Raw genomic sequence first — 57,671 nt, 5'->3', positions numbered from 1 at the left:
GGTCCTTCCGAGGGCGAGAGTGAGCTCAGGGTGGGGGCGTTGACGAAGCTGAACTGGAACGCAGTCGACGCTCCCCCGGGGGTGGTCACCACCACGTCCCGGCTGCCTGCGCCGGCGGGCGGGGTGGTGAAGGTGATCGTCGAGCCGTCGACCACGGTGAAGGCTGCCGGTGCGCCGCCCACCGTGACGCTTGTTGCCCCGGAAAGGCCGGTTCCGACGAGAGTTACCAAAGTCCCACCGGTGACCGGGCCGGAGTTCGGGGTCAACTGACCGACGGTGGGCACTGGGGCGTAGCGATAGTTGGACGGTGTCGAGGTGCCGCCGGGCGTGACCACCGTGACGCCGACAGTTCCGGTGCCTGCCGGGGCGAAAACCCTGACCTCGCTGTCGCTGCTGACCGTCAGCCCGGTGGCGAGGGTCGCGCCGAAACGGACCTCGGTAGCCCCGGTGAAGCCCGAGCCCGTGATCGTGATCAGCGTTCCCCCGGCCTCCGGCCCGGCGGTGGGCGAGACGGCTGTGATGTTGGGCGTGGCGGCGTAACGGAAGTTACCGGTGTCCGAGCCGCCTACGCTGGTCACCCGCACTACGGCATTGCCCGCCGAGCCGGCCGGAGTGACTGCGGTGATGGTCGTGTCGTTGTTCACGGTGAAGGAGGCCGGTGTGCCGTCGAACGTCACGGTCGAGGCGCCGGTCAGATCCGAGCCTGAGATGGTCACCGTCGTACCGCCCGCCAAGGGTCCGGCGGCTGGCGAAACTGTGCTGACTGTAGGTGCGTTTGTGTACGTGAAACTGACCGGGCTCGAGGAGCCGTACTGCGTAGCGACTACCACGTCAACGGCTCCCGCGGTGCCTCTGGCGGGCGAGACAGCCTCCAGGCGAGTCGGGCTCACGTACGTCACCGAGGTCGCCGGGGTCCCGCCGAAGGTAACCGTGGCCGCTGACGTGAAGTCCGTGCCGGTGATGACTACGGTCGTGCCGCCACCAAGGGGCCCAACGGTGGCGGAAAGGTTGGTTACGGCAGGCGGATCGACGTAGGTATAGGCCTCAGGTCCGGACGTTCCGCCTGGGGTGATGACCGTGACGCCGACCGCACCCGTGCCTGCCGGCGCGAAGACCTTGATCTCGGTGTTGCTGCTGACCGTCAGTCCGGTGGCGAGGGTCGCGCCGAAACGCACCTCCGTAGCCCCGGTGAAGCCCGAACCCGTGATCGTGATCAGCGTTCCCCCGGTCACCGGACCAGTGGTGGGCGAAACGGCGGCAATGCTGGGGATGGCCGCGTAGCGGAAGCTACCGGTGTCCGAGCCGCCTACGGTGGTCACCCGCACCACGGCATTACCCGCCGAGCCGGGTGGAGTGACGGCGGTGATGGTCGAATCGTTGTTCACGGTGAACGAGGCCGGCGTGCCGTCGAACGTCACGGTCGAGGCGCCGGTCAGATCCGAGCCCGAGATGGTCACGGTTGTACCGCCCGCCAACGGCCCGGCCGCCGGCGAGACCGAACTGACGATGGGTGCGTTCGTGTAGGTGAAGCTGACCGGGCTGGAGGAGCCGTACTGGGTGGAGACGACGACATTGACGGCACCGGCCGAGCCCCGGGTCGGCGAAGTGACCTCCAGGCGGGTCGGGTTCACATAAGTCACCGTGGCGGCCGGGGCTCCGCCGAAAGTGACCGTGGCGGCCGGCGTGAAGTCGGTGCCGGTGATGACTACGGTCGTGCCGCCACCAAGGGGCCCAGCGGTGACGGAAAGGTTGGTCACGGCAGGCGGGTCGACGTAGGTATAGGCCTCAGGTCCGGACGTTCCGCCTGGGGTGATGACCGTGATGCCGACTGTCCCCGTGCCTGCCGGGGCGAACACCTTGACCTCGGTGTCACTGCTGACCGTGAGACCGGTGCCGGGGGTAGCCCCGAATCGGACCTCGGTAGCCCCCGTGAACCCGGAACCAGTGATCGTCAACAGGTTGGCGCCCGCTACTGGGCCAGTGGTGGGCGAAAGGGCCGTGATGCTGGGGACGGCCGCGTAGCGGAAACTTCCCGTGTCCGAGCCGCCTACGGTGATCACCCGCACTACGGCATTGCCCGCCGAGCCGGGCGGAGTGACTGCAGTGATGGTCGTGTCGTTGTTCACGGTGAACGAGGCCGGCGTGCCGTCGAACGTCACAGCCGAGGCGCCGGTCAGGTTCGCCCCGGAGATCGTCACGTTCGTGCCGCCGGCCAGAGGCCCCGCTCCAGGCGAGACCGAGCCGATGGCAGGGGCATTCGTGTAGGTGAAGCTGACCGGGCTGGAGACGCCGTACTGGGTGGTGACCACCACGTCGACTGCTGCCGCCGTGGCCTTGGCCGGCGACTGGGCGATGAGTTGGATCGGGCTGACGTACTGGACCGAGGTCGCCGCGATCCCGTCGAAGGTGACCGTGGATGCCGGGGTGAAATCGGTGCCGGAGATCGTCACCGGGGTACCGCCGCCCAGTGGGCCGGCGTCGGGCGACAGTTGCGTAATAGCCGGAGGTTCGACGTAGCGGAACTGAAGTGGATTGGACGATCCGCCTGGTGTGGTCACCACGACGTTGACCGCGCCAGCGGCGCGGGGTGGCGCGGTCAGCGTGATTGTCCCGTCGTTCACCACCGAGAAGGGCACCGGCGTCCCGCCGATCGTTACTGCGCTCGCTCCGATGAATCCGCTACCTGTCAGCGAGACCGAGGTGCTGCTGGCAACGGGCCCCGAGTCGGGCGTCATCTGGTTGACCGTGGGCACCGGGGCATAACGGTAGTTCGCCGGAGTGGTGGTTCCGCCGGGTGTGACCACGGTGACGCCCACCGTGCCGGTGCCTGCCGGGGCGAAGGCCCTGACCTCTGTGTCACTGCTGACCGTGAGGCCAGTGGCAAGAACCGCACCGAAGCGGACCTCCGTCGCTCCGGTGAAGCCGCTGCCGGTGATCGTGACCAGCGTTCCACCCACTACCGGACCTGCGGTAGGCGAAATCGCACTGATGCTAGGGATCGCGGCGTAACGGAAGCTTCCCGTGTCTGAGCCGCCCACCGTCGTTACCCGCACGACGGCAGTGCCCACTGAACCGGGCGGGGTGACGGCCGTGATGGTCGAGTCGTTGTTCACGGTGAACAAGGCCGACGTTCCATCGAACGTTACGGCCGAGGCATCGGTCAGGTCTGAGCCGGAGATCGTGACCGTCGTACCCCCGGCCAGCGGACCGGCCGCCGGCGAGACCGTGGTGATCGTGGGTGCGTTCGTGTAGGTGAAGCTGGCCGGGCCGGAGACGCCGTACTGCGTGGTGACGACCACGTTGACGGCACCCGCCGATCCTCTGGCCGGTGCGACGACCTCCAGGCGGGTGGGGCTCACATACGTCACCGAGCTCGCCGGGGATCCGCCGAACGTGACCGTGGAGGCCGGGGTGAAGTCGGTGCCGGTGATGACGACAGTCGTGCCGGCCAGGGGCCCAGCGTTGGGTGAGAGGTTCGTGATTGCGGGCGGATCCACGTAGGTGTAGGTCGCCGGGCCTGAGGTTCCCCCGGGGGTGATGACTGTGACGCCGACGGTGCCCGTGCCGGCGGGGGCGAAGACCTTGATCTCGGTATTACTGCTGACCGTCAGCCCGGTGGCAAGGACTGCGCCGAAGCGAACCTCGGTAGCCCCGGTGAAGCCCGAACCGGTGATCGTGACCAGCGTTCCTCCCACCACCGGACCGGCGGTGGGCGAGACCGCACTGATGCTGGGGACGGCGGCGTATCGGAAGCTGCCGGTGTCGGAGCCGCCCGGTGTCGTTACGCGCACAACAGCCGTGCCGACCGAGCCGGGCGGGGTGACCGCTGTGATGGTCGAGTCGTTGTTCACGGTGAACGATGCAGCGGGCGTTCCGTCGAACGTCACCGCTGAGGCACCGGTCAGATCCGAACCCGAGATCGTGACCGTTGTGCCCCCGGCCAGCGGACCGGCCACCGGCGAGACCGTAGTGATCGCGGGTGCGTTCGTGTAGGTGAAGCTGGACGCGCCGGAGACCCCGTACTGCGTGGAGACGACGACATTGACAGCGCCCGCCGATCCTCGGGCCGGTGCAACGACCTCTAGGCGGGTGGGACTCACATACGTCACCGAGCTTGCCGGGGTTCCGCCGAACGTGACTGTGGAGGCCGGGGTGAAATCGGTGCCGGTAATGACGACGGTCGTGCCTGCTAGCGGCCCGGCAGTGGGTGAAAGGTTGCTGATGGTAGGCGCTTCGACGTAGGTATAAGCCTCAGGTCCAGAGGTTCCGCCGGGGGCGATGACTGTGACGCCCACTGCGCCCGTGCCGGCGGGGGCGAAGACCTTGATCTCGGTATTGCTGCTGACCGTCAGCCCGGTGGCAAGGACTGCGCCGAAGCGAACCTCGGTAGCCCCGGTGAAGCCCGAACCGGTGATCGTGACCAGCGTTCCTCCCACCACCCGACCTGTGGCAGGCGAAACCGCACTGATGCTGGGGACGGCCGCGTAGCGGAAGCTTCCCGTGTCCGAACCGCCCACCGTCGTTACCCGCACGACGGCAGTGCCCGCTGAACCGGGCGGCGTGACAGCCGTGATGGTCGAGTCGTTGTTCACGGTGAACGACGCGGCTGGTGTGCCGTCGAACGTCACGGCTGAGGCACCGGTCAGGCCCGAGCCGGAGATGGTGACCGAGGTGCCGCCCGCGACGGGTCCCGCGCTGGGTGCGACGGCGCTGATCGTGGGGGCGTTCGTGTAGGTGAAGCTCATTGGCGACGATGCGCCGTAGGCGGTGGTGACCACGATGTTCACAGCACCGGCCGTGCCTCGGGAAGGCGACTCGGCCTCCAGGCGGGTGGGGCTCACATAGGTCACCGAGGCTGCCGCGGTTCCGCCGAAGGTCACCGTTGAGGCCGGGGTGAAGTCAGTGCCGGTGATGGTCACGATGGTGCCGCCGCCCAATGGCCCGGCGTCGGGCGTGGCGGTGGTGACCGTGGGCGCGTCGGCGTAGCGGAACTGGACGGGCGCCGAAGTGCCGCCCGGGGTGGTCACCTCGATGGCTGCGTCGCCTTGCGCACCGGCGGACGTGGTCAGCGTGATCGTGGAGTCGTTGTCGATGGTGAAGGGCACCGAGTTCCCGCGCATGGTGACCGTGCTTGCTCCAGTGAAGCCGGAACCCGATACGGTAAGCGAGGTTCCGCCGATGGTGGGGCCGAAGGTCGGAGACAGCGAACTCACCGCCGGCACGGGCGCGTACCGGTATCGGTCAGCAGGCGAGGTGGCGGAGGTGCCGCCGGGTCCAGTCACGCGCACGTCGACCGTGCCGGTGCCAACGGGAACCGTTGCCGTGATGCGCGTGCTGCTGTCCACGGTGAAGGTGGCCGCCGTTGCTCCGAAACGCACTACGGTGGCGCCGTTGAAGTCGGAGCCGGTGATCGTGACCGTGTTTCCCCCGGCCTCTGGCCCGGAATCGGGTTGAACCTGGCTCACCGTGGGCGCGTCGCGGTAGGTGAAGATCGCCGAGTCGCTTCCGCCTGGCGTGGTCACCCGCACCAGCACCGAACCCGACGATCCGGCCGCGGCGGGGCTGGTGGCCTTCAGTTCGGTGGGGCTGACGTAGTTCACGGCGGTGGCCGGGTCACCGCCGAAGGTCACCGACGAACCGGGGGTGAAGCCGGTGCCGGTGATGGTCACGACGGTTCCGCCGCCCACGGGGCCGGAGTTGGGCTGGACCTGGCCGACGGTGGGGGCGGGCAGGTAGGAGAACTGGTCGGCGCCGGAAGTGGCCGAGGTGCCGCCCGGGGTGGTGACCGTGATGTCGACTGTGCCGGCGGCGCGGGCGGGGGCGGTCGCAGTGATCGAGGTGTCGCTGTTGACGGTGAAGGTGGTGGCTGGGGTCGGGCCGAAGGAAACGGCCGAGGCGTCGGTGAAGCCGGTGCCGGTCAGGGTGACGACGGTGCCGCCGGCCAGCGGACCAGCGGTGGGCTGGACGGCCGTAACGGTCGGAGCGGCTACGTAACGGAAGGCCCCGGAGGCGGAGCCGTAGGGGGTGGTGATGGTGGTGGTCACCAGGCCCGGCGTCACTCGGGCGGGCGTCACCGCGATCAGCCTGGTCGAGTTCACGAACTGCACGGAGGCGGCAGCTGTGCCGCCGAAGGTTACGGTCGATCCGGAGGTGAAGCCGGTGCCGTCGATGGTCACCGAGGTCCCGCCGCCCAGTGGCCCGCGGTCGGGGGTAAGCCCACTCACCGAGGGTGCGTTGGCGTAGGTGAACTGCCGGGGTGCGGTGGTCCCGCCCGGAGTGGTGACGACGATGGGCACGTCACCGGATCCCCCCGGGGTGGTCAGGGTGATGGCCGAATCGTTGACCACCGAGAACGCGACTGGCGCGCCGGCCAGGGTGACCGAAGTAGCACCGGTGAAACCCGATCCCGAGAGCGTGACTACCGTGCCGCCGGCAGTTGGCCCGAATGCCGGGGAAACGCTGGCCAGCACGGGCACGGGGGCGTAGGTGAACTCACCGGCCGGCACGACCGGTGAAGTGCCGCCGGGACCGGTCACCGTCACATCAACCGTGCCGGTACCGGCCGGTGAGGTGGCCGTGATCAGGCCGTCGGTGCTCACTGTGAAGAGCGTGGCCGGCACCGATCCGAACCGGACGGCCGTGGCCCCGTCGAACCCGCTGCCCGTGATGGTCACCGTGGTCGCGCCGCTCTCCGGCCCAACTGCAGGACTCACCGAGGTGAGGGAAGGGGCTGCACGGTAACGGTATCCGTTGTTCAGCGTGTCCTGGCCGTACTGCGTGGCCACCTCCACGTCGACCGGCCCGGCCGCACCGGCCGGCACCACGGCGGTGAGCTGCGTGGCCGACCCGAACTGCACCGAGGACGCAGGCACCGCCCCGAAGGACACGGCCGAGTTCACGGTGAAGCCGGTGCCGCTGATCGTCACCGTGTTTCCCCCAGCCAGTGGCCCGGCGGCAGGCGAGACGCTGGCGACCGTGGGAGCTGCGGCATATGTGAAACGGCTGGCCGCCGAGGTGGCCGACGTGGCGAACTGACCGGTCACGGTCACGTCCACCGTACCGACAGCTCCGGCCGGGCTCACCGCCGTGATCTGGGAGCCGCCGTTTACCGTGAAGGAAGCCGCCGGGGTGGCGCCGAACTTCACGGCCGTGGCCGCGCTGAAGCCGGAACCGCTGATCACGACCACCGTGCCGCCAGGCACCGGCCCCGACGTCGGAGCCAGCCCGGTCACCACCGGATCGGCCACGTAAGTGAAGGTCTGGCCCGGGGCGGAGGTGCCCCCCAAGGCGGTTGTCACTCGTACGTCCACCCCGCCCGCGGCATGGGCAGGGGCCACAGCGGTGATCTCGGTGGGGCTGACAACCGTGAAACCAGCCGCCGTGCCGCCAAAGGTGACCCCGTTGACTCCATAGAACTGCGTACCGGTAATGGTCACCGACGTGCCCCCGGCCACGGGTCCAGTGGCTGGGCTGAGCGAGGTGACCGTCGGCGTGCCCACGTACCGGAAAAGGTCCGTCGCCGTACCCCCGACAGTGGTCACCGTGACGTTCACCAGGCCGCTACCGGCCGGGGCGGTGGCCGTGATCCGAGTGTCCGAGTCGACCACGAACGAGGCCGCGCTGCCGTCGAACCGAACGGAACTGGCCGTGGTCAGACCGGTTCCGTTGATGATTACGCTCGTTCCGCCCGCTTCAGGTCCGGAGGTCGGCGTGATCGAGGTGACTGTGGGCGCAGGGATGAAGGTGAAGATGCTCGACGGGGTGACCGCCGACGTCCCACCGTCTGCCGTGGTCACTGTTACTCCGGCCGTCCCGGCTGCCTTGGCCGGGGTGACGGCGGTGATCTGGGTGTCGCTGTTCACCGTGTACGAGGCCGCGTTGGTCCCGCCGAACTGCACCGCGGCCGCACCGGACGCGGTGGCGAAGCCGGTACCGGTCAGCACCACCGAGGTTCCGCCGACGGTGGGCCCGTTCGCCGGCGACAGACCGGAAATTGTTGGGGTGCCGACATACCGATAGCTGATCGGCGCCGATGCCCCACCCGGGGCCGTGACTATCACGTCCACCACACCGGCAGCATGAGCGGGCGCGGCCGCGATGATCTGATTGTCACTGTTGACCGCGATGACGCCGATGGCCGGCGTTCCGTCGAACGTCACCGAGGTGGCACCGCTAAAATTGGCGCCGGTGATGGTGACCAGCGTTCCCCCGGCGATCGGGCCGTGCGTCGGCGTGAGAGCGGTGACCGAGGGAACGGCTTGATAGGTGTACCGGTCCCCCACCACTACCGCCGACGTCCCCCCGACCGTCGTCACCCGTACATCCACTGTGCCCGCCGCCCCTGACGGAGCGACAGCGGTGATCTGAGTGGGCGAATCGACGGTGAACGACGTCGCCGCACTACCCCCGAAGGCAACCGCTGACGCTCCGGTGAAGCCTGTACCGGTGATGACCACCGTGTTCCCGCCGGCCAGCGGCCCTGCTTGGGGAGCGACGCCCTGGACGACTGGCACCGCGACATAGGTGAACCGGTCACCCGGAACCACCGCCGACGTCCCACCGACGGTCGTTACCCGAACGTCCACTGTGTCTGCGGTCCCGGCGGGAGCCACGGCGGTGATTTGCGTTCCTGAGTTGACCGTGAAGGAACTGGCCGCACTACCCCCGAAAGAAACCGCAGTGGCTGCGCTGAACCCGGTACCGGTGATCGTCACCGACGTGCCCCCGCCGACCGGCCCGGAAGTCGGTGAAACCGAGGTCACCGCAGGCGCCGCCACGTAGGTGAAGGCGTTGTTCAGGCTGCCGGTGCCGCCGACCGAGGTGACGGAGACGTTCACCGCTCCGGCAGCATGTGCCGGCGTGAAAGCCGTTATCTGGGTGTCCGAACTGACGGTCAGGCTGGTTGCCGCAACGCCGTCGAAGGCAACACTGGTCGCACCACTGAAGCCGGTGCCGGTGATGGTCACCGCAGTACCGCCGGCTAACGGCCCGGAGGCTGGTGCGACGGAGGAGACGACGGGCGCCGCGACATACGTGTATGGCGGCGGATTCGGGCCGCCGGTGGTCCCGTACGAAGTTGTCACCGACACGGTCACTGCCCCGGCTGAGCCCGCCGGCGCGGTAGCTGTGATCTGCGTGTCGGAATTCACCGTGAAAGTCGCCGTTGCGGAGCCAAATTTCACGTCTGAGGCAGTGCTCAAGCCGGTCCCGGTCAGGATCACCGCATTACCCCCGCCCAGCGGACCGCTGCTGGGTGAGACCGCCGTAAGCGTGGGCAGTCCCTGGTAGGTATAGACATCGGCTGGGGTCTGGGCGCTGGTGCCGTAAGGCGTGGTCACCTGGACGTGCACCGGGCCGGTGGCGTGCGGCGGCACTCCGCGTACCTGGATCTGAGTCGACGTCACGCTGAGGATCTGCAGGGTGGGGTAGTTGTCGAAGGTGACCTGGGTAGCGCCGGTGAAGTCGGTACCGGTGATGGTGACGGTCTGGTTCACTCCGCCGGAGATCGGCCCGCTGCTCGGCGTGATTCCGGTGACCGCAGGCGGCGACACGTAGGTGAAGCGGTCCGCCGCTGTTACAGCCGAAACCCCGCCTGGAGCGGTTACCCTCACATCCACGGTTCCCGCGGACTGCATGGGGGCCAACGCGGTGATCTGCGTGTCCGAGCTGACCGTGATCACGCCCGAAGCAGCCACCCCGCCGAACGAGACGGCGGTTGCGCCGGTGAAGCCGGTGCCGGTGATGGTGACCGCGGTTCCACCGGCGATCGGGCCGGCGGTCGGCGAGATCGCGGTGACGGTGGGAGCACCGACGTAGGCGTACTGGTCGGCGCTGCTGACGGCTGACGTGCCGCCGGTGGTGGTGACGGTGACATCGACCGTGCCGAGGCTTCCGGCCGGCGCCACCGCAGTGATCTGGGTAGCGCTGTTCACTGTGAACGACGAGGCGTTCGTTGCGCCGAACTTCACCGCCGACGCGCCGGTCAGGCCGGTCCCGGTGATCACCACCGAGTTCCCGCCGCCCAGGGGCCCACGGGCCGGTGAGACCGCCGAGACCGTGGGCGGTCCGACGTAAGTGAACTGATCAACTGAGGACGTCGGTGAGGTACCTCCCGGTGTGGTCACGGTGACGTCGACAACGCCCACGCTGCCGGAGGGGGCAGTCGCCGTGATCTGGGTGGAGGAGTTCACGGTGAAACTGACTGCCGTGTTCGCCCCGAACTTCACGCCGGTGGCCCCGGCCAGCGCCGTGCCGGTAATGACCACAACCGTGCCCGCCGTCGTGGGGCCGGAGGATGGCGAGACGGCGCTCACTGCAGGCGTGGCGTAGTAGGTGAACCGGTCGGCGCTGGAGGTGGCCGACGTGCCTCCCGGAGCCGTGACCACCACGTCCACCGTGCCTGCACCCTGGGCCGGAGCGGTGACCACCAATTGAGTGTCACTGCTGACGGTTACGGCAGAGGCCGGCACTCCCCCGAAGGTGACGACCGAAGCGTCCGTGAAGTTCGTGCCTGTCACGGTCACACTCGTGCCCCCGGCGATCGGGCCGCCCGACGGGGACACGTTGGAGACGGTTGGCGCGGCGACGTAGGTGAAGCGGTCGGCGCTGGTGGTCGCCGAGGTTCCGCCCGGCGTGGTGACCGTGATGTCGACTGTGCCGGCAGATCCGGCCGGGGCCACGGCCGTGATCTGGGTAGCGCTGTTCACCGTGAACGACGTTGCGTTCGTTGCGTCGAACTTCACCGCCGTCGCGGTCGAGAACCCGGTCCCGGTGATGACCACCGAGGTTCCCCCGGCCAGCGGGCCGCGCTTAGGGGCCACGTTGGTTACGGCGGGAGTCGCCACGTACGTGTACCGATCCGCGGCAGACGTTGCCGAAGTACCGCCGGGTGAGGTCACGGTGACGTCGACCGTGCCGGCCGCACCAGCGGGAGCTACCGCAGTGATCTGGGTGGCGGAGTTGCGGACGAAACTCACGGCCGGATCAGCCCCGAACTTCACCTCGGTCGCGCTGCCGAAATTGGTGCCCGTGATGACCACCGAGGTGCCAGCAGCGATCGGCCCGGCGCTGGGCGCAACCGCCGTGACGGTCGGAGCCGGCGTGTAGGTGTACTGATCCGCAGCCGTAATCGCCGACGTGCCGCCGACCGCCACCACCGTGATGTCGACCGTGCCCGCCGTACCGGCCGGGGCGACTGCAGTGATCTGGGTGTCGCTGTTCACCGTGTAGCTGACCGCATTGGCGGCGCCGAACTTCACCGCGCTCACCCCACTGGGCCCGATGAAGTTGGTCCCGGTGATGGTCACGGAATTTCCGGACGTCAGGGGCCCGGCACTGGGCGCGACCGCAGTCACCGTGGGTGGGGCGAAGTAGGTGTACTCGTCCGCGGTCACCGCGTTCGATGTGCCGCCCACCGTGGTCACGGTGATGTCGACCGTGACGTTGGTGTTGAGCGGCGTGCGGGCCGGGGCTACCGCAGTGACTGAGGTGTTGCTGTTCACCGTGAGGCTGGTTGCGGCATTCGCCCCGAACTTCACGGCTGTCGCAGTGGCCAGGTTCGTTCCGGTGATGACGACAGACGTCCCCCCGGAAGTCGGCCCTCGCGTTGGCGTTACGGACGTTATGACCGGTTTGGGGATGTAGTTGAAGTCGTCGGCAGCGTTGTCGGCATTGGTGCCGGCCACGTTGGTGATCCGGAGGTCGGCCTTGCCGGTGCCGGCCGGCGCCACTGCCGTCAGGGAGGTCAGGCTGGTCACGGTGAAACTCGTGGCGTTCACCGATCCGAACTTCACACCGGTGACGGCCAGGAAGTTGGTGCCGGTGACGGTGACCGAGGTGGCGCCGGTCTCAGGACCCTGGTTGGGGCTGACCGCACTGACCGTGGGGGTGATCGGGGCGGTGGACCCGCACTCGACGTGGGCCAGTTCGACATTGCCGTTGATCACCCCGGCCGTGGTCTTGCTGACGATGTGGGCAGCCGTGACCGAGATGTAGTACTGGCCTCCGCTGTTGGTGATCGTCTGCTCGTTGTAGGTGATGTAGCCGACGTTCTGACCGAACAGGTTGGTCAGCTGAACCGTGGTGTTGGGCGGGATGTCCCCGGTGGGAACGTTGTTCAGCGGAATGGTCAGGAGAGTCAGCCCTCCGGCCCGCGCCTTGCCGGTCACTCCGGTCGGGCCGGCGGTGCACTCCGCCGTAGCCGTGGCCAAGGAAAGAATGGCCCCCAGGCCGTACCCGTCGGCCTTCGCTGTGGCGGCTGCAGTATCGGCCAGCGGATCGGCGTTGGCCGTGCTGGTCATCGTGCCGCCGGAAGCACTGGCGCTGGTCGAACCGGGATAGGTGGACGCGGCCACCGTGGTGTTGCCGTTGGTGATGTCCCGACTGGCGTAGGCACTGGCGGCCACCGTGCCCGCGAACGCCTGGCCGGGCTGCGCCGTCACCGGCACCAGGATCCAGGCCAGCAGCACCACGATCAGGAGCCTGGCCACCGAGATGCGAGAGATCGCCATCCCGCACCCCCACCCGCACAGACCCCGGCCGCGCACCGGCCGGACCGGGAGCCCTCCCCGGTCCAGTCACTTTCGGTCGCCTGGCCAAGGTTCTGCACGGGTTGAGCGGTGCCATCGGGATCTCACCCACCGGGCCGGAAGGCACTCACCCTGGGTGATGCACGGGCGCCAGCGCGAACACCGGCGTCGGAATGCCCTCCAACCGCGCCTTCAGCTGAAGTGCCAGGTAGAGGCCGTAGTGCCGGGACTGGTGCAGATTGCCGCCGTGGAACCAGAGGTTGGGCTGCTGGGTGGGTTTCCACATGTTCCGCTGCTCCCCCTCCCACGGGCCCGGGTCCTTCGTGGTGTCCGAGCCCAGCCCCCAGACCTTGCCCACCCGGTCGGCCGTCTCCTGGTCCACCACGTCCGCCACCCAGCCGTTCATCGACCCGTAGCCGGTGGCGTAGACCACCAGGTCGGCCGGCAGTTCGGTGCCGTCGGCCAGCACCACCGCGTGCTCGGTCAGGTGGTCGGCCTGGCCCTGGACCAGCTTGATCTCACCGTCGGCGACCAGCTCGGAGGCGCCCACGTCGATGTAGTAGCCGGACCCGCGGCGCAGGTACTTCATGAACAGCCCGGAACCGTCGTCACCCCAGTCGTGCCGGAATCCGGCCTTCTCCAGTCGTTCGTAGAACTCCCGGTCCTCCTCGGCGATCCGTTCGTAGATCGGGATCTGGTACTGCGACATGATCCGGTAGGGCAGTGAGGCGAAGGTCAGGTCGGCCTTCTCGGTGGTGATCCCCCGGGCCACGGCCTTTTCCGAGTAGAGAGAGCCGAGGGCGAACTCCATCAGCGAGGCCGACTTCACCACGTGGGTGGAGGAGCGCTGCACCATCGTCACATCGGCGTCGTTCTCCCACAGCGCGCCGCAGATGTCGTGCGCGGAATTGTTCGATCCGATCACCACGACCTTCTTGCCCCGGTAGGCGTCCGGCCCGGGGTGCTGACTGGAGTGGTGCTGCTCACCGGCGAACAGCTCAGCCCCCGGAAGCTTCGGCACGTTGGGCTTTCCGGACATGCCGGTGGCGAAAACCAGCTGCGTGGGCCGCAGCTCGACGCTTTCACCGTCCCGGTCCACGGTGACGCTCCAGGTGCTGGATTCCTCGTCGAAGCTCGCCGAAGTGACGGCTGAGCGCGACCAGTACGGCACCTCCATCACCCGGGTGTACATCTCCAGCCAGTCGGCGATCTTGTCCTTCGGCGCGAACACCGGCCAGTTCTTCGGGAACGGCAGGTAGGGCAGGTGGTCGTACCAGACCGGGTCGTGCAGACAGAGGCTGCGGTAGCGGTTGCGCCACTGGTCGCCCGGCCGGTCGTGCCGGTCGATCACCAGCGCCGGCACGTCGAGCTGGCGCAGCCGGGCGCCCAGGGCGATGCCCGCCTGCCCGCCGCCGATCACCACCACGTAGGGCTGCCGCTCCCGCCCCAGCTCGGCCGCCTCGGCCTCGCGCCTCTCCCGCCAGGTGCGCCGCCCCTTGGCCAGCTCGTGCTCCACGCCCTGGTCGCGACGGGCGCCCTGCCGTTCCTCGAAGCCCTTGAGTTCGTACAGCGTGGTCAGGAGGGTGAAGGCACCCTCCTCGACGAGCCGCAGGTGCCCCTTGCCCCGGCCGACCGCGGTCTCGAACTCGATCCAGGCCTCGGTCGTCCCGTCCGCCTCGGTGGGCGGTTCCGACGTACGGAAGCCGCAGGCTCGCGTCGTCGTCAAACAGGACTCCAGAAGCCCGCGTACCCCCTCAGGCCCCTCGACGGTAGTGATGTTCCAGGTGAACGCGACCAGGTCGCGCCAGAAGCCGCCGGGCGCGAAGAGCGCCGCGGCGGCTTCCGGATCATCTGCGTCGAGAGCGGTTTCGAAGGATCGGAGCCACTCGTCGATGCGCTGCTGGGCGGTGGTCATGGGCGCTCCTTCGGGCCGGGAACTCAAGCACAGCACCCGGAACGCCCCGGCACACCTACCCGATCGGCGAGGGTCAGGGCACCCAGGGCGCCTCCACGGCCCAGGTGGTGTCGGCGGCGTAGGAGGTGTCGTTGTCCCAGGCGTTGTTGCCGCCCGGAGTGGCCAGCCAGAGCTCGGCGTCGTAGTGGCGCAGGTACTGGCCGGGGAAGTTCCAGGCCGTGAACTTCACACCGCCCTCGCCCTCCTCGGCGCACCAGGTGGCGTCGGCGGCGAACAACGGGGTGCCGTCGTTCGCGTTCTGCTTGACCCGGTAGGCCTGGTGCCGCAGATACGTGCCCGGGTAGTTGACCGCCTCGAAGGAGTAGCAGGAGGCGTCGGCCAGGCCGGGCACGATGTTCCAGGTGGCGTCGTTCTTCAGCAGATCGTCGCTGGCCTCGGTGACCACTTCGGTGTACCCCAGAGCCTGCTGGTGCCGCACGTAGCGGTTCTCGAAGCCCTCGGTGACCACCCGCAGCGAATGCCGGCCCTTGGCCACCGCGGGCGCCGGGTTCGAGGTGGGTGCGGCGATCAACTGCTCGTTGGCCTCCTTCAGCCGGGCCACGTCCACCTTGACCACCTGCCGGTCGTAGGTGGCCAGGCCGTTCACCTCGTTCTCCACGTCGGTGGTCTCGGTGTAGACCGACCCGGACAGGCCGGCCGCCACGCCGGAGGTGCGCATCTGCGTCCAGAGCCCGATCAGCCGCCGGTTCAGGCGCTCGGCCGTTCCCTGGTCCTCGTAGCTGAAACCGCCGCCGGGGAACCACTCGTGACCGGGCACCTTCAGCCCCAGACCGCCGAACTCGCCCACCACCGCGGCGCGTTCAGCTGAAGGCCGGGCCACGCCCGGACCGGTGTAGCTGTGGAAGTCGATGATGTCCCCGTTACCGCCGTCCACCGCCCCGCAGCAGTTGATGCCGCTCATGTTGTTCACCAGCCGGGTCGGGTCGTACGCCTTGACCAGGTCGGCCACCCGGGCCTGCTCGTACTGGCCCCAGCCCTCGTTCTGGGCCACCCACATCACCACCGAGGGTGAGCTGCGGTGCTGGTCGATCATCGCCCGGAACTCCTTCTCCCACTGCGCCTTCGCCGGCGCATCGGGCTTGAGGTCGGGGCGCATCGAGGGCATGTCCTGCCAGACCAGCAGGCCGAGCTTGTCGGCGTGGTAGAACCAGCGCTGTGGCTCCACCTTGATGTGCTTGCGCACCATGTTGAAGCCGGTGTCCTTGAGCAGCTGCAGGTCGTACTTCAGGGCCTCGTCGGTGGGCGCGGTGTAGATCCCGTCGGGCCAGTAGCCCTGGTCGAGAGTGCCCGACTGGAAGAGGAACTCGCCGTTCAGCACGATCCGCTGCTTGCCGTCCACCGCCTTCACCGCGATCGAGCGCATCCCGGCGTACGAGCTGATCGTGTCCACCGTCTTCTGACCGGTGCGCAACTCGACCTTCACGTCGTACAGAAAGGGGTCGTCGGGCGTCCACAACCGGGGTTTCGGGATCTTCAGCGAAACCTGCTGCCCGGCGGCACCACTCGCGCTGACCACTTTCTGACCGCCACTGGAGACGGTGACCACGGAAGTCGCGTTCTTCGTGCTGGCGACCTTCACCTTCAGGGTCGACGACTTCAGGTCGGGCACCAGGTCGAGCTTGGTGGCGTGGGTGGCGTTCACCGGCTCGAGCCAGACGGTCTGCCAGATGCCCGAGGCCGAGGTGTAGAAGATGCCGCCGCCGGTCTGCGGCTCCACCGGCTGGGGCTCCTGCTTGCCCACCGCCTGGGTGCCCGCCTGGCCCGGGTCCCAGACCCCGACCACCAGCGTGTTCTGGCCAGTTTCGAGCAGATCGGTGATGTCGTGCGAGAACGCGTCGTAGCCACCGTCGTGGGTGGCCCCGGCCTTGCGGCCGTTCACCCAGACGTCGGTGCGGTAGTCGACCGCGTCGAAATTCAGCTTCACCCGGTCTTTCCAGCCCGCCGGAACGGTGAAAGTACGGCGGTACCAGAGGCGGTCGCCACCGTCTACCGCGCGCATGATGCCGGAGAGCGCGGACTCGGCCACGAACGGCACCCGGATCTTCTCCGAGTAGGTGCTCGGCGGTGTGACCTGGCTGCTCGGCGTGACCTCGAAATCCCAGATGCCGTTGAGGTTCTGCCACTGCGAACGCGCCAACTGAGGACGAGGGTACTCGGGCAACGGGGGATCGGAGACCTGGTCGGTCCACGGGGTGGTCAACGGGGGTGCCTTGGGCTGCCAGTCGGCCGTCACCTCGGCCCGGGCCGGTGAGGCGACCAGAAGGCTCGCGGCCACCGCCGCGAGAACGGTGCCCACGACCGTCTTCAATCGGGTGTCGGCCCTTCGGACCGCGAACCACGCCTGGAACAGGGCAGGCGAGTGCTGGGGCATGGAGGCTCCCTTCGGTGGGGCCGCCAGCTCATCAGCAAAACGGACAAAAGGCACCTGCCCGATCGGCGAGGTGCCTTTTGCCGTGCGTTACGTCCGGGCTGCTCAGCGGTCCCGGGAGGCGCCGCGGGAGGGCAGCATGGTGCGGATCACCGGCTCCTTGAAGCCGCGCTCGGCGAAGGTGGCCAGCACGGCCTCGCTCAGCACGGCCACCTTGTCCTGGCTGACCAGGGCGATCGACGAGCCGCCGAAGCCACCGCCGGTCATCCGGGCGCCGATCGCGCCGTTCTCCAGCGAGATCTCCACCGCCACGTCGATCTCGGTGCAGGTGATCTCGAAGTCGTCGCGCATCGAGGCGTGCGAGGCGGTCATCAGCCGGCCGAACTCGGCCCAGTCGTCGCGGCTCATCGCCTGGCCGGCGGCCACCACCCGGTCGTTCTCGGTGACGATGTGCCGGGCCCGCTTGAGCAGCAGCGGGTCGGTCAGCCGGTCCAGGTCGGCGACCGTGGCCAGGCGCAGCGAGTCGACCCCGAGCGCGGCGGCGGCCGCCTCGCAGGAGGCGCGGCGCTCGCCGTACTCGCCGCCGGCGTGGCTGTGGGTGACCCGGGTGTCGATGACCACCAGGGCCAGACCGGCGCCGTCGAGGTCGAACGGCACCTGCTGGGTGCTGAGGTTGAGCACGTCGAACAGCAGGGCGTGGCCCTCGGTGCAGAGGATCGAGGCGGCCTGGTCCATCAGACCGGTCTTGGCCCCGACGTACTCGTTCTCGGCGAACTGGGCCAGCTGGGCCACGGCCAGGCCGCGCGGCGGCTCGGGCAGTTCGGCCAGCTCGATCAGGGCGACCGCCACGGCGCACTCCAGGGCCGCGCTCGAGGAGAGCCCGGCACCCAGCGGCACCCGGCCGTCGAGGTACAGGTCGGCCCCGGGCACCGTGAAGCCCTTCTGCTGCAGGGCCCAGGCGACCCCGGCGACGTAGGCGCCCCAGCCCTCGACCGAGCCCGGCTCGAGCTTGTCCAGGTCGATCTCGGCCTTCTCGGTCTGCTGGGCCGAGGCGATCCGCAGCACCCGGCCGTCGTTGCGGGAGGCCGCCACCGTGACCCGGTCGGGGATCGCCAGCGGCATGACGAAGCCGTTGTTGTAGTCGGTGTGCTCGCCGATCAGGTTGACCCGGCCCGGGGAGGACCAGACGCCGGTGGGGGCGGCCCCGTACAGGCCGGCGAAGGCGGAGACGACGGACTCGGCCGGCTCAGCGGCGTTGGACTGGCTGTTCACGGGAGGGCCTTCGGCGACGGGTGCACGGATCTTCGGGCACGGCGAGCGGTTCGGGTCTACATGGTGACCCACCGGAGCGGGTCGCACCAGATTATGACTGCTCCTTTCGGGTCGCTTGTGATCGGGTAGACGCCCTTTCTGACCATTTCTGATCACGACGTCCTATGCTGGGTGGGTGTTCGCCGACGAGCGTCGCCAGAGGATCCTCGAGCTGGTCCGGGCCAACGGGGCGGTGTCCCTGCGCGAGCTGGCCCGGGTGGTCGACAGCTCCGAGGTCACCGTGCGCCGCGACCTGCGCCTGCTGGAGTCGCAGGGCCTGCTCGACCGCCGGCACGGCGGGGCGGTCTCCACCGGGGGGCTCAGTCACGAGCCGACCTACTCGGAGAAGTCCGGGGTGGCCGCGCGGGAGAAGACCGCGATCGGCGCCCTGGCGGCCGGGCTGGTGGAGGAGGGCGACGCGATCTGCGTCGGGGCCGGCACCACCACCCAGGCCTTCGCCCGCCACCTGCTGAGCTTCCGCGAGCTCACCGTGGTGACCAACTCCGTCCTGGTCGCGCAGGAGCTGGCCCGGTCCCGCACGATCGAGGTGGTGATGACCGGCGGCACGCTGCGCGGGTCGATCTACGCCCTGGTCGGGTCGGTGGCCGAGCAGGCGCTGAGCGGGATGCGGGTACGGCGTACCTTCATGTCCGGCAACGGCCTGACCCTGGAGCGCGGGCTGTCCACCCCGAACCTGGTGGTGGCCGGCGTGGACCGGGCGCTGGCGGCGGCCGCGGAGGAGATCGTGGTGCTGGCCGACCACACCAAGATCGGGCTGGAGACGATGGCCCAGACCGTGCCCGCCGAGCAGATCGGCCGGCTGGTCACCAGTGACCGCAGCTCCGCCCCGGCGATCGGGCAGTTCCGGGCGGTGGGGGTGGAGGTGCTGGTGGCCGAGTGCACCGACGAGGACGACTGATCGGCTCCTTGTCAGTTTCCGATCGACCGTGCCAGATTATGACCAAGTCTTGACAGACCAGAGCGAGGTTCTCGTGGCAATGATCCGCGACGTTACGACCATGGACGACGGAAGGCGGATCACGTACTACTACAGTGCGCCGGTCTCCGCCTCCACCCCTGAGGTTCCGGAAGAGGACGAGGCGAAGCAGCAGTGAGCGAACGGCGTTTCGACCCCACCACCGGCGAGTGGATCACCTTCGCCACCCACCGGCAGAACCGCACCTTCCTGCCGCCGGCCGACGCGTGCCCGCTGTGCCCGGACCCGAACAACGACTGGGACGGCGAGATCCGGCGCACCGACGTCCAGATCGCGGTGTTCGACAACCGGTTCCCGGCCCTCAGCCCCACCCCGCCGGCGCCGGACGTGGAGAGCGACGAGCTGTACCTGGTCGAGCCGGCCAGTGGCCGCTGCGAGGTCATCTCCTACTCCGCCGACCACAACGCCACCCTGGCCAAGCTCGGCCCGGAGCGGATCGCCCTGCTGGTGAACGCCTGGGCCGACCGCTACCAGGTGCTCGGCTCGGAAGGGCACGCCTACGTGCTGCCCTTCGAGAACCGCGGTGAGGCGATCGGCGTCACCCTGCACCACCCGCACGGCCAGATCTACGCGTACGACGACATCCCGGCCCGCCCGCTGCGCGAGCTGCGCACGGCCGCCGAGTACCGCACCCGCACCGGCCGCTGCGTGAACTGCGACGTGGTCGCCGCCGAGCTCGAGGACGGCCGCCGGGTGGTCGCCGAGAGCGAGCACTTCGTGGCCCACGTGCCGTTCTGGGCCCGTTACCCGTACGAGGTGCGGATCGCCCCCAAGGCGCACACCCCCTCGCTGGTCGCGGTGGCCGACGAGGCCCGCGAGGACCTGGCCCACCTGCTGCACCGGGTGTTCACCGGCCTGGACGACCTGTTCGGCTTCCCGCTGCCCTACGTGCTGGGCATCTTCTCCTCGCCGCTGAACGGCGAGGCGTCGGTGGCCGGCTGGGACGGCAGCTGGGACGACATCAGCCACCTGCACCTGCTGATCTCGCCGCCCAACCGCAGCGCGACCAAGCTCAAGTACATCGCCGGCACCGAGCAGATGGGTGGGGCCTACTCCACCGACATCGCGCCCGAGGTGGCCGCGGCCACCCTGCGGGAGAAGATCCCGCAGGCCTGAGTCCCCGGCCGGTCAGCGGCCCCGGGCCAGCACCACCGAGCCGATGCTGACCAACAGAAGTCCCATCCCACCGAGGGCGGCCTGGCCGCCCTCGGTGGTCTCGTTTGCGCCCAGGAAGGCGGCCGAGACCGCCAGGGCCAGGAACACCGCCAGCCCCACCCGGCGCCGAATCACCCGACCATCCGACGAATCTCGCGTCGCACTGCCGTGCATACTGCTTCCCCCGATCGCAGTAAGTTGCTGAATGTGACGGAAGCTACACCCACAGCGCAATCTCCGCCACGACCCGTCCGGGAAAACGCAGTTATCGGGACAGATGTGGCACGATCCGTGTCGTTCCAGCCACACCCTTCCGGTTTTCACTTGTTGCGACGAATGGGAACGACACGCATGGCGGACACGGGGGCACCCGGCACGATCAGATCCCTCTCGCCGGAGGCACCGGCCGTCCCGGTGAGCCGGCCCGCGAACGGCTTCGAGGCCGAGCGCACGATCCGGATGATGGGGGCGCGGGTCCGGCTGCTGCGCAAGCAGCAGAACCTGACCCTGAAGTCGCTGGCCGACCGCACCGGGGTCAGCGTCTCGATGCTCAGCATGGTCGAGCGCGGCCTGGCCAGCGCCTCGGTGGGCACCCTGGTGTCGGTCTCGGCCGCGCTCGGGGTGCACATGTCCGACCTGTTCGGCCCGGGCGAGGAGACCGACCGCTCCCCCGTGACCCGGGTCGACGAGCAGGTCACGGCCACCACCGGGGCGGGCGGGCTGCAGCGCATCGCCTACCGCGACCCGCGGGCGGGCGTGGAGATGGCCGTGCACCAGTACGTCCCGGGCGGGGCCAGCGGGATCAGCGCCGAGCACTCCGAGGGGCGGGAGGTGGGCGTGCTGATCTCCGGCGAGCTCACCGTGGAACTGGACGGCGACGTGCACGTGCTGAGGCCCGGGGACGCGATCGCCTATCTCTCCTCCCGCCCGCACCGCATCGTCAACCGCGGGGCGGAACCGGCTCAGGCGCTCTGGCTCTCGATCGAGGCCTGAGCGCCGGTCTCAGCGCGGCAGGGTGAGGATCTCGGCCCCGTCGTCGGTGATCGCGATGGTGTGCTCGGTGTGCGCGGTGCGGCAGCCGGTGGCGCTGCGCAGCGTCCAGCCGTCTGCGTCGGTGACCAGCTTGGCCGTGTCCTGCATGATCCACGGCTCCAGGGCCAGCAGCAGGCCCGGGCGCACCTTGTAGCCCCGGCCCGGCTTGCCGGTGTTGGCCACGTGCGGGTCCTGGTGCATGGTCGAGCCGATGCCGTGCCCGCCGAACTCGACGTTGATCGGGTAGCCGGCCGCGCTGAGCACCGTGCCGATGGCGTGCGAGATGTCGCCGATCCGGGCCCCCGGCCCGGCCACCGCGATGCCCGCCGCCAGCGCCCGCTCGGTGGTCTCGATCAGCGCCACGCTCTCGGCCGGGCGCGACTCGCCGACGATGAAGCTGATCGCCGCGTCGGCGGCCAGACCGCGCACCTTCACGGCCAGGTCGAGGGTGAGCAGGTCACCGTCGGCCAGCGTGTAGTCGTGCGGCTTGCCGTGCAGCACCGCGTCGTTGACGGCGGTGCAGATGTAGTGGCCGAACGGCCCCCGCCCGAAGGAGGGCTCGTAGTCGACGTAGCAGGACTCCGCCCCGGCGTCGAGAATCATCTTCTCGGTCCACCGGTTGATCTCCAGCAGGTTCGTGCCCACGGTGGTGCGGCTCTTCATCGTCTGCAGAATCTCGGCGACCAGGGCCCCGGCCTCTCGGGCGCGGGGCAGCTGGCTGGGGCTCAGGATCTCGATCATGGGACGCCTTATCTCAGTCAACCAATAACTATCCCGGCCATACTATCCCGGTATTAGAATCGCAGTCATGGTCAGGACGCCGCTCACGCCCGCCGAGATCGAACGCGGACAGCGCCTCGGCGCCCTGCTGCGCCAGGCCCGGGGTGAGCGCTCGATGCTGCAGACCGCCCTGGAGGCCCGGGTCTCACCGGAGACCCTGCGCAAGATCGAGTCCGGCCGGGTGGCCACTCCCGCCTTCCCCACCATCGCCGCCATCGCCGACGTGCTGGGCATCTCGCTCGACGTGCTGTGGGCCGAGATCAACGGCCCGGCTCGTGAGCGGCTGGCTTCGTAGCCGAGGTTATTCGTTGACCGCGCGGGGAAGCTCGGTCTCTTCGAGTTCCAGGATGCGCTCGATGTCGGCGGCCCGCCGGGGCATCGAGCCACGAGACACCTGACGCTCCGACGGCTGCGGCTTCTCGGCAGGGGGCTCGAGCGGCGGGGGCGGCGGACGGTGCACGGCGGGCTTGAGCGTGTAGGTCGGCGGGGGCACCGGAATCGGGTCCCAGGTGTCGGCGCTGACCGCCGCTGCCCGGCGAGCCACCCGCTCCGGCGGCGGTGCGGCCGCCTCAGCCTCCACCCGGGCCCGGGTACGCGCTTCGGCCGTACGGCGGCGCTTCTCGGCGTGCTCACGCGCCATCTCCGCGGCGTAGAGGTGCGCCGCCAGCATGGTCAGGGTCTCGCGGCTACGTACGGCCGCGGTGCGCGAGGCCACCGCGTGGGCGGCCAGGAGCAGCGTGGCCGCCAGGGGGACGAACACCGGGATGGAGCCGGCCACGGAGAACACCCAGGCGGCGATGGTCGCGATGAGCAGGACGGCCATGCTCCGGGCCCGGCGACGGGCAGCCACCCGGGCGTTGAGCCGCGCGGAGTCCAGGTCTGCGTGCGTGGTGGTGTATTCGGTGAGGGGGGCTTCCTCGTGCGCCTCGGGCTCCGGGGCTGCGACCTCGGGCGCTCGCCCACCGGGGCGCCCGATCAGCTCCTGGAACGACTCCTGAGCGGCCTCCGCGCTGGCTGAGATGGGCGCCGAGGTGGTTACGGGGACGGTGGTCGAGGCCGCAGGGGGCTGGATTTCGGCGTCGGTTGGGTTTGTGGGGCCTGGGCTTTGAGGCTTACGGACGGGGCGCGAGCCCGGCACATAGTCCGAGGACGTTTGCGTCGGGCCAGTTCGGTGAGTGGGCCGACGGCCGGTGGTGGGCTGCGGGGCCTCGGCGAACGACAGGTCCTCGGACCGAGCGGTGGGGGTGGTCTGCTCGGGGCGGCGGGGGGTGCGTCGGGGCTGGGCTGTCTTGGACTGGGGTTGGTGGGCGTGAGCCTCGTCGGCCTGGGGCTCGTGCGGCTGGGCTGGGTGGGTGTGGGCCTGGTCAGCCTGAGCTGCTTGAGGTCGGGTCTGGCGGGACGGGGCCTCGTTGGGCTGGGCCGCGTTGGGCTGAGCTGCGGCGAACTGGCCGCCGGTGCTGCTCTGGCCCGCGTTGCTCGGGCCGGTGTTGGCCTGGCCCGCCATGACCCGGCCGGTGCTGGCCTCACCGACAGCGGTCCCGGGGGTGGGGGGTGCGGTCAGGCCGAAGCCCGCAAGGAGGCCGGCCTCGAGTTCGGCCATGTCCTCGTCTGCAGAACCCTTTTCCCCGATGCCCGCGCCTGCCGGCTGTGCTGAAGGGGCCTGCACCGACGGCATGGCTTCGGCCTGGGCCACTGGGGCGGGCGATGGAGCAGTGAGACCGAACCCGGCCAGGAGGCCGGCCTCCAGTTCGGCCATGGAGTCTTCGGAGGGAGAGCTCGGAGGCGCTGCGGTCGTGGGGGCCGCGGCTGACGTGGGGGTGGCAGTGGCAGGGGTAGCAGGCGCTGAGGCGATGGGGGCAGGGACAGCGGAGTCAGGGGTGGCCGGCGTATCGGAGACTGCCTCGTCGGACTGAATTGCGGTGTCAGTCCGACGCTCGGCTCCGCCCCGACGCTCAGCCTCGGCGCGGCGTCCCGCCCCACGCCGGCGCTCGGCCTCACCTCTGCGCTCGGCCTCGTCGCGACGCCCCGCCTCTGCCCGACGCTCGGCCTCGTCCTGACGCCCAGCCTCTGCCCGACGATCAGCCTTGCCCCGACGCCCAGCCTCCGCCCGACGCTCGGCTTCAGCTCGACGCTCGGCCTTCCCTCGGCGGTCAGCCTCGTCCCGGTGCCCGGCTTCGGCTCCGGCCTCGGTCGGATGTCCGGCCCCACTTCGACGGTCGGCCCCGTCCCGACGCCCAACCTCAGCCCGACGGTCGGCCGGAGCCCCACGCCTGGCTTCGACCTGGTGCCCGGCTCCCGCCTCGACGGCGGGGGCGTTCTCCGCCTCGGCCGGGTCGGCGGGGGTCGTTGGCGCTTCGTGGTCCTGGTCGGTGGAGCCGGCGGGGTCTGGGGTGGCCGGGCCGGGGGTGCCCAGCAGGGTCTCTCCGGGGCGGGCGCTCTGCGGGAGGCTCATCGAGGAGCCTGCGAGCCGCTCGGCCAGGAGGCGGTCGGCCGGGATGTAGAGGAGTTCGCCGTCTGTGTCGACGATCACTCGGGGCGACGTGAGCAGGGGGTCGCCGGAGCGGCCGGAACGGGTGGTGCGCTCGCGGCGCTTGAGCACGCGCAGGCCCCCGGAGAAGCGGTCTCCGGCCCGCGACTGTGACATTTCGTCACGTCGTCTCACCCACTGTGGCACCAGATAGGCAGCCCACACCACGACTATGGCGAGGAGGATCAGGCTGCTGGGCTGCACGCACAAACGGTACGGGGCGGCACCCGAATGATCACGTAATGGCTGCGGTGTGTCGTCACCCTCAGGTAGAGCCTAAGGGTTACGTCTGTTCCGACCAGTGGGTGTGCTGCTCGTGCTCGCGGGCGGCCAGGACGCGCTGCGAACGGCGCCAGCGGGTGAGCATCCCGCCGGGCACGTCTTCCGGGGTCACGGCGAAGGTTGCGTGGTCGCGCCAGGCGCCGTCGATGTGCAGGTAGCGGCGGCGGATGCCCTCGGGGCGGAAGCCCAGCTTCTCCACCACCCGCAGGCTGGCCATGTTCTCCGGGCGGATGTTGACCTCGAGCCGGTGCATACCCAGGCCGAAGAAGCAGTGGTCGACCATCATCGCCACGGCGGTGGGGGTGATGCCCTGCCCCGCGACCGCCCGGTCTACCCAGTAGCCGATCTGGCCGGAGCGCAGCGAGCCCCAGACGATGCCGCTGACGCTGACCTGGCCGACCAGGCGGTCGTGCATCTGCACGGCGAGCGGGATCATCCTCCCCGCCCGGGCCTCGCGGTCGAAGCTGCGCACCATCGCCCCGAAGGTGAGCGGACGGCCCCCGCCCTCGGGGTGCGTGGCCTCCCAGGGGGCGAGCCACTCGGCGTTGGCCGAGCGCACCGCGTTCCACGACTTGGCGTCGCGGCGGCGCAGTGGACGCAGGGTGATGAGGCCGTCGGACAGTTCGATCGGCCAGCCGACGCCCGCTCCGAGTTCGTTCATCGGTGATCGCCGCCGTGGATCTGGTCGACGGCGTGCACCAGGACTCCTTCGAGCACGGCCAGGCCGTCGCGGCAGCCGCCGCTGGAGCCCGGGAGGTTGACGATCAGGGTCTGCCCGGCGACGCCGGCCAGCCCTCGGGAAAGTACCGCACTAGGGACGCCTTTGGCAGCGCCGTGAGTACGGATCGCCTCGGCCAGACCGGGCACCTCGAGATCCAACAGAGGACGGGTGTGCTCGGGGGTGCGGTCGGTGGGGGTAAGGCCGGTGCCCCCGGTGGTGAGAACCACGTCGTACCCCGCCCGGACGGCACTGCGCAGAGCGTCACCGACCGGTTCGCCGTCCGGCACGACCTGGGGGCCGTCGACCGCGAAGCCCAGTTCACGCAGCCCTTCGGCGAGGATCGGGCCGCTCTTGTCGGGGTACACGCCGGCGGCCGCGCGGTTGGACGCGGTGACCACGAGCGCGCGGCGCGACTCAGTCACGACGCCAGTCTCCGGAACGTCCACCACTCTTGGCCACCACCCGGATCCGGCCGATCTCGGCCAGCTTGTCCACCGCCTTGATCATATCGACCAGCGCCAGACCGGCCACCGCGACGCAGGTCAGGGCCTCCATCTCGATCCCGGTGCGGTCGGCGGTGCGGACCGTGGCGGTGATCTCGACCCCCGCGTCCTGTACGTCCAGGTCGACCTCGACCCCGTGCACGGCGATCGGGTGGGCCAGCGGGATCAGGTCGGGGGTGCGCTTGGCCGCCTGGATGCCGGCGATCCGGGCCACGGCGAGGGCGTCGCCTTTGGGCACGCCCTCACCGCGCAGCAACTCGATCACGGCCGGTGAGCAGGTGACGACCCCCTTGGCCGTGGCCTCGCGGGCGGTGACCGGCTTGGCCGAGACGTCGACCATGCGGGCCGCGCCCGAGGCGTCGACGTGGGTGAGTCGCTGGGACTGGTGTTGCTGGTTCACCGGCACATCATGAGCCAGATTCCAGCACGATGTAGGGCAGTTGGTCACCCTCGCCCACCACGGTGACCTCTTCCGGCACCACGACCAGGCAGTTCGCCCCGGCCAGGTCGGCCACCAGGTGGGAACCCTGGCCACCGACCGGCCGCACCGTCGGCCCGGCCGCGGTCACCGTGAGCAGGCAGCGGGCGAACTGACGGCGCCCGGCCGGCGAGCGCCAGCCCTCCACCACGGTGGCGGTGCGGCGGGCCGGCTCGGCGTCGGGCAGACCGGCCAGCCGGCGCAGGGCCGGCACGATGAAGATCTGGAACGACAGCAGCGAGCTGACCGGGTTGCCGGGCAGGGTGAACAGCGGCGTGCGGTCCGGCCCGATCGTGCCGAAGCCCTGCGGCTTGCCCGGCTGCATGGCCACCGGCACGAACTCCACGGTGCCCAGTTCCTTCAGCACGGCCTTGACCGTGTCGTAGGCCCCGGCGCTGACCCCACCGGTGGTGATGATCAGGTCGGCCTCGGTGGCGGCCTGTTCCAACGCCGCAGCGACGTGTTCCGGGGTGTCGGCCATGATTCCGCCGTGCCGGGCCCGGGCACCGGCCTGGATGGCCGCAGCGACCAGGCCGTAGCCGTTGGAGTCGTGGATCTGGCCGGGCTGCAGCGGCTTTCCGGGAGGTACCAGCTCACTGCCGGAGGGCAGCACCAGAACCCGGGGACGTGGGTGGACTTTCAGCTGCTCGGCGCCGACCGAGGCCGCCAGCGAGATGTGGCGGGCCGTCAGCGCGGTGCCGGCGGTGAGCACGGTCTGCCCCTGCCGCACGTCTTCACCGGAGCGGCGGATGAACTGGCCCGGACTCGAAGCCCGATCGATACGAACGGTTTCCGTGCCCCCGTCGGTGGCCTCGACCTGCACCACCGAGTCGGCCCCGGCAGGCAGCGGGGCGCCCGTCATGATCCGCATCGTGGCGCCGGGCGGGAGTTCGAGCGCATCTCCGCGACCGGCCGGGATGTCACCCAGCACCGGCAGGGTGACCGGAGCCCCGGCCACCTCCGCCGCCCGCACCGCGTACCCGTCCATCGAGGAGTTGTCGAAGCGGGGCATGTCGATGCCCGAGACCACGTCCTCGGCCAGCACGCAGCCCACCGCCTCCAGCAGTGGAAGTTCCACTGCCGGAAGCGGTGCGAGGTCGCTCAGGCAGGCGGCGAGATGCTCGTCGACCGACCGCATCACTCTGCGGGGAGTTCGGCGACGAACTCCCGCAGGAACGAACGCAGGTCGGGGCCCAGGTCCTCGCGCTCGGTGGCCAGCCGGACCACGGCCTTGAGGTAGTCGAGCCGGTCGCCGGTGTCGTAACGCCGGCCCTTGAAGATGACGCCGTAGACGCCGCCACCGTCCTGCGCCGGGTCCTGCGCCAGGACCTGCAGGGCGTCGGTCAGCTGGATCTCGTTGCCGCGACCGGGCTTGGTCTCCTTCAGCACGTCGAACACCCGCGGGTGCAGCACGTACCGGCCGATCACGGCCAGGTTGGAGGGCGCGTCCTTCGGGTCGGGCTTCTCGACCATGCCGGTGACCCGGACCACGTCGCCCACCGCGGTGGTCTCCACCGCGGCGCAGCCGTACAGGTGCACCTGGGCCGGGTCGACCTCCATCAGCGCCACCACGCTGCCGCGGGTCTGCCGCTGCACGCCGATCATCCGGGTGAGCAGCTCGTCGCGCTCGTCGATCAGGTCGTCACCGAGCAGCACGGCGAACGGGTCGTCGCCGACGTGGTGGTCGGCGCAGAGCACGGCGTGGCCCAGGCCCCGCGGGTCGCCCTGCCGGGTGTAGTGGATGTCGGCCAGGTAGGCGGACTCGCGGACCTGCTCCAGCCGGTCCTTGTCGCCCTTGGCCTCGAGGGCCGCCTCCAGCTCCCAGGCCCGGTCGAAGTGGTCCTCCAGCGACCGCTTGCCCCGCCCGGTGATCATCAGCACGTCGGACAGGCCGGCCCGGACGGCCTCCTCCACCACGTACTGGATGGCCGGCCGGTCCACGACCGGCAGCATCTCCTTCGGGGTGGCCTTGGTGGCCGGCAGGAAGCGCGTGCCCAGGCCGGCGGCGGGGATCACGGCCTTGACCACGGCGGGCCCGGGGGCGCCGTCGCCCAGGGGTTCGAGGTCAGCGGAAATGCTCGGTTCCGTCATGGGCAAAACCTACCCAGGGAGGGAGGGGATCGGCGCGTTGTGACTCGGTTCGGCGACCCGCCATCGGTTACGACCGTCACGTTTGGCCGCGTAGAGCGCGGAATCGGCGGCCTGGAGCACCTCGTCCGCGGCGCGCCCGTCGCGCGGGTAGGCGGCCACCCCGATCGACACCGTCACCGCCTGGGAGACCTCGGCCTCCTCGAACGGCCGGGAGCGGGCCGCCTCCAGCACCCGCTCGGCGACCCGGCAGCCGCCGTCCACGTCGGTGTCGCGCAGCAGGACGACGAACTCCTCGCCTCCGTAGCGGGCCACCGTGTCGGCCTCGCGCACGCAGGCCAGCAGCCGGCCGGCGAAGTCGCGCAGCACCACGTCGCCGAAGCCGTGCCCCCAGGTGTCGTTGACCAGCTTGAAGTGGTCGATGTCGAGCATCAGCACGGTGAGCACGCCGTCGCCCCGCCCGGCCGCGGCGATCTCCCGGGACAGCGCGCTGACCAGCTGGGCGCGATTGCCCAGGCCGGTCAGGGTGTCGGTCATCGAGAGCCGGCGGACCTCGAGGTAGCGGCGGATGTTGGTGATCGCGGTGCCGGTCTGGGCGGCCAGGGCGCGCAGCCGGGTCAGCTGCAGGGCGTCGAACCCGGCGCCGCCCTCGCCGCGGGCGACCACCAGCACCCCGATCAGCCGGCGCCGGCCGGGGTCACGTTCGGCCGGGCTCTCCACCGGCTGCGAGTCCACCCCGATGCCGATCGCGGCGACCGGCCCGGCCCCCGGCAGCTCGAACCTCTGGGGTTCGAAAAGCTGCACGCTCGAGGGGTTCCCGGTGAGAGCGGCGAAGTGCCGCTCGGCGAACCCGGGCAGCACCGCCCGGGCCTCCTCCCCGTGGGCGTCCGGCCGGCCGGCCTCGGCGTGCACGCTGAGCCGGTCGCTCTCGCGCGTGGTCTGGTCGTAGGCCCGCCGCCCGCCCGGTGGGGTCTGGGCCGGCGCCTCCACCTCCTCGGCCACCAGCAGGATCGCGGCGGCGGCGGCCCCGGTGCCGGAAAGTGCCGTACCGGAGACCGTTCCGAGCAGCTCGGTGAGGTCGTGGGTGTGGGCCAGCACCTCGCCGAACCGGTCCAGGCTGTCGGCCAGGGCCAGCCGCTCGGCCTGCAGTTCACCGCCGACCGCGGCCAGTTCGTCGTCGACCGGCCGGGTCAGCCGCACCAGCACGAGCCACAGCGGGAACAGCGCGACCAGGGCCAGCGCGAGCAGGCACCAGCCGAGCAGCCGCAGGCCGCTGCCGCCCACCTCGCCGGTGGCCAGGATCCGGTAGGGCAGGCCCGGCCCGGCCTCGGTGAGGCGGTAGCCGAGCCCGAACCGGGTGCCCGCGGCCGGGCCCTCGGCCGGCAGCTCCCGCAGCAGCTCGGTGACCTTCTCGGACTCCGGACCGGTCCCGGCCAGGACCACCGGCCGCCCCGCCGCGGCGAGCACACTGAGGCGGCCGGAGGTGCCCAGCCGCTCGCGGAGCGCACTCAGCGCGGGCCGGTCCAGGGGAAGCCACATCACCACGGTGGCCACCTCCACCTCGGTGGTGCTGGCGAACGGGCTGATCAGCACCGGGGAGATCTCGGCCAGGCCGGCTCCGTCGGCGGCGGCATAGGGGCGGCCGGCCGAGCAGGAAGGGCCGGTGGTGAGGTCCTGGGCTCCGATACCGACGGCCACGTCGCGGGCGGCAGTGGCACCCGAGGCGGCCAGCAGCGCGGCATCGGCGTCGAAGACCGCGACGGCACTGCCCGGGCGGCGGGCGGCGGCGCGGGCGGCAAGGGTCTGCGCGGCCTCGGGGATGAGTTCACCACCGGTGCGGGTGGCCAGGGCCGCGACCTCGCCGGCGGCGACCCGGGCACTGGCCCGCACCGCCTCGCAGCGGGTCGAGAGCGCCACCGCGGCGGCGTCGGCGTCCCGGGCCGCGGCGCCGGAGGCGGCCGAGCGGGCATGCGCGGGAGCCGCCCAGACCAGCAGAACGGCCCCGGCCAGCAGCGGGACCACGGCCACGAGGACGAGCGCCACGGCCAGCCGGGAACGCAGTCGCCCGGGTCTGACCGGCTGTTGCACCTTCGGCCCGGCCTCCCGTGCGGACGGGGGAGCCGGCTCGGTCATCGCTGGATCACCCGGTCGCCTCGCCTGGTCATGTGGTCCCATCTAGGTCTGCGAGCGTTACTGGCGTTCCTGTCGGGGCGGTGGTGCAAGGTGGTGCCAGTTGGTGTCAGTCGGACGCTGATGACAACCGCTCGTAAACAGGTACACACCGAGAGTAGCGTGATGGACGGGCCGATCACTTCAGGCGGCGACAAGGGCACCCTGCGCCGGACCGTGCGGCGTAGCCGGGCCGCCCGTAGCCCTCAGGAACGGCAGCAGACCGAGATCGCGGTCGCCGCTGCGGCGCTGGAGGTGGAGGCGGTTCGCACGGCGTCGTGCGTAGCGGTGTACGCCTCGCTGCCGGACGAGCCGGGAACCGGCGAGCTACGCCGTCGGCTGCGTGCACTGGGAGTGCGTGTGCTGCTTCCCGTCGTCCTTGAGACCACTACCCGACCGACGCTCGACTGGGCGGTGGACGCCGGAGGACTGGCGCCCACAGGCGTCCTCAAGCTGTTGGAACCAACGGGGGAACGGCTGGGACCGGACGCGGTCACCCAGGCCGATGTGCTCCTGATCCCGGCCCTGGCGGTGGACACCACCGGACTGCGCCTGGGGCGCGGCCGGGGGTACTACGACGCAACGCTTGCGCGGCTGAACCCGCGTACCCCCGTCTTCGCGGTGGTGCACGACGACGAACTCGTTGCCGAGGTACCGGCCGAACCGCACGACCGCCGCGTGCACGGCGTCCTCACTCCGACCCGGACGGTGTTCTTCAGCTCTCCGGCTTGAAGGTCTGCTCCTGGTCGGAGGCCGCCTTCACCGCGTCGGCGGTGAACGGCCAGGCGAAGTCCTCGCCCTTCAGCCAGGCACCGACCTGGTCGTCGTAGTGCTTGTCCAGCGGGTGCCCGGAAACGCCGCTCTGGTTGACCCAGCGGGAGTTGTCCAGGTTGGACATGTCCACGATCATCCGCATCGACGGCGCCGCGGTCACCGAGAAGTCACCGGCCGAGGCGTCCCAGGAGAACGCGTTCACGATCGACGAGCCGCCGGGCGCCTCGTAGGGCCCCTGGTTGACCAGCTCCCGCAGCAGCGAGGGCAGGCCCTCACCACCCAGCGGCGTCTGCTCCAGCGTGACCCGGTGCAGCTTGCCCCAGCGCCACTTGTCCGGGTCCTTACCCAGCCGCTGGGTGAGCTCCAGGCGGGCCTGGGTGAGCGCCCGGCGCAGCACCTCGTCGCGGGACTCGACCACCGCGTCGGTGCGGCCGTCGTCCCACCACTCGTCCTTCGGGTCGTCCATCAGCATGCTGACCACCTGGAACCAGCGGTCGCCACCGTCGGCCCGGAAGCCCTCGGGGAGCTCGTCGGCGAAGGTCAGGTCGAGCAGCTTGGCCCAGACGGTGTTGAAGTAGGCCGCCGCGGCCGAGTCGGTGGGCTGCATGTAGTCCCACCCCTCGAGCAGCTCCACGCCGCTCTGGGTGAACTCGTCGGTGGTGGTGGCCAGCTCCAGGAGCGTGGGCACGAGCATCTCGGCGATCGCGTTGTAGGTGTCGTTCTGCACCTCACGCATGTCTTCCATGGTGATCGGATGGTCGGCGCGGGCGCCCTCGATCAGCTTCTGGATGCGCTGCGAACGGAAGCCGTAGTCCCAGTCGCTGGTCAGCTGGGCGGTGCCGTCGGGCCCGGTGACCGCCTGGTTCGCGGCGACGATGTAGCCCGAGCGCGGGTTCTCCACCCAGGGCAGGTCGCGCTTCTTGACGAACCCGGTCCAGTCGTAGCGGGAGTCCCAGCCGATCTGCGGCCAGGTGCCGTCGGCGGGCACCTTGGCCTGCGGGTCGCCCTTGCCGCGGAGGGGGACGCGGCCGGGAGCCTGGTAGCCGATGTTGCCGTCGACGTCGGCGTAGATCACGCTCTGCGCCGGGGCGTCGAGCTTCTGCACGGCCTTGCGGAACGACTCGAAGTCCTGAGCCACGTTCAGCCCCAGGATCGCCTCCATCGAGGTGCCCGGCGAGAGGGCGGTCCAGCTCAGCGCCACTGCGTAGGTGCTGCCGCGCAGGATCTTCTCGCCCGGGACCGGGGAGGTCTGGCCCGCCTTGGCCACGTCGGTGAGCACGTCGGAGATCAGCGGGCCGTGCTTGGTCGAACGGACGTTGATGGTCACCGGGTCGCCCCCGGCCACCTTAATCGTCTCCGGCCGGGTCTCGAGGGGCTGGCTGTTGCCGTCGACCAGGTACGACTCGCCGTTGACGTTCTCCAGGAAGAAGTCACTGACGTCGGGGCCCAGGTTGGTCAGGCCCCAGCTGATCCGGGCATTGTGGCCGATCACCACGCCGGGCAGACCGGCGAAGGTGTAGCCGGAGACGTCGAACGGGCAGGCCTCGGACACCGTGTTGCAGTGCAGGCCGACCTGCGTCCAGATGCCCGGGGCGGAGACGCCCAGGTGCGGGTCGTTGGCCAGCAGCGGCAGACCGCTCTCGGTCAGGTCGCCGGCCACCACCCAGGAGTTGGAGCCGTTGCCCTCGGAGCTGCCGCCGAGCACGTCGGGCAGGCCGTCGAGGGCGTTGGTGGCCGCGCTCAGGGCCTGCTGGGCGGCGTCGCTGCTGAGGACCGTGCTCTGCTGCACCAGGGAGGCGTTCTCCACCGTCGCGCTGCTGCTGGGGGTGCCGGTGGCCGACGGGTCGGGGGTGGGCGTGCCCTCCGGGGAGGTGCCCTGCTCCTCGTCCGGGTTCTCGTTCTGCTCGTTGTTCTGGTTGTTGTTCTTGTTGCCCTTGCCCGGGTTCGCCTGCGCGCCGGAGCCCGCCTGGTTCCCGTCGGCGGCCTCGCCCTCGATGATCGGCGGGTGCTCTTCGTAGGGGTAGTCGGGGAACAGCTGCTCGACCCGCTCGGCGTTGCGCACGGTGTTGATCGCCTGGGCGCGCTGCAGTTCCTCGCCGTAGTTGCTGCGCAGGTCCCAGGCCATCGCCTTGATCCAGGCCAGTGAGTCGACCGGCGTCCACGGCTCGATGTCGGCCAGGTCGTGGCTGCGCTCGAGGATCGTGTAGGTGACGTTGAGCTCGGACTTGGACCGGCCCTCGATGTACTCGTTCACGCCGGCCGCGTAGGCCTCCAGGTAGGCCTTGGTGGACTCGGTCGCCTTCGTGAACTCCTCCTCGGCGACCTGCCGCCAGCCCAGGGTGCGGATCAGCTTGTCGGCGGTCAGCGCGTCCTCGTCCTCGCCGACCAGCTCGCTCAGCCGGCCGGCGGTGATGTGCCGGCGCAGGTCCATCTCGAAGAACCGGTCCTGGGCGCTGACGTAACCCTGCACGCGGAACAGGTCCTCGGCGTTGTCCGCGTAGATCTGCGGCACACCCCGGTCGTCCCGGATCACCCGCGCCTCACCGGACAGGCCCGGCATCGACACCTCGCCGCCGCGGTCGGGCAGCGGACGGCGGATCAGCGTCACCGCCAGTACGGCGACGACGACCACGGCGATCACGGCGACGACTGCGGAGCCGATGGCCGTTACACGGAGGGCACGGCGACGGGTCACGGCAGGAACAATAGCCACTGTTCCGGGGCACGCCGCACCGGCCGTCGGGCTGGACACCGTGGGCGACCGATAGGATCCACAGCGGGCTGAGGGCGGCCTGTGAACCGACTGTGCGCCACGAAAGGCCATAAATTTGACGATTGAGCAGCTCAACCTAGCGCTGCTCGCCGGTCCGGCAGTCCTGCTCGCCGCCGTGGCGGCGGTGCGCCTGTCCGTGGGAACCGGTTTTCCGTCACTGCTTCTCTACCTGGCCCTCGGCCTGATCATCGGCGAGGGCGGGTTCGGCCTGGAGTTCGAGAACGCCGAGCTGACCTCGGTGCTCGGCTACGCCGCGCTGGTGCTGATCCTGGCCGAGGGCGGGCTGACCACCAAGTGGAAGACGATCCGGCCGTCGGTGGCCCCGGCCGCCCTGCTGGCCACCGTGGGCACCACGGTCTCGGTGGCCGTGGCCGGAGCCGCCGCGCACTACATCCTCAGCCTGGAGTGGCCGCTGGCCCTGCTGCTGGGGGCGGCGATCTCCTCGACCGACGCCGCGGCGGTGTTCTCGGTGCTGCGCCGGGTGCCGCTGCCGCCCCGGCTGGTCGGCATGCTGGAGGCCGAGTCCGGTTTCAACGACGCCCCGGTCGTGATCATCGTCATCGCGCTGACCGAGGTGGCGCACGGCGGCGAGTCGCACGGCATCGCGTACCTGCTCTACGAGGCGGTCTTCGAGCTGGTCGTGGGCACCGGGATCGGGCTGGGCATCGGCTGGCTGGCGGCGATCGCGCTGCGCCGGGTGGCGCTGCCCTCCTCCGGCCTCTACCCGATCGCGGTGTTCGCCTTCGCGATCGGCTCCTACGGGGCGGCGGCCACCATCCACGCCTCCGGATTCATCGCCGTGTATCTGTGCTCGTTGGTGATCGGGAACTCCCGGCTGCCGCACGGGGTGGCGGTGCGGGGCTTCGCCGAGGGCCTGGGCTGGATCGCCCAGATCGGCCTGTTCGTCCTGCTCGGGCTGCTGGCCTCGCCGGAGCGGCTGCCCGCCGCGGTCGGCCCGGCCTTCCTGATCGGCCTGGTGCTGCTGCTGGTGGCCCGGCCGCTGTCGGTGGCCGCGTCGGTCAGCTGGTTCCGGGTCTCGCTGCGCGACCAGGCGTTCCTGTCCTGGGCCGGGCTGCGGGGTGCAGTGCCGGTGGTCCTGGCCACGGTGCCGGTGGCTCAGGGGGTGGAGAACGCCAGCCAGCTCTTCGACATCGTCTTCTGCCTGGTGCTGATCTTCACGCTGGTGCAGGCACCCACCCTGCCCTGGGTAGCCCGGCGTCTCGGGCTCAGCGACGACTCCCCCACGGTCGGCCTGGAGGTGGAGTCCGTACCGCTCGGGGCTCAGGGGGCCGACGTGCTGGAGGCCCACGTGGGGCCGGAGTCGAGGCTGCACGGCGTGGAGATCTTCGAGCTCCGCCTGCCGGCCGGCGCCAACGTCACGCTGATCCTGCGCGACGGGGAGGCGATCGTGCCGGACAACCGCACCGCGCTGCGGCACGGCGACGACCTGATCGTGGTCACCCCGGCCTCGGCCCGGTCGGCCACGGAGGACCGCCTGAAGGCGATCAGCCTGGGCGGCAAGCTCTCCGGCTGGCACGACAAGAGGGAGGGCGAGGGTCGCACCGCCCGCCCCCGCGTCGCGGCCGGCTCCGTGCGTCCGAGCGTTCCGCCCGAGGTGCCGGGGGTCACCTCGTCCGGGGCCGTGCGAGCACTCGCACATCGTTTCCGACCTGGCGCACGTCGACCAGGTCCAGACGCCAGACGTCGGCAATAGTCGTGATCCCGGCGTCGAGCATGGCGTTCGGCCCGGCGCCGAGCAGGGCCGGGGCCAGGTAGGCGACCACCCGGTCCACCAGCCCCGCCTCGACCATCGCCCCGGCCATCCGGGGGCCGCCCTCGAGCAGCACGTGTCGGCGCTCACGCGCGTACAGCGCGCGCATCAGGGCGTGCAGGTCCAGCCCGAGGCGACCACCGCCGTCGCCCGCCGCATCGGCATCGGTGCCCACGGACGTCCCAACTTCTTCGCCCGTAGCAATCCAGGTCGGTGCGTCGTCGCCGCGGATGCGCGCGTTCGCGGGCGTGCGGTTGTGGGTGTCGGCCACTACCCGCAACGGCTGATGCTCCAGGGGATTGCCCTCCGCATCCCGCACGGTCAGCAGCGGGTCGTCGGCCAGAACCGTGCCTACCCCCACCAGCATCGTGTCTACCTGGGCGCGCAAACGGTGCACGTCACTACGGGCCTCGACGCTGGTGATCCATTGACTCGTGCCGTCCTGCGCGGCCACCCGCCCGTCCAGCGTGGCGGCGAACTTCCAGGTCACGAACGGCCGCTGCTTACGGACGGCGGTGAGCCAGACCTCGTTGCCCTCCCCCGGCTCGAGACCGCGTTCGGCCTCGTCGGCCAGCACCCCGACCTCGACCTCCAGGCCGGCTCGGCGAAGCCTCTCGGCCCCGCCGGCGGCGGCGTCGGAGGGGTCGGGAACGGCAATAACGACCTTTTGGACGCCCGCGGCCAGCAAAGCCTCGGAACACGGGCCGGTGCGTCCGGTGTGGTTGCACGGCTCCAACGTCACCACCGCGGTAGTGCCCCGGGCGCGCTCCCCTGCGGCCCTCAGAGCCACTACCTCGGCATGCGGTCCGCCGGCCCGCTCGTGCCACCCCTGCGCCACCACGGTCCCGTCGGGGTCCAGCAGCACGCACCCCACCACCGGGTTGGGCAGGGCAGTGGCCAGCCCTCGGGCCGCCAGCCCGATCGCCTGCCGCATCGCCCGGATCTCGGCCTCGCTCGCCATTCGCAGTCCCGTCTCCTCGGTCTGGTCTTTCCCCCGGTTCGATCGGTCCCTTTGCCCCTGCGGCTGAGGCGGGAATGGCAGTCCCCCACGACCCGTTCCACTGCCGACCGGATGATTCTCGCCGATGACCAGGCAGTCGTCCGTCGAAGCGACACCCGCCCGTGCATTACTATTGGCACTCAAGACTAGAGAGTGCCAGCCGTCTATCAGGAGGACGACGTGCCCACGTACGTCTATGCGTGCACCGAGTGCAACCACGGCTTCGAGGCGCAGCAGGCGTTCAGTGATGACGCACTGACCACGTGCCCGGAGTGCTCGGGCAAGCTCCGCAAGGTCTTCAACTCCGTGGGCATCGTGTTCAAGGGCTCGGGCTTCTACCGCAACGACTCGCGCGGTACCTCGACCAGCAGCACCACCACCCCTGCGTCGACGTCCTCGTCCTCCTCGGACTCGGGCAGCTCGTCCAGCTCCACGTCGGGCTCCTCCTCGGGTTCCTCGGGCTCGTCCGAGTCGAAGAGCAACTCGACCTCGTCGGCCTCCACCGCCTCGAGCGGTAGCGCAGCCTGACGTCTGCTGCCGAACGCCCCGCGCCCTCCGGGCCGCGGGGCGTTCGTGTTTCTGCTTTCCACAGCAGGCACGACTGCCGGTTTGTCCACAGGCCCGGTCTTACCCCTTCGAGGGTGCGATCCCTCTGGCTAGCTTTCCTTCATGCCAGCGAATCGACCGGTGGGCGGATGGGTCCCCGACCTCCTCGGGCCTGGTGATCGCGGGCCGAGGCGGGCTGCTTCTGAGCGGCCGACCCCTTCCGCCACGCGAGGTGCCGAGCCCATCTTCACCGGTCTCGAGGCTGCACTCTTCGCCGCGCCGGATGCCGATTCCACCTCTCCCCCGCCATGGGAGTCGCTGACACGGGCCGGCGCTGACGCTTCCGTGGACGACCTGTTCTCGCCCCGGCGTGCGTCGGTCCAGCAGGCGCCCAGACCCGCAGCCTCCTCGAAGGCGACGCGAGAGAGCTTGTTTCATAAGTGGCAGCGCTCTCGGCCAGTGGAACGCTGGCACGCACTACGCCATCCTCCCCGCCTGGGAAGCGGCCGGATGCGCACCCTTCGCCTCACGATCGCCCTGCACCGCACCAAGATCGCGGTCGGGCTGCTCCTGGCCGCTGTCTGGTTCACGGTCCGGCTGGGCAGTCCCGAGCCACCGGAGACTGTGGCAGTGCTGGTGGCCACGCAGGATCTTCCGGCCGGGCACCGGCTCACCGAGGCAGATCTGAAATGGGTGCAGTGGCCGGTCGAAGTGGCTCCGGGCGGAGGCGAGGCGGGTGCAGGGTCGTGGGCGGGGGTGGCGCCAGCGGCTTTGGCTGGGCCGGCACCTTTCGCTGGGCCGGCACCTTCCACTGGGTCGGCACCTTCCACTGGGTCGGCACCTTCTGCGATGTCGGCGGGGTCGGCGGGGTCGGCGGTGTCGGCGGGGTCGGCGGTGTCCGCTTGGCCGGTGGCGTCGGCCGGACCGGCACCCTCCGCTCGATCTGCAGCGTCGGCCGGACCGGCACCCTTCGATCGGTCCGCAGCGTCGGCCGGGCCGACACCCTTCACTCGATCTGCGGCGTGGGCTGGGCCGGCAGCTTCGGTTGAGCCTGCGGCCAGGAGGGCTGGAGCCAAGGCAAGGCCGGCGTCGGGGGTTGGTCCGGGGCGGGTTTTGGCGGGGCCGGTTCAGGAGGGCGAGGCGATCACCGAGGTGCGCCTGCTGGGTCCGGGGCTCCTGCAGGGCCTGCCGGCCGGCACCGTGGCTGTACCGGTGCGGCTGACCGATCCGGCGGGGAGCGCCCTGGTGCGGGCGGGCCAGCGGGTCGACGTCTTGGCCAGCACAGCGTCTACCTGGTCAGCTGAGGAGGGCGGGGGCAGTTCGACGCTGAGCCCGGCAACCACTCGTCGCGCTGCCCGTAATGCTCTGGTGCTCAGCACTTCCGGACAAGGCAATGGAGCTAGAGCCTGGGAAGAGGACGCGGGCGGGACAGGGGGCGGCTGGGCAGCGGGCTCGGACGACGCCGCTGCTCTGGCCGGGGTGCTGGTGCTCGCGGTGCCTGAGTCCGAGGTGACCCAGCTCGTGGGGGCAGTGACCGGGGCCCAGGTGTCGGTGGTGGTGCTTTCGTAGCCGCCGGACGTCACCCGCGGTGGTCTCGGCCGCCGATGCAGAGGGGCGGTGAACTGTGCAGATCGCACCGGTAGCCTCGCCGGAGGGCGGCTTCGGCGAGCCCGCACTAACCTCGCCCTGCCCCTTCCCCCACCCCGGAGGCACAGCAGATCATGATCAAGGGCTTCAAAGATTTCATCATGCGCGGCAACGTGCTGGAGCTCGCCATTGCCGTGGTCATCGGCGCGGCGTTCACCAGCGTGGTCACGTCGGTCACCGACGGGGTGATCAAGCCCCTCCTGGCCGCGATCGGCTCGCCGGAGACCGGTGGCATGAACTTCGAGATCCGACCCTCGGTGGCGGACAAGGCCACCCTGGTCGACCTGAACGGCCTGGTCACCTCGATCCTGAACTTCATGATCGTCGCCGCGGTCGTCTACTTCCTCATCGTCGTGCCGATGAACGCCCTAATGGAGCGTCGTCGCCGCGGTGAAGAGCCGGAGCCCGCGTCCCCGGCGGAGGACATCCTGCTGCTGCAGGAGATCCGCGACCTGCTGCGCGACCGCCCGGCCGAGCAGGGGCCGCAGCGCTGACGCGTACGCGCGATCGCCGGTCCCTGCCGAGGCCGGCGGGCCGAGGCGGAGGGGCCTAACCGGAAACCGGGCCCGTCAGCCGATCCCGGAGCCGTCCCGGAGCCGGATCACCAGGCGGGCCTGAGAGCGTCAGGCCGGGCTGGAAACAAGGCCAGACACACACTGGGCCCGACTCACAGCAGGGCCGGGCCGGAAAACTGGACCGGACGCACACCAAGCCTGGGAGTGTCAGGCCGGACCGGAAGGCAGGACTGGACACACGTACCGGGCCCGAATCACAGCAAGGCCGGACCGGAAAACAGGGCCGGATGCACACCGGGCCCGGGAGCGTCAGGGCCGGAAAGCAGGGCCGGAGCCGCTAGATCCGCGGCTCCGGCCCTGCTGCTGTCTCCGGGCTGACACCATGGCCCCCATGGCGATCAGCTCACGGCACATCGATGTCCGGATCAGCCGGCCCGCCCAGCCGGTCTACGACTACGTCAGCGTCCCGTCCAACCTCCCGGCCTGGGCGCCCGGTCTGTGCGACCGGGTGGAGGAGGTCGACGGCGAGTGGGTGGCCTCCTCGCCGATGGGCCGAATCGTCCTGAAGTTCGCTCCCCGCAACGACTTCGGGGTCGCCGACCACGAGGTCACATTGGCCGACGGGCAGTCCTTCTACAACCCTCTGCGGGTGCTCCCCGACGGCGACGAGTGCGAGGTGGTCTTCACCCTGCGCCGGCTCGACGGCGTCACGGACGAGGAGTTCGAGCGTGACGCCGCCGCCGTCGGTTCCGATCTGGCCCGGCTGAAGAGCCTTCTCGAGAAGGCCTAGGTCACTTGGCCTTGACCACCGAGAAGTACGTCATCGAGTCCTTGTCGTCGTTGTACAGGCGCAGGCTGCGCTTCGAGGCCTGCACGTAGCCCCACTTGCCCTCGACCGAGAACAGGTCGCCGCTGTGCGCGAAGTCGAAGAGCTGGTTGGCCTTCTTCTTGTCGCAGGCCGCCAGGTCGATGGCGCCGTTCTTCTTCTGCTGCAGGCAGTACGCCTGGATCTCGTGGCTGTCGTTGCTGCTCATGATCTGGTAGAGCGGGTTCTTCTTGCCCACCTTGCGCAGCACGAACTTGGTGCCCACGTTGGACAGGCCGTTCGAGGCGGTCGGCTTCGAGCGCGACAGGTCGGCCTGGCCTTCGCCGTCGACCGTCAGCAGGCGGGCCTTGCCCTTGTACTTCGGGGCCTTGATCAGCACCGGCTTGCCGCTGATCGGCTCGGCCTTCGAGGTGGCCACGGAAACGTCCGTGCCGCCGGGGGCCTCGGCGGCCTGGGCAGCACCGGCCGTGCTCAGCCAGAGGCCGGCGGCAACGGCGGGCACGCCCACCAGAGCGGTCGCGGTCCGGGTGCGACGGGAGATGCTGAGCATGAGAGTTCCTCCTGTGTGGGCGGTGCGGCCTGCACCACAACCACGTCTGGGACGACACATCGGTTCAGCCGCAGGGTGAAGGGGGCTTCCCTTCCGGCTTCACTGCTTTCGATGCACCGTTCCCGGGAAAAGTTCGGAGGATCCCAAGAAATTTTTCAGGTGGCCGCGACCCGGCTCATTCCCAGTGCGGAGGGCGCTCGCGCTGCAGGTCGTCGTCGCGGCTGCCGGGCCGGTCCTCGCCCCAGCCCTCGTCGCGGTCGTCGTCCGAGCGGTCCGGGAAGGCCGCCTCTTCGTCTTCAGGTCCCACGGGATCAGAGAGTACCGGCGGCTCCGCCACCGCGTCGTCGGTCAGTGCTCCGTTCAGCCGCAGGTCACCGGAACCGGGGGCCCCGGCCGCGAGCACCGCGTCTTCCAGCAGTCCGGCATTGACCGTCTCGACCACGTCGGTGGCCTCCAGCAGCAGGCCACCGGGCAGGGAGTAGACCTCCGGCGGCAGGGGCTGGGCCATCGCCCCTTCCCAGACCTCGCGCACCCGGGCGATCTCGCGGTCCGGGTCGGCGGCCAGGTCCATGGCCGAGATCCGGCAGTACGCCCAGCCGGCCCGTTCCCAGCGGGCCGGGCGGTGCCGCTCCCGCTCGCGGGTGTTGCGCGAGGCGAACGAGGGCCCGTCCAGATCCACCGCTACGAGCATCCGCCCGGGTACACGGGGGTCGGCCACCGCGACGTCGAGCGGCCAAGCACCGTCGCCCACCCGGACCCGGACCGGCAGGCCGGCCGCCGTGAGCCGGTCGCGCAGATCGGCGACCAGCGCGTCCGAGTTCTTCGGCATCCGGCCGGCACTGCCGGTTCCCCGGCCCCCTGCGGCCAGGAGGACGTCGCGCAGAAGCCGGGCACCGGCCGTCCTCAATCGGTCGACCAGCAGATCGTCGGCGGTGAAGCAGCAGACCACGGTGGTGCGGTAGCGGGCCCGGCTGACGGCGGTGGTGAGGGCGGCGGCGCCCTTGTCCCCGTCGAGCACGCCGAAGCGGTGCAGCACGCGGCCGTGCGGGGTGCGGGCCAGGCCGATCGAGACGATCGCCGCGTCCCGCTCGATGCCGAGCAGACGCTGCACCGGGCGGATGGTGAAGGGCTCGGCCAGGCCGGTGCGGCGCTGCCGGCTCAGCCACTGGGCCAGCACCGGGCGCTCGGGCAGGCTGATCCGCAGCGACTCCTCGATCCGCTCGGCGTGCCGCTCGCTCAGCGTGATCACGATCAGCGACTGGTCGGGCTGCTGCAGCGCGTGCCGTTCCACCAGGTCGATCACCCGGGCCACCTCGCCGTCGGCGCTGACCGGCAGCTCCTCGCCGGGCGGGGGGATGGCGATGCCGTCGGCCACGGCCTCCAGGAAGAGCGGCGCCTGGACACCCGTGCCCGGGGTCTGCTGCCAGCCCTCCGGGTAGCGCGGGGCCAGCGGCAGGAGCATGCGGCCGTCGACGCTGCGGTGGTCTCGGTCAAGGCGGCAGACCCGGGCGAAGGGAGCCAGCGACTCGACCACCGACTTGCTGCCGTCGGGCGGGGAGAGCCGGCGCCGGTCCCCGGCCACGATCACCTGCCCGCCCCGGGCCAGGGCGGCCACTACCTCGGGCAGGCCGATGTGGCCCGCGTCGTCCACGACCACCGTGTCCACCACCGGGCTGACTCCCGGGTCGGCGGGGGCCAGGCAGGCGGCCACCGTGTCGGGGCTCATCACCCAGACCGGAGTGAGCGCCGAGAGCACGTCTCCGCAGCGCCGCACCAGATCGGCCAGCCGGGGCCGGGAGTCGTCGCGGGTCAGCCAGGTGCGCAGGGTGCGCATCTGCTCGGGCTGGGCGGTCAGCACCTTGGCCGCGCGGTTGGTCACCGCGGTCCGCACCAGCACCGAACCGGCCTCGATCCGGGCCTGCTCGGCGGCCCGCAGCCCGGCCGCCGCGGTACGCAGCGCCCGCGGGTCGTGCCCGGCCAGCCGCGGGTCGGAGCGCACGATCCGGTCGCGCACCGACGACCACCAGGCCAGGTCGAACTCGCCGTCGATGGCGTCCGGGCCGATCCGCCGCTCTTTCAGGTCGTCGACCAGCGCGGCCAGCCCGGCCTCGCGCAGGGCCTGCAGCAGCCGGGCCCGGCGGGGCTGGCCGAGGATGCCCTGGGTGTCGGCGGCCAGGTCGGCGATCCGCTCCTGCAGCTCGTCGAGCGGCATCGAGCCCAGCTGCGGCACCGGTGAGCCGGAGAACGTGCCGGCCAGCACGGCGATCGCGCCCATCGACGAGGTGACGCTGGCCGCCGCCTCGGTGAGCCCCACCACCACGCGTGGCGACGACGGAGCCAGGGCGTGCTGGTGCCAGCGGTTGAGCAGATCCTGGGCCGTGCGCAGGGTGCGGTAGAGGTCGGGAACGCTGACTCCGGGCCGGACCAGCGCCTGAGCCTGGCGGCGCAACCGGCGCCGCTCCACCCGTCCGGGCCCGGAACCGTCGGTGGGCCGCTCATTGCGCGGGGCCACCGCCACCGCGAGCTCCTCCAGCGATGCGTCGAAGAGCTGGGGCAGCATCGAGTCCAGGACCGTGCGCACCCCGAGCAGCAGGTTGAGCAGCGGCAGCCACTCCTCTGCGGTGGTGGCCGGACGCAGCCCGGCGGCCTCCGTCACCCCGTCCATCGCGGCCCGGGTGCGGTCCAGCCCGGCCCGCAGCACCAGCGCCGCCTCCAGGGCCTTGCGAGCTTCGGCATTGGTCGTGACCTGCGCGTCGTACCAACGGGTGTCGACGCGGGTGAGGCTGAAGGCGCCGGCCGCGGCCGCGGCGTGCAGATGCGCCCGCACACGCTCCCGGGTGACCCCGTCCAGACTGTTCAGCACCTCTTCGCCGAGCCGGACCGAGCCCACCGGAGCCCCGGTGCGACGGGTGAGGTCGGCCAGCGCCACCATCGCGTCGTAGGCGCTGACCCCCCAGGGCTGACGCACCTCGTGCAGTGCCGTGACGTCACCGTCGAGCAGCACCCGGGCCTCGCGGATGACCCGGGCCGAGTCGTCGTCCAGCGCGGCCTTGCCCAGCGGCGGGAGCTGGCCCGTGGGACCGTTGGTGGCGGCGCTCAGGGCCGCGGTGAGCGTGGCGGTGAGCGGAGCGGTGCGGGTGGCCGGCCGGCCCCCCGGGGAGTCGCGCAGGTCGAGCACCAGGTCACCGATGCCGGCCTGGTACAGACGGCTCAGCAGGGTCTCGGTGCTGGCCCGGCGGGGGCTGAGCACCAGCACCCGGCGGCCGGCGGCGACCAGCCCGGCGATCGAGGCGGCCAGGGTGTGGGTGGCGCCGGAGCCGGGTGGGCCCTCGATCACCAGGTTCTCGCCGCGCAGGGCGGCGGCGACCGCGTCGGCCTGGGCCGGGTCGCAGTCCAGGACCAGCAGTTCGTCGGCCGGGTCGGCCTGCGGCGGAGGGCTCACCGGGCGGGCGCCGCGCGGCCCCAGCCGACCCACCACGGCCAGCCGGCGCGACTCGGACTCGCCCACCACCGGCTTCTGGTGCGGGATCAGCGGGGACGAGTCGGCCGGCTCGGAGGTGTCGGGCAGCCGCACCACGACCGGCGCTCCGGCCGCCGCGACCGAGCTGAGCAGCTCGTTCGCCGCGATCGCGGGCACCGCCGCGTCCAGGTCGGCCAGCACCGCCCCGGAACCGGCGGCGAAGGTGGCCAGCACCAGGCTGCGCTCGATGGTGAAGTCGCGCAGCCCGCCGCAGTGCTCCTCGAGCCAGGCGTAGACCGGGCGCGGGTCGAATCCCTTCTCCCCGCTGGCCATCGCGGCCAGCTCGACGCCGTCGGTCTCGATGCCGTAGTCCTCGGCCAGGGCCCGCACCAGCTCCGGGTTGATCAGGACCGAGTCGTCGAGGTCGAGGTCGAAGTCGCTCTCGCCCCCGCGCGGGCGGATCGAGCAGGCCCGCAGCACCACCGGCGCGTTCACCGGGGCCGCGGCCTCGTCCGGGCGCCAGGTGGCGACGCCGATCGACAGGCAACTGGCCTGCACCCCGCGCTGGGCCGAGAGCACGATGGCCGAGCGCCGGATCATCCGGACCTGGTTCCAGGCCACGTCGTGTGCCTCGGGCTCACGGAACAGGCTGGACAGGCGGGTGGGCCGGCCGGCGAAGAGCTGGGCCAGGCCGGAGGGGTGGGCGTGGGTGAGTTCCAGCCAGGAGGCGCGTGCCTCCGGACCGGTGGTCAGCAGGGTGTCGGGCAGACCCGAGCCGGCCAGTGCCCGACGCCAGGCCTCGACCGCGGCCACGACCCGTTCGGGGGTGGCCGCAGGAGCGCCCGCCGACTGCACCGGGCGCTCGACACGGGGCGTCAGGGGTCGCCTCGTCAGCGACCCCCCGGCGGACTGCTCGGGCACCACCCAACGCTAGCCCGCGCTGCACTCTCCGGGCGGAAAGCGCTCTCGGCGTGCCGGAAGCGCGCTCGGCCGGGTACCCGCTCGGAGGACCGCCCCGGCCCACCGCACGGACGAGTAACAAGCCTGGTCAGCGCGGCGACGGGCCGTCCCGGTCGGCGGGCCGGTGTGACCGGGACGACACTCGCCGAACGGATCAGGCAGCCAGCAGCATGGCCAGGACGGCGGTGTCCGGATCCTGTGCCGGGTCCACCCCCACCTTGCTCACCAGCCGGGTGACCGTGCCGTCGCGCTCCGCCTCCACCCACGAGGCCCGGTGCTCCAGCCCCAGGTGCGGGATGCCGGGCAGCAGCACGCAGCCCGACGCCGCTCCCGAGGCCTCGGGGATGGACGGCCGGCTCTCCGACGGCGGATGCAGAAGCAGCAGCGCAGGCGGGGTCTGGCTACCGAACTCGCCCGGGCCGGGGGCACCGTCGCCGAGCACCGGGCCGGCCGACGTGACCAGCCCGACGGCCCCGGGCAGCGGCCCTTCCGGAGTGTCCTCGACGGCCAGGAAGACCGTGGTGGTGGGCACCAGCCCGGGCACGGCGGCGAGCCGGACCGCGAGCGTGAGGAACTGCGCCCATTCCCGGGTGGAGGAGGGCCAGCGCCCGCTGACCACGAAGCCGCTCAGTAAGTGGTCGGCACCGCCCTGGTAGGGGGCGATCTCGACGTTCTGGGGGTGGTTGTCCGACATGCCAGCTCCCTCCACTTCGCGGGGGTGGCCGGAACCGGCTCACGTACAGGTGCCGGTCACGGCGCCCCGTCGCACGTGAACACACGGTGCGGCACAAGGGCACTGGCAGACAAGCCCCCCAGAGTGCCAGCGGCCGGTCCGGCTCCTCAGCGGTCGAACAGCGTGCGCCCGGTGACGGCGAACTTCTCACCCTCGGCGATCAGCCGCGGCGTGGCCGGCCCCAGCGGTTCGGGCAGCGCGGAGAGCTCGAACCAGCCCACCGCGAGCGATTCGTCGTCGCCCACCACGGCCTCGCCCCCGGTGGGCCGGCAGGCGAAGAAGTGGTCGACGAAGACCGTGCGGTCGCCGTTGGGGTAGACGATCGGCTCGGTGGTGCTGATCGAGATCAGGTCGGTGACCTCGACCTCGACGCCGGTCTCCTCCAGCACCTCGCGGGCGCAACTGGCGGCCATCGTCTCGCCCGGTTCGGAGATGCCGCTGGGCAGGGCCCAGCGCCCGTTGTCGGCGCGCTGGCCCAGCAGCACCCGGCCGGTCTCGTCGATCACCAGGGCGGTGACGCCGGGCAGCCAGAGCTCGTCGTGCCCGATCTTCTCGCGCAGGGCAAGGATGAATTCAGGGGTCGGCATGGGAAAACCGTACTCAGGCGGGGGCCGCGTCGCGCTTCGCGAGCATGTTCTCCATCAGCGTGATCTCGGCCTCCTGGGCCTTGATGATGGTCTGCGCCAGGTTGACCGCCACCGGCTCGTCGGTGAGCTTCACCGCGGCCCGGGCCATCGCCACCCCACCCTGGTGGTGCTTGATCATCAGCTGCAGGAACAGCACGTCGGCCTCGGCCGTGGGCAGCGTGCGCAGCCGGTTCACGTCGGCCTGGGTGGCCATGCCGGGCATCAGGCCGCTGTCGGCGGCCGGGATGTCCTCGGCGTCGAGCCCGGCCAGCTCGTGCTCGGCCTCGTGCCCCTCCATCCACTGCATCGGCTGCCCGGTGCGCCCGACCGACAGGCCCCAGACGTTCAGCCAGCCCTGCATCTGCCCCATCTGGTTCGACTGGGTCAGCGCCATGTCGGTGGTCAGGTAGCGGATGTCCTGGTCCTGCGTGCGGCGCTGGACGATGGTCGCCATGTCGACCGCCTGGGCGTGGTGGTCGATCATGTCGCGGGCGAACCCGGCGGCGGCGGAGTTGTCCGCCGGCGCGGCCGGGCCCTGCACGTACGAGACCAGCAGCACGGTGGCGACCAGCAGCACCAGGGCGCCGATCGCCATCCGGATCAGGGTGCGCCCGGTGAGCCAGAAGTCGCGCGGCGGAGGGGGGGAGTCCAGCTCGTCCTCGTCCGGTGCGTCTGTGTCCACGACCCCAGCCTGGCCGGGGGCACCCGATCCTGCCATCTTCGTCAGCCCTCCGGCGTGCCCACACCGCCGGTGCACGCGGCACCCGGCTCCGGCGTCTGCGGGCCCTGCTTGTACTCCTTGATGAACTTCTCGATCCGCTGGTCGCTGGCCTTGTCCACCGACATCTGGTGCTCCCAGGCGGAGAGCGTGATCGGGTTCTCCTGCTCCGGGTACGGCGTCATCAGGATGTAGGTCTGGTTGCCCACGATGTCCTTCAGCGCCTCGACCTCGGACTCGGGCACGTCGTCGCGGTAGGTGATCCACACCGCGCCGTGCTCGAGGGCGTGCACCGCGTTCTCGTTCTGCTGGGGCTCCGAGTAGATGCCGCAGTTCAGCCAGACCGGGTTGTGGTCGCCACCGACCGGCGGGGTCTGCTCGTAGGTGACCGCAGTCTCGACGTGGTTGGCGCTCAGGTCCTTGTACTCCTTGAGCCCGGTCAGCGGCGTGGCCTCAAGTTCCTTCTGCTCGTTCTGCGCGGTCAGCACGATCGCCGTGATCCCCCCACCGAGCGCGAGGACGATCGCGGTCGCCCCGGCCACCAGCCCGATCCGGCGCCGCTTCTCGCGGGCCTCCTGTTCGGCGCGCATCTGGGCGGCCTTCTCCGCGGTGGCCTGCCGGGCTTTCCTGGCGTTGGTCATGACGGTGTGGTGCCTCTCGCGTGCAGGGGGGCGTCGACATGGTGCATACGGACGGCGCGAAGCCTGGGTTCCGGGCTGTCGCTGAGGGGAACGTCGCAACGCTACCGCTACACCCCGGACGACCCCAGAACAAGTTCAAGTTTCACATAGTTTCCTGTGGACGCCGGTGGCCGGCGAGCGCGCCCGGATGTCGCCTTCCGATGTGCCTCTGGTTGTAACAACCGCTCGCTATCGTGCCCGGCAGCCCAGGAAGCTGACGATGAACGGATCCGCCCCATGCAGCTCTCCCCGCACGAGCAGGAGCGCCTGATGCTCTCCTACGCCGCCGACCTGGCCTGGCGGCGCAAGGACCGCGGCCTGAAGCTCAACCACCCCGAGGCGGTGGCGATCCTCAGCTCGTTCGTGCTGGAGGGCGCCCGCGACGGCCGGCTGGTCACCGACCTCATGCAGGCCGGCCGTGAGGTGCTCAGCCGCGACGACGTGATGGAGGGGGTGCCCGAGATGCTGGCCGAGGTCCAGGTCGAGGCCACCTTCCCGGACGGCACCAAGCTCGTCACCGTGCACCAGCCGATCGTCTAGGAGGGCCCGATGAACCCTGGTGAGGTCATTCCCGCGGACGGCAGCATCACGCTGAACGAGGGCGCCGAGCGCATCACCGTCCGGGTGGTCAACACCGGCGACCGGCCGGTGCAGGTCGGCTCGCACTTCCACTTCCCCTCGGCCAACCGGGCGCTGGAGTTCGACCGGGACCGGGCACACGGCCACCGGCTCGACATCGCGGCCGGTACCGCGGTGCGGTTCGAGCCGGGCGTGGACCGCGAGGTCACCCTGGTGCCGATCGCCGGCTCCCGGGTGGTGCCAGGTCTGAGCCTGCCCGCGCCGGGCCCGCTCGACCAGACCGATTAAGAGCAGAAAACCGCATTGAGGACGTTTGTCAGCCTCAGCGACGAAGGTGCCCACGAGCGTCCCTCAGTAGTTCGAAAACCAGGAAGGCTGACCGGCTTGGACCTCTCTCGCGCGCGCTACGCCCAGCTCTACGGTCCCACCGTCGGCGACCGGGTCCGCCTGGCCGACACCGACCTGTTCATCTCCCCCACCGAGGACCGCTGCGGCGGACCGGGCCGGGCCGGCGAGGAAGCGGTGTTCGGCGGCGGCAAGGTGCTGCGCGAGTCGATGGGCCAAGGCCGCGCCACCCGCGCCCAGGGCACCCCCGACCTGATCATCACCGGCGCCCTGGTCCTGGACCACTGGGGCGTGATCAAGGCCGACGTGGGGGTGCGGGACGGCCGCATCGTGGCGCTGGGCAAGGCGGGCAACCCGGAGACGATGGACGGGGTGCACCCCGATCTGGTGGTCGGCCCGAACACCGAGATCCTGGCCGGCAACGGCAAGATCCTCACCGCCGGCGGCATCGACTGCCACGTGCACTTCATCTGCCCGCAGATCGTGCCGGAGGCGCTCGGCAACGGCATCACCACGCTGATCGGCGGCGGTACGGGACCGGCCGAGGGCACCAAGGCCACCACGGTCACGCCCGGGTCGTGGTACCTGGCCCGGATGCTCGAGGCGATGGACGGCCAGCCGGTCAACGTGGCCCTGCTGGGCAAGGGCAACACCGTCTCGCACGAGGCGATGTGGGAGCAGTTGCGGGCCGGGGCCTCGGGTTTCAAGCTGCACGAGGACTGGGGCACCACCCCCGCGGCGATCGACGCCTGCCTGACCGTCTGCGACCAGACCGGCGTACAGGCCAGCATCCACACCGACACCCTGAACGAGGCCGGCTACGTGGAGTCCACGCTGGCCGCGATCAACGGCCGGGCGATCCACAGCTACCACACCGAGGGCGCCGGCGGCGGGCACGCGCCGGACATCATCACCGTGGCCGGCTACGGCCACATCCTGCCCTCGAGCACGAACCCGACCCGGCCGCACACCGTCAACACGCTGTCCGAGCACCTGGACATGCTGATGGTCTGCCACCACCTGTCGCCGAGCATCCCTGAGGACCTGGCCTTCGCCGAGTCCCGGATCCGGCCCTCGACCATCGCCGCCGAGGACCTGCTGCACGACCTGGGCGCGATCTCGATGATCGGCTCGGACGCCCAGGCGATGGGCCGGATCGGCGAGGTCGTGCTGCGCACCTGGCAGACGGCGCACGTGATGAAGAGCCGTCGGGGTCTGCTCGACGGTGACGTGCACAACGACAACCTGCGGGCCCGGCGCTACATCGCCAAGTACACGATCTGCCCGGCGGTGGCGCACGGCATGGAGAAGGAGATCGGCTCGATCGAGAAGGGCAAGCTGGCCGACCTGGTGCTGTGGGACCCGGCCTTCTTCGGGGTACGCCCGCACGCCGTACTCAAGGGCGGCATGATCGCCTGGGCGCAGATGGGCGATGCGAACGCCTCGATCCCTACCCCGCAGCCGGTTCTGCCCCGCCCCATGTTCGGCGCTGCCCCTGTGGTCGCCGCGGCCACCAGCGTGCATTTCGTGGCCCCGCAGGCGATCGAAGACGGCCTGGAGCGGCGGCTGAACGTGAACCGGCGACTGGTGGCGGTGGAGAACGTGCGTCAGCGCGGTAAGGCCGACATGCCGGAGAACACTGCTACCCCTGACATCCAGGTCGACCCCGACACCTTCACGGTGCGCATCGACGGTGAGGTCTGGGAGGAGCAACCGGCCACCAGCCTGCCGATGGCGCAGCGCTACTTCATGTTCTGAGGCCTTACGCCGCAAAGTTAGGTGAGCCTTACCTGGCTCGTGCTACTTTGCGGCGCATGCCCTCAAGACCCTTTGCCCGCAGTTCGGCCGAGTTCACCCGTCGCTCGGCCCTACTGGCCGGCTTTTCGCTGGCCGGCGGCACTCTGCTGGCTGCCTGTGGCTCGGGGTCCGACGAGCGCGTTCCCGGAGACTCGCCGGCCAGTACGGCGCCGGGCAACTTCCCTGCCACCGTCCAGCACCGCTTCGGCGAGACCACGGTCGAGGCCGAGCCGAAGCGGATCGTCGTCGTCGGGCTGTCCGAGCAGGACATCGTGCTCGAACTGGGCTTCACCCCGGTCGCGGTGACGGAGTGGTACGGCGAGCAGCCCTACGCGGTCTGGCCCTGGGCCCAGAAACTGCTCGGCGACGCCGAACCGACCGTGCTCAGCACCGCCGACGGCTTCGAGTACGAGAAGATCGCGTCTCTGCAGCCGGACCTGATCATCGGCACCAACTCGGGCATGAAAGAGTCCGACTACGAGAAGTTCTCGAAGATGGCGCCGACCCTGCCGGGCGTGGTCGGTGGCACCGACTACTTCTCCCCCTGGGAAGACCAGACCCTGCTGATCGCCAAGGCCCTGGGGCAGGAGAAGGTCGGCCAGAACCTCGTTGAGTCGACCAAGGACGCCTACGCCCAGGCCGCGGAGGCCAACCCCGAGTTCGCCGGCAAGGTGGCCACGTTCAGCCAGAACGGCTTCTACGACGGGCTGATCTACGTGTACCCGCCCGGCCTCGGCACCGACTTCCTCTCGATGCTCGGCTTCACCGTCAACCCCGACCTGACCGAGCTGGCCAAACCCGGCGAGCAGGCCGCGATCTCGTCCGAGCGGCTCGACGTGATCGACACCGACGTGCTGGTGATCGCGGCCGAGAAGGCCGAGGACATCGCCACGCTGGAGAAGGTGCCCACCTACGCCGCACTCGGCGTGGTGAAGGAGCAGCGCACCGTCTACACCGATCCGATCCTGTCCGGAGCGATGTACTTCGTCACCCCGGCGAGCCTGAAATACGTTCTCGAGCACCTGACTCCGGCGCTGAAGAAGGCGGTCGCCGGTGAGTCCCCCGCGGAGATCACCGGCGCCGCCTGAAGCAGACCTACAGGTCGTTGAACTCCGTCTCGTCCCGGGCGATGCGTGAGGTCGAGCCCTGGGTGGTGGAGGTGGAGTTGAAGACGGCGCGCCAGGTGCGCTTGCCGATCTTCAGCCGGGTCACGAACACGCCCTTCTTGTTCGTGGTCAGCACCCGGTGGGTGACCCAGCCCTCCTTGGTGTGACGCTGGATCGCCACCCGGGCGCCGGGCAGGATGCTGCGGCCCCCGTCCGGGCCGAGGTTGAACCGCTGCACCGACCCACCCACGAACCGGTACGGGTGCTTGTGCGTGATCAGCAGGGTGACCAGGCTGCCCCGCATCAGCCGGAACGTGCTGGCGCAGCTCTCCTTGCCGCGGACCACCGTGGCCTGGTGAAGTCCGGCGTCGGAGTTCTTGAAGTCCTTGGCGTAGAACGTCTTCACCCGTCGTCCGGGGGCGGCGTCGACCTTGGCGTCGGGGATCCGGACGTTCCAGTCGGCGGCGTCCGGCACGGAGAACTTCAGCGCCTTCGGCCGGCCCTTGAGGGCCACCGAAGTGGGCGTGTACTTGCAGTCGGCCGCCGCGGTGGTGACCGTGGCCTGGGTGACCGTGGTTCCGCCGTCGGCCTGGGTGGGCACGGCGTTCGCGGGCGTGGAGGTCAGAGGGGTGAGGACCAACCCGGCGACGACCACCGGGACTGCCCCGAGTCTTCTCAGCATGCAGGTGACGTTAGGTGCCTACCGTCACGTCCGACACAGGGTTCCCGGGCTTCTGGACCGAACATCTGAGCCCGTAACCAGCTTGTCAGGTCTTCGGACCGGCGATCAGCCGGGCCAGAAGCGGTGCGCACAGGAGCATTACGAACAAGCGGGCGATCTGCACCATGAGCACGAAGGTGACGTCCGCACCGCTGCCCACCGCGGTGGCCAGGACGGCGTAGAGGCCGCCGGGGGTGGTGGCCAGGTAGCCGTCGAGCATGCTCTGACCGGTGGCCCGGGCCAGGATCACGCCGAGCCCGGCACAGGCCACGATCAGGCCGATGATGACCAGGGCGGCCAGCGGCAGCACGGCCGCCACCGACTTCAGGCTGGCCCGGGTGAACCGCAGGCCGACCTGCAGGCCGATCAGGGCGAAGCCGAGGCTCTCCAGCCAGGACGGGAAGTCGGCCTCGATCGCGCCGGTACCGGCCAGCACGGCGGCCACGATCATGGGAAAGATCAGGGCACCGGCCGGGAACCGGATGAACCGGGCCAGAGGCAGGCCGATCAGCAGGGACACCGCCGCGACGGCCAGTCCGGCGAGCACCGCTCCAGCCCCGGCCTGCCCGAACGTGGTTGCGGGATCGTAGATCTGCGCGTCGGAGGGACCGGCCGCGTCGAACACCACCTGCGCCACCAACGGCATTCCGAGCAGGATGATCAGCACCCGCAGGTACTGCACCACCGCCACCACCCGGTCGTCCGCGCCCAGATCCCGCGAGACGGCGACGATTCCGGAAGCACCCCCGGCGATCATCGCGAACACGCCGGTGGCGGTGGAGATCCCCCGCCGCAGCCGCAGCACGTAGCCCGCCACCACGCTGAGCAGCAGCGTGCCCAGGCAGGAGACGAGCACCCAGAACCAGTCCTGGCGCAGCGAGACCAGGGTGCTGGGCTCGAGCGAGGCGCCGATCGCCGCCCCGAGCACGGCCTGGGCGAAGGTGAACGTGAAGGTGGGCACCTTGGGCACCCGCGGCGCGGTCAGGGCGAAAATCAGGCCGGCGGCGAGCGATCCGAACAGCGCCGGAGAGGGCAGCCCGGCCAGCCCCAGGAGCAGCGAGAAGATCAGGACCAGGCCGATCAGGATCGCCCAGGCCCAGGGGCTGCGGGTGTGTTCCTGCGGCGGATCGGGGGCATCCGGCACGCAGTCAGCCTATGACCGAACCAATGAGGGACGCCTGTCGGCTCAGTCGGTTCTGGGGAACACTGTTCGTAACAAGAGGCGCCTAGGCTGGGCCCGTGTTCGCCCCCGGAATTGCCTCGCTGCTGGCCCTGGCCGACCAGCGGCTGCCCAGCGGGGGCCACGTGCACTCCGGCGGGATCGAGCAGGCGATCACCGAGGGCCTGGTCACCGGGGTGGTGAGCCTGGAACGGTTCCTGGAACGCCGTCTGCGCACCACCGGCCTGGTCACGGCCGGTCTGGCCGCAGCGGCAACGGTGCTGAGCCACTCGCCGGACGCCCCCGCCCAGCTGGCCCGGCTCGACGCCGAGGCCGACGCCCGCACCCCCTCCCCCGCCCAGCGTCTGGCCGCACGAGCGCAGGGCCGCGGGCTGCTGCGTACCGCCCGCGCCGCCTGGGCCGCGCCGTCGACCACGCTGAGCTGGAGCGACCTCGGCGCCCGGCCCCACCACCCGATCGTCCTGGGCTGCGCCTGCGCCGCCGGTGGAGTCTCGGCCGAAGGCGCCGCCCTGGCCGCCGCCTACCTCTCGGTGAGCGCGCCCTCCACCGCCGCCCAGCGCCTGCTCGCCCTCGACCCGGTCTCCGTCGCCGCCGTCACCGTCCGGCTCGGCCCCGCCATCGAACAGATCGCCGCCGCCGCCCTTCTCGGCTGGCCCGCGACCACCCCCGTCGACCGGCCCAGCCACCCCGAAGCGCCGCCGCTCCCCACCTGCGGCGAGACAAACGTCCTCAGTATCGATTTTGATCTTCTGCCCGACGACTCAGACCCCCTGCTGGACCTGCTGGCCGAGCGCCACGCCGCCCGAGAGGAGCGCCTCTTTGCGTCCTGACCTTCACCTCACCGACTCCGCCCACGGCGGTGCCCGGCTCGGCGTGCCCCGCCCGGCCGCCCTGCCCCACGACCTGCCGGGCGACGATCCGCACGAGCACCTCTCCGGGCCGGGGCGCCTCTCCGGTGAGCACGGTCCGCTGCGGATCGGCATCGGCGGGCCGGTCGGCTCGGGCAAGACCGCGCTGGTGGCCGCCCTCTGCCGGGTGCTCGGCGAGCGCCTTCAGCTGGGCGTGGTCACCAACGACATCTACACCACCGAAGACGCCGACTTCCTGCGCCGCAACGCGGTTCTGCCGGACGAGCGGATCGTGGCGGTGCAGACCGGGTGCTGCCCGCACACCGCGATCCGCGACGACATCACGGCCAACCTCGACGCGATCGACGACCTGGTGGAGCGCCTGGCCCCGCTCGACCTGGTGCTGGTCGAGTCGGGCGGCGACAACCTGACCGCCTCGTTCAGCAAGGGCCTGGTCGACGTGCAGATCTTCGTGGTCGACGTGGCCGGCGGCGACAAGGTGCCGCGCAAGGGCGGGCCCGGGGTGACCACGGCCGACCTGCTGGTGATCAACAAGACCGACCTGGCCCCGCTGGTCGGCGCCGACCTGGACGTGATGTCCGGCGACGCGCACAAGGTCCGGGGCGAGCAGCCGGTGGTGCTGCAGTCGCTGCGCGAGGACCCGCGGGCGACCGACGTGGTGGCCTGGGTGATGGCCCAGCTCGACCGGACCGCGGTTCGCGCCTAAGTGGATTCACGTCTTGAGATCGTCGCGGTCGCCCGGGGCGCGAACACGGTCGTCCAGAGCATCCGCGGCGGTGGGCATTTCGCCGCCCGGCAGACCGGCGCAGGGGTCGTGCACCTCGTCGGCACCGCCGCCGGTCCGCTGGGTGGCGACCGGGCCGTCGTCGATGTCCAGGTCGGACCGGGAGCGCGGCTGAGCGTGCGCAGCGCGGGCGCCACGATCATTCAGCCCGGGCGGATGCGGCCGGACTCGGTGATGGAGCTGAATCTGCGGGTGGACGACGGGGGTTGGCTCGACCTGGCCCCGGAACCGACCGTGGTGTGCCACGGCGCGCAGCACGAGAGCCGGACCACCGTAAGCCTTTCCGGCGACGGCCAGGCCCGCTTGGTGGAACAGGTGCTGCTCGGGCGGGCTTACGAGGGCCCGGGCGAGTGGTCCGGGCGCACGGTGATCACCCGCGACGGCGCTCCGGTGCTGCGGCACACCCTGCGCTCACGAGTGGTGGCGGTCGGCGGCACCCGGGTCATCTCCACCCTGGCCCGCAGCGACCTGGCCGGGGCAGTGCCCGCCACCAGTGGCGACGCAGTGGCCATGCCGCTGACCGGCGGAGGTCTGCTGGTCACGGCCACGGGCGCGGACCTCCTGCCGGTGCAAGCCGATCTCCTGAGCGCGGAGAGCATGGCAAGTGGGCACAGCCAGGCGGTACCGGCTCAGTAGGGCCGGGAGTACTGCTCAGGCTGGGGCGCCGGCGGCTTCTTGCTCTTACGGCGCCCCGGATAGCTGAGGATCGCCACCGCCGAGGCGACCATCACGCTGCCGCCGATCAGCCAGGGCCAGATGCCGCCGGTGAGCGTTCCCCCGCCCGACGCGTCGTCTTCCGAGCCGCCGGCTGCCGCTGCGGCAGACCCGCTCGGCGTGGCCCCGGCCGACGCTCCCGGAGAAGCTGAGGCATCGGGAGCGGCGGAGGCACCGGGCGTGGCACCGGCGATCGTGTCGTCGGCCCCCACGCTCAGGGTCTGCCCCGGCTCGGGCTGGACCTTGGTGTACTCCCAGATCTTCATCGAGTCGATCTCGAAGGTCTTCGGCAGCTTGGAGCTCTTGTCCGGCTTCCCGGTGAGCGAGTCACCGGTGGTGGTGGCCATGCTGAGCCAGCGCGAGCCCTTGTAGGACTTGTCCGACCAGAAGATCTCCTCGCCGTCCAGCCGGACCAGGAGGTGCTTGGGCGCCCACTCGATCGTGTACGTGTGCATCTTCTTGGCCAGGTCCTGCTCCGAGTGGGCCTGCTCGGAACCCTTGCCGTAGCCGTTGCTGACGTAGGCCGTGGCAGTGTCCGGGGCCAGCAGCTCGAGGCTGGTGAACGCGTTGGCGCTGTTGTCCTTGGCCGGTGACAGCGAGATGTAGCTGTTGATCCCCTTGCCCACCGGAACCTTGGCCTTGACCTCGAACTTGCCGTAGGTCTGCGGCCAGTTCCAGCAGCCCATGCCGCCGGTGGTGTACGCCTGCCCGTCGGTCTTCTTCTTCTCGACCTTCAGCGACAGCACCCCCTTCTTCAGGGAGGCGTTGTCCTCGGACCAGGCGCTGTTGCCGGCCGCGTACTCGCCGGAGTACTCCACACAGCCCTCGGGCAGGCTGGAGCCGTTGAAGTTGACCTCGCTGCGCAGCTTCCAGCTCGGCTTCTTCTTGGCCGGCTTCTTGGTCGCCTCCGCACTCGGCGCGGCGCTCGGAGTGGCGCTCGACTCGGTACCGGGGGTCTGGGTGGCGGGAGCAGCCGCGGCAGTGTGTGCCCCGGCCGTCAGGGTGACGGCGGACAGCCCTGCCGCAGCGAGGTAGCGCCGGTAGCGGCTCGCCCTCATGCCTGCCTCTCGTACGGATCCAGCGG

41 protein-coding genes and 2 pseudogenes (1 of these 43 cut by a window edge) are annotated in these 57,671 nt (G+C 70.7%); 19 read left to right on the top strand and 24 right to left on the bottom strand.

Annotated features, from left to right (window positions below; translation table 11 throughout):
- The 4 genes from QSK18_RS07705 to galK form a co-directional block, all read right to left on the bottom strand.
- A protein-coding gene (locus QSK18_RS07705; RefSeq protein ID WP_285617493.1) for an IPT/TIG domain-containing protein crosses the window boundary here: on the bottom strand, nt 1-12,509 show its 5' portion. Its footprint begins 5,335 nt before the window's first position; the window shows 12,509 of its 17,844 coding nt (coding positions 1-12,509); the start codon lies at nt 12,507-12,509; its stop codon lies beyond the left edge, outside the window.
- Nucleotides 12,510-12,654: 145 nt separating this feature from the next.
- A complete protein-coding gene (locus QSK18_RS07700; protein ID WP_232813804.1) occupies nt 12,655-14,442 on the bottom strand; it encodes a flavin-containing monooxygenase in 1,788 nt (595 codons plus the stop codon).
- Between the two features lie 73 nt (nt 14,443-14,515).
- Nucleotides 14,516-16,873, bottom strand: coding sequence for an AbfB domain-containing protein (locus QSK18_RS07695; protein ID WP_285617491.1), 2,358 nt, complete (start codon nt 16,871-16,873; stop codon nt 14,516-14,518).
- 102 nt (nt 16,874-16,975) lie between these two features.
- Nucleotides 16,976-18,142: a galactokinase gene (gene galK / locus QSK18_RS07690; protein WP_232813806.1), complete on the bottom strand. Its 1,167-nt coding sequence runs from the start codon at nt 18,140-18,142 to the stop codon at nt 16,976-16,978.
- A gap of 175 nt (nt 18,143-18,317) precedes the next feature.
- Between galK and QSK18_RS07685 the strand changes: the two are divergent.
- Together QSK18_RS07685 and galT are read left to right on the top strand one after the other, a co-directional pair.
- A pseudogene (locus QSK18_RS07685) lies at nt 18,318-19,076 on the top strand (DeoR/GlpR family DNA-binding transcription regulator); the annotation flags it as partial.
- A 216-nt stretch (nt 19,077-19,292) separates the two neighbouring features.
- Nucleotides 19,293-20,294: a galactose-1-phosphate uridylyltransferase gene (galT, locus tag QSK18_RS07680; protein WP_285617488.1), complete on the top strand. Its 1,002-nt coding sequence runs from the start codon at nt 19,293-19,295 to the stop codon at nt 20,292-20,294.
- A 12-nt stretch (nt 20,295-20,306) separates the two neighbouring features.
- Here the strand turns inward: galT and QSK18_RS07675 are convergent, their stop codons facing one another.
- The gene (locus tag QSK18_RS07675; protein ID WP_232813809.1) at nt 20,307-20,468 is read right to left on the bottom strand and encodes a hypothetical protein; all 162 of its coding nucleotides are present in this window, start codon (nt 20,466-20,468) and stop codon (nt 20,307-20,309) included.
- 216 nt (nt 20,469-20,684) lie between these two features.
- On the opposite strand from QSK18_RS07675, the gene QSK18_RS07670 reads away from it, so the two are divergent.
- A complete protein-coding gene (locus tag QSK18_RS07670; protein ID WP_232813810.1) occupies nt 20,685-21,326 on the top strand; it encodes a helix-turn-helix domain-containing protein in 642 nt (213 codons plus the stop codon).
- Between the two features lie 9 nt (nt 21,327-21,335).
- On the opposite strand, the gene map is transcribed toward QSK18_RS07670, so the two are convergent.
- The gene (gene map, locus QSK18_RS07665; RefSeq protein WP_285617484.1) at nt 21,336-22,106 is read right to left on the bottom strand and encodes a type I methionyl aminopeptidase; all 771 of its coding nucleotides are present in this window, start codon (nt 22,104-22,106) and stop codon (nt 21,336-21,338) included.
- A 67-nt stretch (nt 22,107-22,173) separates the two neighbouring features.
- Between map and QSK18_RS07660 the strand changes: the two genes are divergently transcribed.
- The gene (locus QSK18_RS07660) at nt 22,174-22,440 is read left to right on the top strand and encodes a helix-turn-helix domain-containing protein (protein WP_232813812.1); all 267 of its coding nucleotides are present in this window, start codon (nt 22,174-22,176) and stop codon (nt 22,438-22,440) included.
- Nucleotides 22,441-22,446: 6 nt separating this feature from the next.
- On the opposite strand, the gene QSK18_RS36250 is transcribed toward QSK18_RS07660, so the two are convergent.
- The 7 genes from QSK18_RS36250 to QSK18_RS07620 all read right to left on the bottom strand — a co-directional run bounded on the left by QSK18_RS36250 (nt 22,447) and on the right by QSK18_RS07620 (nt 30,877).
- Entirely contained in the window at nt 22,447-24,819 is a 2,373-nt protein-coding gene (locus QSK18_RS36250) for a hypothetical protein (protein WP_502894175.1), read from the bottom strand.
- A gap of 136 nt (nt 24,820-24,955) precedes the next feature.
- Complete coding sequence (locus tag QSK18_RS07645) at nt 24,956-25,615, bottom strand: GNAT family N-acetyltransferase (protein ID WP_232813814.1); 660 nt, start codon at nt 25,613-25,615, stop codon at nt 24,956-24,958.
- Nucleotides 25,612-26,097, bottom strand: coding sequence for a MogA/MoaB family molybdenum cofactor biosynthesis protein (locus QSK18_RS07640; RefSeq protein WP_232813815.1), 486 nt, complete (start codon nt 26,095-26,097; stop codon nt 25,612-25,614). Before QSK18_RS07640 ends, QSK18_RS07645 begins: the two co-directional genes overlap by 4 nt.
- The gene (gene moaC, locus QSK18_RS07635) at nt 26,090-26,518 is read right to left on the bottom strand and encodes a cyclic pyranopterin monophosphate synthase MoaC (protein WP_352396489.1); all 429 of its coding nucleotides are present in this window, start codon (nt 26,516-26,518) and stop codon (nt 26,090-26,092) included. Before moaC ends, QSK18_RS07640 begins: the two co-directional genes overlap by 8 nt.
- Nucleotides 26,519-26,585: 67 nt before the next feature.
- A complete protein-coding gene (gene glp, locus QSK18_RS07630; protein WP_269810918.1) occupies nt 26,586-27,794 on the bottom strand; it encodes a molybdotransferase-like divisome protein Glp in 1,209 nt (402 codons plus the stop codon).
- Entirely contained in the window at nt 27,794-28,747 is a 954-nt protein-coding gene (gene galU / locus QSK18_RS07625; protein ID WP_232813817.1) for a UTP--glucose-1-phosphate uridylyltransferase GalU, read from the bottom strand. The genes glp and galU overlap by 1 nt, the downstream gene beginning before the upstream one ends.
- Nucleotides 28,748-28,756: 9 nt before the next feature.
- Nucleotides 28,757-30,877 (bottom strand): GGDEF domain-containing protein, encoded by a 2,121-nt coding sequence (locus tag QSK18_RS07620; RefSeq protein ID WP_285617473.1) that lies wholly within the window; start codon nt 30,875-30,877, stop codon nt 28,757-28,759.
- 162 nt (nt 30,878-31,039) lie between these two features.
- Between QSK18_RS07620 and QSK18_RS07615 the strand changes: the two genes are divergently transcribed.
- Nucleotides 31,040-31,645 (top strand): 5-formyltetrahydrofolate cyclo-ligase, encoded by a 606-nt coding sequence (locus QSK18_RS07615; protein ID WP_285617471.1) that lies wholly within the window; start codon nt 31,040-31,042, stop codon nt 31,643-31,645.
- Here QSK18_RS07615 and QSK18_RS07610 read toward each other — a convergent pair.
- Nucleotides 31,629-34,382, bottom strand: a complete 2,754-nt coding sequence (locus QSK18_RS07610; RefSeq protein ID WP_285617469.1) for a penicillin acylase family protein — start codon at nt 34,380-34,382, stop codon at nt 31,629-31,631. The genes QSK18_RS07615 and QSK18_RS07610 overlap by 17 nt on opposite strands.
- Before the next feature lie 133 nt (nt 34,383-34,515).
- Between QSK18_RS07610 and QSK18_RS07605 the strand changes: the two genes are divergently transcribed.
- Nucleotides 34,516-36,174: a potassium/proton antiporter gene (locus QSK18_RS07605; protein WP_232813821.1), complete on the top strand. Its 1,659-nt coding sequence runs from the start codon at nt 34,516-34,518 to the stop codon at nt 36,172-36,174.
- Here QSK18_RS07605 and ribD read toward each other — a convergent pair.
- Nucleotides 36,086-37,192 carry a bifunctional diaminohydroxyphosphoribosylaminopyrimidine deaminase/5-amino-6-(5-phosphoribosylamino)uracil reductase RibD gene (gene ribD / locus QSK18_RS07600; RefSeq protein WP_285617467.1) on the bottom strand — a complete coding sequence of 369 codons (1,107 nt, stop codon included), beginning with the start codon at nt 37,190-37,192 and terminating at the stop codon, nt 36,086-36,088. The two genes, QSK18_RS07605 and ribD, sit on opposite strands and share 89 nt — an antisense overlap.
- Nucleotides 37,193-37,411: 219 nt before the next feature.
- Here ribD and QSK18_RS35875 point away from each other — a divergent pair, with 219 nt between their 5' ends.
- The 6 genes and pseudogenes from QSK18_RS35875 (at nt 37,412) to QSK18_RS07570 (ending at nt 40,729) form a co-directional block, all read left to right on the top strand.
- Nucleotides 37,412-37,759 (top strand): FmdB family zinc ribbon protein, encoded by a 348-nt coding sequence (locus QSK18_RS35875; protein ID WP_352396475.1) that lies wholly within the window; start codon nt 37,412-37,414, stop codon nt 37,757-37,759.
- A 141-nt stretch (nt 37,760-37,900) separates the two neighbouring features.
- Nucleotides 37,901-38,491 (top strand): annotated as a pseudogene (locus QSK18_RS35870) (SAF domain-containing protein); the annotation flags it as partial.
- Between the two features lie 32 nt (nt 38,492-38,523).
- Nucleotides 38,524-38,826, top strand: coding sequence for a hypothetical protein (locus QSK18_RS07585; protein ID WP_285617465.1), 303 nt, complete (start codon nt 38,524-38,526; stop codon nt 38,824-38,826).
- 64 nt (nt 38,827-38,890) lie between these two features.
- Nucleotides 38,891-39,346 carry an RcpC/CpaB family pilus assembly protein gene (locus QSK18_RS07580; RefSeq protein WP_285617462.1) on the top strand — a complete coding sequence of 152 codons (456 nt, stop codon included), beginning with the start codon at nt 38,891-38,893 and terminating at the stop codon, nt 39,344-39,346.
- A gap of 152 nt (nt 39,347-39,498) precedes the next feature.
- Entirely contained in the window at nt 39,499-39,918 is a 420-nt protein-coding gene (gene mscL, locus QSK18_RS07575) for a large conductance mechanosensitive channel protein MscL (protein ID WP_269810919.1), read from the top strand.
- 412 nt (nt 39,919-40,330) lie between these two features.
- The gene (locus tag QSK18_RS07570; RefSeq protein ID WP_285617460.1) at nt 40,331-40,729 is read left to right on the top strand and encodes an SRPBCC family protein; all 399 of its coding nucleotides are present in this window, start codon (nt 40,331-40,333) and stop codon (nt 40,727-40,729) included.
- Nucleotide 40,730: 1 nt separating this feature from the next.
- Here the strand turns inward: QSK18_RS07570 and QSK18_RS07565 are convergent, their stop codons facing one another.
- The 6 genes from QSK18_RS07565 to QSK18_RS07540 all read right to left on the bottom strand — a co-directional run bounded on the left by QSK18_RS07565 (nt 40,731) and on the right by QSK18_RS07540 (nt 48,453).
- Nucleotides 40,731-41,315: a ricin-type beta-trefoil lectin domain protein gene (locus QSK18_RS07565; protein WP_285617458.1), complete on the bottom strand. Its 585-nt coding sequence runs from the start codon at nt 41,313-41,315 to the stop codon at nt 40,731-40,733.
- Between the two features lie 175 nt (nt 41,316-41,490).
- Nucleotides 41,491-45,696 (bottom strand): PDDEXK-like endonuclease domain-containing protein, encoded by a 4,206-nt coding sequence (locus tag QSK18_RS07560; protein ID WP_285617456.1) that lies wholly within the window; start codon nt 45,694-45,696, stop codon nt 41,491-41,493.
- Nucleotides 45,697-45,889: 193 nt separating this feature from the next.
- The gene (locus QSK18_RS07555) at nt 45,890-46,429 is read right to left on the bottom strand and encodes a hypothetical protein (RefSeq protein ID WP_285617454.1); all 540 of its coding nucleotides are present in this window, start codon (nt 46,427-46,429) and stop codon (nt 45,890-45,892) included.
- Nucleotides 46,430-46,575: 146 nt separating this feature from the next.
- Nucleotides 46,576-47,055 carry an NUDIX hydrolase gene (locus QSK18_RS07550; RefSeq protein ID WP_232813829.1) on the bottom strand — a complete coding sequence of 160 codons (480 nt, stop codon included), beginning with the start codon at nt 47,053-47,055 and terminating at the stop codon, nt 46,576-46,578.
- A gap of 13 nt (nt 47,056-47,068) precedes the next feature.
- Nucleotides 47,069-47,776: a DUF305 domain-containing protein gene (locus QSK18_RS07545; RefSeq protein ID WP_232813830.1), complete on the bottom strand. Its 708-nt coding sequence runs from the start codon at nt 47,774-47,776 to the stop codon at nt 47,069-47,071.
- Between the two features lie 41 nt (nt 47,777-47,817).
- A complete protein-coding gene (locus tag QSK18_RS07540; protein WP_232813831.1) occupies nt 47,818-48,453 on the bottom strand; it encodes a thioredoxin-like domain-containing protein in 636 nt (211 codons plus the stop codon).
- Nucleotides 48,454-48,729: 276 nt separating this feature from the next.
- Here QSK18_RS07540 and QSK18_RS07535 point away from each other — a divergent pair, with 276 nt between their 5' ends.
- The 4 genes from QSK18_RS07535 to QSK18_RS07520 all read left to right on the top strand — a co-directional run bounded on the left by QSK18_RS07535 (nt 48,730) and on the right by QSK18_RS07520 (nt 52,301).
- Entirely contained in the window at nt 48,730-49,032 is a 303-nt protein-coding gene (locus QSK18_RS07535) for an urease subunit gamma (RefSeq protein ID WP_232813832.1), read from the top strand.
- A 9-nt stretch (nt 49,033-49,041) separates the two neighbouring features.
- Complete coding sequence (locus QSK18_RS07530) at nt 49,042-49,359, top strand: urease subunit beta (protein WP_232813833.1); 318 nt, start codon at nt 49,042-49,044, stop codon at nt 49,357-49,359.
- Between the two features lie 96 nt (nt 49,360-49,455).
- On the top strand, nt 49,456-51,174 hold the full coding sequence (locus QSK18_RS07525; RefSeq protein ID WP_232813834.1) for an urease subunit alpha: 1,719 nt from the start codon (nt 49,456-49,458) through the stop codon (nt 51,172-51,174).
- A 56-nt stretch (nt 51,175-51,230) separates the two neighbouring features.
- On the top strand, nt 51,231-52,301 hold the full coding sequence (locus QSK18_RS07520) for an ABC transporter substrate-binding protein (RefSeq protein WP_285617451.1): 1,071 nt from the start codon (nt 51,231-51,233) through the stop codon (nt 52,299-52,301).
- Nucleotides 52,302-52,308: 7 nt separating this feature from the next.
- On the opposite strand, the gene QSK18_RS07515 is transcribed toward QSK18_RS07520, so the two are convergent.
- Nucleotides 52,309-53,001: a hypothetical protein gene (locus tag QSK18_RS07515; protein ID WP_232813836.1), complete on the bottom strand. Its 693-nt coding sequence runs from the start codon at nt 52,999-53,001 to the stop codon at nt 52,309-52,311.
- Nucleotides 53,002-53,086: 85 nt separating this feature from the next.
- Nucleotides 53,087-54,184, bottom strand: a complete 1,098-nt coding sequence (locus QSK18_RS07510; RefSeq protein ID WP_285617449.1) for an AbrB family transcriptional regulator — start codon at nt 54,182-54,184, stop codon at nt 53,087-53,089.
- Between the two features lie 95 nt (nt 54,185-54,279).
- Here QSK18_RS07510 and QSK18_RS07505 point away from each other — a divergent pair, with 95 nt between their 5' ends.
- The 3 genes from QSK18_RS07505 to QSK18_RS07495 all read left to right on the top strand — a co-directional run bounded on the left by QSK18_RS07505 (nt 54,280) and on the right by QSK18_RS07495 (nt 56,509).
- Nucleotides 54,280-55,050 carry an urease accessory protein UreF gene (locus QSK18_RS07505; RefSeq protein ID WP_285617448.1) on the top strand — a complete coding sequence of 257 codons (771 nt, stop codon included), beginning with the start codon at nt 54,280-54,282 and terminating at the stop codon, nt 55,048-55,050.
- Between the two features lie 61 nt (nt 55,051-55,111).
- On the top strand, nt 55,112-55,795 hold the full coding sequence (gene ureG / locus QSK18_RS07500; RefSeq protein WP_408624142.1) for an urease accessory protein UreG: 684 nt from the start codon (nt 55,112-55,114) through the stop codon (nt 55,793-55,795).
- A complete protein-coding gene (locus QSK18_RS07495) occupies nt 55,796-56,509 on the top strand; it encodes an urease accessory protein UreD (protein WP_232813839.1) in 714 nt (237 codons plus the stop codon).
- On the opposite strand, the gene QSK18_RS07490 is transcribed toward QSK18_RS07495, so the two are convergent.
- On the bottom strand, nt 56,503-57,645 hold the full coding sequence (locus tag QSK18_RS07490; protein WP_285617444.1) for a glycoside hydrolase family 16 protein: 1,143 nt from the start codon (nt 57,643-57,645) through the stop codon (nt 56,503-56,505). The genes QSK18_RS07495 and QSK18_RS07490 overlap by 7 nt on opposite strands.
- Between the last annotated feature and the right edge of the window lie 26 nt (nt 57,646-57,671).

The sequence above is a fragment of the Kineosporia sp. NBRC 101677 genome (assembly GCF_030269265.1).
GTDB lineage: Bacteria > Actinomycetota > Actinomycetes > Actinomycetales > Kineosporiaceae > Kineosporia > Kineosporia rhizophila.
The sequence above is the reverse complement of the archived record's forward strand: the minus strand, read 5'-3'. Positions and strand labels throughout refer to the sequence as shown.

Bases quoted from the DNA above. Each gene is read 5' to 3' on its own strand.
- QSK18_RS07700 (WP_232813804.1), bottom strand. From the start codon at position 14,442: ATGACCACCGCCCAGCAGCGCATCGACGAGTGGCTCCGATCCTTCGAA.
- QSK18_RS07695 (WP_285617491.1), bottom strand. From the start codon at position 16,873: ATGCCCCAGCACTCGCCTGCCCTGTTCCAGGCGTGGTTCGCGGTCCGA.
- QSK18_RS07670 (WP_232813810.1), top strand. From the start codon at position 20,685: ATGGCGGACACGGGGGCACCCGGCACGATCAGATCCCTCTCGCCGGAG.
- map (WP_285617484.1), bottom strand. From the start codon at position 22,106: ATGATCGAGATCCTGAGCCCCAGCCAGCTGCCCCGCGCCCGAGAGGCC.
- QSK18_RS07660 (WP_232813812.1), top strand. From the start codon at position 22,174: ATGGTCAGGACGCCGCTCACGCCCGCCGAGATCGAACGCGGACAGCGC.
- QSK18_RS07645 (WP_232813814.1), bottom strand. From the start codon at position 25,615: ATGAACGAACTCGGAGCGGGCGTCGGCTGGCCGATCGAACTGTCCGAC.
- moaC (WP_352396489.1), bottom strand. From the start codon at position 26,518: ATGGTCGACGTCTCGGCCAAGCCGGTCACCGCCCGCGAGGCCACGGCC.
- glp (WP_269810918.1), bottom strand. From the start codon at position 27,794: ATGCGGTCGGTCGACGAGCATCTCGCCGCCTGCCTGAGCGACCTCGCA.
- galU (WP_232813817.1), bottom strand. From the start codon at position 28,747: ATGACGGAACCGAGCATTTCCGCTGACCTCGAACCCCTGGGCGACGGC.
- QSK18_RS07620 (WP_285617473.1), bottom strand. From the start codon at position 30,877: ATGACCGAGCCGGCTCCCCCGTCCGCACGGGAGGCCGGGCCGAAGGTG.
- QSK18_RS07615 (WP_285617471.1), top strand. From the start codon at position 31,040: ATGGACGGGCCGATCACTTCAGGCGGCGACAAGGGCACCCTGCGCCGG.
- ribD (WP_285617467.1), bottom strand. From the start codon at position 37,192: ATGGCGAGCGAGGCCGAGATCCGGGCGATGCGGCAGGCGATCGGGCTG.
- mscL (WP_269810919.1), top strand. From the start codon at position 39,499: ATGATCAAGGGCTTCAAAGATTTCATCATGCGCGGCAACGTGCTGGAG.
- QSK18_RS07570 (WP_285617460.1), top strand. From the start codon at position 40,331: ATGGCGATCAGCTCACGGCACATCGATGTCCGGATCAGCCGGCCCGCC.
- QSK18_RS07565 (WP_285617458.1), bottom strand. From the start codon at position 41,315: ATGCTCAGCATCTCCCGTCGCACCCGGACCGCGACCGCTCTGGTGGGC.
- QSK18_RS07555 (WP_285617454.1), bottom strand. From the start codon at position 46,429: ATGTCGGACAACCACCCCCAGAACGTCGAGATCGCCCCCTACCAGGGC.
- QSK18_RS07550 (WP_232813829.1), bottom strand. From the start codon at position 47,055: ATGCCGACCCCTGAATTCATCCTTGCCCTGCGCGAGAAGATCGGGCAC.
- QSK18_RS07540 (WP_232813831.1), bottom strand. From the start codon at position 48,453: ATGACCAACGCCAGGAAAGCCCGGCAGGCCACCGCGGAGAAGGCCGCC.
- QSK18_RS07535 (WP_232813832.1), top strand. From the start codon at position 48,730: ATGCAGCTCTCCCCGCACGAGCAGGAGCGCCTGATGCTCTCCTACGCC.
- QSK18_RS07530 (WP_232813833.1), top strand. From the start codon at position 49,042: ATGAACCCTGGTGAGGTCATTCCCGCGGACGGCAGCATCACGCTGAAC.
- QSK18_RS07520 (WP_285617451.1), top strand. From the start codon at position 51,231: ATGCCCTCAAGACCCTTTGCCCGCAGTTCGGCCGAGTTCACCCGTCGC.
- QSK18_RS07515 (WP_232813836.1), bottom strand. From the start codon at position 53,001: ATGCTGAGAAGACTCGGGGCAGTCCCGGTGGTCGTCGCCGGGTTGGTC.
- QSK18_RS07490 (WP_285617444.1), bottom strand. From the start codon at position 57,645: ATGAGGGCGAGCCGCTACCGGCGCTACCTCGCTGCGGCAGGGCTGTCC.